This window comes from Pseudomonas cichorii, from assembly GCF_015471405.1.
GTDB classification, from domain to species: Bacteria; Pseudomonadota; Gammaproteobacteria; order Pseudomonadales; family Pseudomonadaceae; genus Aquipseudomonas; species Aquipseudomonas serbiensis.
In genome coordinates this window covers 1-57,671 of the sequence record NZ_BLVZ01000023.1, presented here as the reverse complement: position 1 = coordinate 57,671, position 57,671 = coordinate 1, and the positions used below count along the sequence as shown (strand labels likewise).

Annotated in this window: 50 protein-coding genes, 1 other RNA gene and 1 pseudogene (1 of these 52 running past the window's edge); 41 read left to right on the top strand and 11 right to left on the bottom strand. The window is 59.2% G+C overall.

What is annotated here, in order from left to right:
• Together JL015_RS26695 and JL015_RS26690 are read left to right on the top strand one after the other, a co-directional pair.
• A protein-coding gene (locus JL015_RS26695; RefSeq protein ID WP_201005732.1) for a glutathione S-transferase N-terminal domain-containing protein crosses the window boundary here: on the top strand, positions 1 to 273 show its final stretch. It extends 345 nt beyond the left edge of the window; only the last 273 of its 618 coding nucleotides appear in the window; its start codon lies beyond the left edge, outside the window; it ends in the stop codon at positions 271 to 273.
• 17 nt (positions 274 to 290) lie between these two features.
• Positions 291 to 704, top strand: a complete 414-nt coding sequence (locus JL015_RS26690) for a ClpXP protease specificity-enhancing factor (RefSeq protein WP_201005731.1) — start codon at positions 291 to 293, stop codon at positions 702 to 704.
• A 46-nt stretch (positions 705 to 750) separates the two neighbouring features.
• On the opposite strand, the gene JL015_RS26685 is transcribed toward JL015_RS26690, so the two are convergent.
• From JL015_RS26685 to JL015_RS26670, 4 genes are all read right to left on the bottom strand, one after another.
• Positions 751 to 1,329, bottom strand: a complete 579-nt coding sequence (locus JL015_RS26685) for a BON domain-containing protein (protein ID WP_201005730.1) — start codon at positions 1,327 to 1,329, stop codon at positions 751 to 753.
• On the bottom strand, positions 1,326 to 1,919 hold the full coding sequence (locus tag JL015_RS26680; RefSeq protein ID WP_201005729.1) for a phosphoheptose isomerase: 594 nt from the start codon (positions 1,917 to 1,919) through the stop codon (positions 1,326 to 1,328). The genes JL015_RS26685 and JL015_RS26680 overlap by 4 nt, the downstream gene beginning before the upstream one ends.
• 159 nt (positions 1,920 to 2,078) lie before the next feature.
• On the bottom strand, positions 2,079 to 2,450 hold the full coding sequence (locus JL015_RS26675; RefSeq protein WP_201005728.1) for a YraN family protein: 372 nt from the start codon (positions 2,448 to 2,450) through the stop codon (positions 2,079 to 2,081).
• Positions 2,450 to 4,264, bottom strand: coding sequence for a penicillin-binding protein activator (locus JL015_RS26670; RefSeq protein WP_201020587.1), 1,815 nt, complete (start codon positions 4,262 to 4,264; stop codon positions 2,450 to 2,452). Before JL015_RS26670 ends, JL015_RS26675 begins: the two co-directional genes overlap by 1 nt.
• Before the next feature lie 275 nt (positions 4,265 to 4,539).
• Here JL015_RS26670 and rsmI point away from each other — a divergent pair, with 275 nt between their 5' ends.
• The 18 genes from rsmI (at position 4,540) to lpxC (ending at position 23,949) form a co-directional block, all read left to right on the top strand.
• Positions 4,540 to 5,412 (top strand): 16S rRNA (cytidine(1402)-2'-O)-methyltransferase, encoded by an 873-nt coding sequence (gene rsmI, locus JL015_RS26665; protein WP_201005725.1) that lies wholly within the window; start codon positions 4,540 to 4,542, stop codon positions 5,410 to 5,412.
• Between the two features lie 83 nt (positions 5,413 to 5,495).
• Positions 5,496 to 5,853: RNase P RNA component class A (gene rnpB / locus JL015_RS26660), an RNA gene on the top strand.
• Between the two features lie 309 nt (positions 5,854 to 6,162).
• Complete coding sequence (gene mraZ, locus JL015_RS26655; protein ID WP_200995439.1) at positions 6,163 to 6,618, top strand: division/cell wall cluster transcriptional repressor MraZ; 456 nt, start codon at positions 6,163 to 6,165, stop codon at positions 6,616 to 6,618.
• A 2-nt stretch (positions 6,619 to 6,620) separates the two neighbouring features.
• On the top strand, positions 6,621 to 7,562 hold the full coding sequence (rsmH, locus tag JL015_RS26650) for a 16S rRNA (cytosine(1402)-N(4))-methyltransferase RsmH (RefSeq protein WP_201020586.1): 942 nt from the start codon (positions 6,621 to 6,623) through the stop codon (positions 7,560 to 7,562).
• Entirely contained in the window at positions 7,559 to 7,852 is a 294-nt protein-coding gene (gene ftsL / locus JL015_RS26645; protein WP_201005721.1) for a cell division protein FtsL, read from the top strand. Before rsmH ends, ftsL begins: the two co-directional genes overlap by 4 nt.
• Complete coding sequence (locus JL015_RS26640) at positions 7,852 to 9,582, top strand: peptidoglycan D,D-transpeptidase FtsI family protein (RefSeq protein ID WP_201020593.1); 1,731 nt, start codon at positions 7,852 to 7,854, stop codon at positions 9,580 to 9,582. Before ftsL ends, JL015_RS26640 begins: the two co-directional genes overlap by 1 nt.
• Positions 9,582 to 11,045 (top strand): UDP-N-acetylmuramoyl-L-alanyl-D-glutamate--2,6-diaminopimelate ligase, encoded by a 1,464-nt coding sequence (locus JL015_RS26635; protein WP_201020585.1) that lies wholly within the window; start codon positions 9,582 to 9,584, stop codon positions 11,043 to 11,045. Before JL015_RS26640 ends, JL015_RS26635 begins: the two co-directional genes overlap by 1 nt.
• The gene (locus JL015_RS26630) at positions 11,038 to 12,405 is read left to right on the top strand and encodes a UDP-N-acetylmuramoyl-tripeptide--D-alanyl-D-alanine ligase (RefSeq protein WP_201020584.1); all 1,368 of its coding nucleotides are present in this window, start codon (positions 11,038 to 11,040) and stop codon (positions 12,403 to 12,405) included. The genes JL015_RS26635 and JL015_RS26630 overlap by 8 nt, the downstream gene beginning before the upstream one ends.
• Positions 12,405 to 13,490, top strand: a complete 1,086-nt coding sequence (mraY, locus tag JL015_RS26625; RefSeq protein ID WP_201005715.1) for a phospho-N-acetylmuramoyl-pentapeptide-transferase — start codon at positions 12,405 to 12,407, stop codon at positions 13,488 to 13,490. The genes JL015_RS26630 and mraY overlap by 1 nt, the downstream gene beginning before the upstream one ends.
• Before the next feature lie 5 nt (positions 13,491 to 13,495).
• Positions 13,496 to 14,842: a UDP-N-acetylmuramoyl-L-alanine--D-glutamate ligase gene (murD, locus tag JL015_RS26620; protein WP_201020583.1), complete on the top strand. Its 1,347-nt coding sequence runs from the start codon at positions 13,496 to 13,498 to the stop codon at positions 14,840 to 14,842.
• Positions 14,839 to 16,053 carry a putative lipid II flippase FtsW gene (gene ftsW, locus JL015_RS26615; RefSeq protein WP_025261734.1) on the top strand — a complete coding sequence of 405 codons (1,215 nt, stop codon included), beginning with the start codon at positions 14,839 to 14,841 and terminating at the stop codon, positions 16,051 to 16,053. Before murD ends, ftsW begins: the two co-directional genes overlap by 4 nt.
• The gene (gene murG / locus JL015_RS26610; protein WP_201020582.1) at positions 16,043 to 17,113 is read left to right on the top strand and encodes an undecaprenyldiphospho-muramoylpentapeptide beta-N-acetylglucosaminyltransferase; all 1,071 of its coding nucleotides are present in this window, start codon (positions 16,043 to 16,045) and stop codon (positions 17,111 to 17,113) included. The genes ftsW and murG overlap by 11 nt, the downstream gene beginning before the upstream one ends.
• The gene (murC, locus tag JL015_RS26605; RefSeq protein WP_025261732.1) at positions 17,106 to 18,566 is read left to right on the top strand and encodes a UDP-N-acetylmuramate--L-alanine ligase; all 1,461 of its coding nucleotides are present in this window, start codon (positions 17,106 to 17,108) and stop codon (positions 18,564 to 18,566) included. Before murG ends, murC begins: the two co-directional genes overlap by 8 nt.
• Positions 18,563 to 19,522, top strand: a complete 960-nt coding sequence (locus JL015_RS26600; protein ID WP_025261731.1) for a D-alanine--D-alanine ligase — start codon at positions 18,563 to 18,565, stop codon at positions 19,520 to 19,522. Before murC ends, JL015_RS26600 begins: the two co-directional genes overlap by 4 nt.
• A gap of 2 nt (positions 19,523 to 19,524) precedes the next feature.
• On the top strand, positions 19,525 to 20,391 hold the full coding sequence (locus JL015_RS26595; protein WP_025261730.1) for a cell division protein FtsQ/DivIB: 867 nt from the start codon (positions 19,525 to 19,527) through the stop codon (positions 20,389 to 20,391).
• A gap of 14 nt (positions 20,392 to 20,405) precedes the next feature.
• On the top strand, positions 20,406 to 21,662 hold the full coding sequence (ftsA, locus tag JL015_RS26590) for a cell division protein FtsA (RefSeq protein ID WP_025261729.1): 1,257 nt from the start codon (positions 20,406 to 20,408) through the stop codon (positions 21,660 to 21,662).
• Positions 21,663 to 21,735: 73 nt separating this feature from the next.
• The gene (ftsZ, locus tag JL015_RS26585) at positions 21,736 to 22,926 is read left to right on the top strand and encodes a cell division protein FtsZ (RefSeq protein ID WP_025261728.1); all 1,191 of its coding nucleotides are present in this window, start codon (positions 21,736 to 21,738) and stop codon (positions 22,924 to 22,926) included.
• A 111-nt stretch (positions 22,927 to 23,037) separates the two neighbouring features.
• Complete coding sequence (lpxC, locus tag JL015_RS26580) at positions 23,038 to 23,949, top strand: UDP-3-O-acyl-N-acetylglucosamine deacetylase (protein WP_025261727.1); 912 nt, start codon at positions 23,038 to 23,040, stop codon at positions 23,947 to 23,949.
• 120 nt (positions 23,950 to 24,069) lie between these two features.
• Here the strand turns inward: lpxC and JL015_RS26575 are convergent, their stop codons facing one another.
• The gene (locus tag JL015_RS26575; protein ID WP_236250285.1) at positions 24,070 to 26,169 is read right to left on the bottom strand and encodes a multicopper oxidase family protein; all 2,100 of its coding nucleotides are present in this window, start codon (positions 26,167 to 26,169) and stop codon (positions 24,070 to 24,072) included.
• 219 nt (positions 26,170 to 26,388) lie between these two features.
• Positions 26,389 to 26,916, bottom strand: coding sequence for a BRO-N domain-containing protein (locus JL015_RS26570; RefSeq protein ID WP_201020581.1), 528 nt, complete (start codon positions 26,914 to 26,916; stop codon positions 26,389 to 26,391).
• A gap of 536 nt (positions 26,917 to 27,452) precedes the next feature.
• On the opposite strand from JL015_RS26570, the gene gspK reads away from it, so the two are divergent.
• Complete coding sequence (gene gspK, locus JL015_RS26565; protein WP_201020580.1) at positions 27,453 to 28,418, top strand: type II secretion system minor pseudopilin GspK; 966 nt, start codon at positions 27,453 to 27,455, stop codon at positions 28,416 to 28,418.
• 119 nt (positions 28,419 to 28,537) lie between these two features.
• Here gspK and JL015_RS26560 read toward each other — a convergent pair whose 3' ends face one another.
• Entirely contained in the window at positions 28,538 to 30,568 is a 2,031-nt protein-coding gene (locus JL015_RS26560; protein ID WP_201020579.1) for a PhoX family protein, read from the bottom strand.
• Between the two features lie 231 nt (positions 30,569 to 30,799).
• On the opposite strand from JL015_RS26560, the gene JL015_RS26555 reads away from it, so the two are divergent.
• The 12 genes from JL015_RS26555 to JL015_RS26500 are packed head-to-tail and all read left to right on the top strand — an operon-like array spanning position 30,800 to position 41,546.
• Entirely contained in the window at positions 30,800 to 32,452 is a 1,653-nt protein-coding gene (locus tag JL015_RS26555; protein WP_201020578.1) for a lipoprotein UxpA, read from the top strand.
• Positions 32,449 to 32,877 (top strand): pilus assembly protein PilZ, encoded by a 429-nt coding sequence (locus JL015_RS26550; RefSeq protein WP_201005697.1) that lies wholly within the window; start codon positions 32,449 to 32,451, stop codon positions 32,875 to 32,877. Before JL015_RS26555 ends, JL015_RS26550 begins: the two co-directional genes overlap by 4 nt.
• A gap of 3 nt (positions 32,878 to 32,880) precedes the next feature.
• Complete coding sequence (gene gspD, locus JL015_RS26545; RefSeq protein ID WP_201020577.1) at positions 32,881 to 34,824, top strand: type II secretion system secretin GspD; 1,944 nt, start codon at positions 32,881 to 32,883, stop codon at positions 34,822 to 34,824.
• Between the two features lie 5 nt (positions 34,825 to 34,829).
• Complete coding sequence (locus tag JL015_RS26540; protein WP_201020591.1) at positions 34,830 to 36,278, top strand: GspE/PulE family protein; 1,449 nt, start codon at positions 34,830 to 34,832, stop codon at positions 36,276 to 36,278.
• Positions 36,279 to 36,281: 3 nt separating this feature from the next.
• Positions 36,282 to 37,484 (top strand): type II secretion system inner membrane protein GspF, encoded by a 1,203-nt coding sequence (gspF, locus tag JL015_RS26535; protein WP_201020576.1) that lies wholly within the window; start codon positions 36,282 to 36,284, stop codon positions 37,482 to 37,484.
• 18 nt (positions 37,485 to 37,502) lie between these two features.
• Positions 37,503 to 37,940, top strand: a complete 438-nt coding sequence (gene gspG, locus JL015_RS26530) for a type II secretion system major pseudopilin GspG (RefSeq protein ID WP_201020575.1) — start codon at positions 37,503 to 37,505, stop codon at positions 37,938 to 37,940.
• Between the two features lie 2 nt (positions 37,941 to 37,942).
• Positions 37,943 to 38,380, top strand: a complete 438-nt coding sequence (locus JL015_RS26525) for a prepilin-type N-terminal cleavage/methylation domain-containing protein (RefSeq protein WP_201005692.1) — start codon at positions 37,943 to 37,945, stop codon at positions 38,378 to 38,380.
• Complete coding sequence (locus JL015_RS26520; protein ID WP_201020574.1) at positions 38,377 to 38,742, top strand: type II secretion system protein; 366 nt, start codon at positions 38,377 to 38,379, stop codon at positions 38,740 to 38,742. Before JL015_RS26525 ends, JL015_RS26520 begins: the two co-directional genes overlap by 4 nt.
• The gene (locus JL015_RS26515; RefSeq protein WP_201020573.1) at positions 38,739 to 39,329 is read left to right on the top strand and encodes a PulJ/GspJ family protein; all 591 of its coding nucleotides are present in this window, start codon (positions 38,739 to 38,741) and stop codon (positions 39,327 to 39,329) included. The genes JL015_RS26520 and JL015_RS26515 overlap by 4 nt, the downstream gene beginning before the upstream one ends.
• Positions 39,326 to 40,441, top strand: coding sequence for a type II secretion system protein GspL (locus tag JL015_RS26510; protein WP_201020572.1), 1,116 nt, complete (start codon positions 39,326 to 39,328; stop codon positions 40,439 to 40,441). Before JL015_RS26515 ends, JL015_RS26510 begins: the two co-directional genes overlap by 4 nt.
• Positions 40,438 to 40,875 (top strand): type II secretion system protein GspM, encoded by a 438-nt coding sequence (gene gspM, locus JL015_RS26505; RefSeq protein WP_201020571.1) that lies wholly within the window; start codon positions 40,438 to 40,440, stop codon positions 40,873 to 40,875. Before JL015_RS26510 ends, gspM begins: the two co-directional genes overlap by 4 nt.
• Entirely contained in the window at positions 40,872 to 41,546 is a 675-nt protein-coding gene (locus JL015_RS26500) for a hypothetical protein (protein ID WP_201020570.1), read from the top strand. The genes gspM and JL015_RS26500 overlap by 4 nt, the downstream gene beginning before the upstream one ends.
• A 3-nt stretch (positions 41,547 to 41,549) precedes the next feature.
• Here JL015_RS26500 and JL015_RS26495 read toward each other — a convergent pair whose 3' ends face one another.
• The gene (locus JL015_RS26495; RefSeq protein ID WP_201005683.1) at positions 41,550 to 42,005 is read right to left on the bottom strand and encodes a DUF721 domain-containing protein; all 456 of its coding nucleotides are present in this window, start codon (positions 42,003 to 42,005) and stop codon (positions 41,550 to 41,552) included.
• Positions 42,006 to 42,311: 306 nt separating this feature from the next.
• Between JL015_RS26495 and secA the strand changes: the two genes are divergently transcribed.
• The 4 genes from secA to JL015_RS26475 all read left to right on the top strand — a co-directional run bounded on the left by secA (position 42,312) and on the right by JL015_RS26475 (position 48,128).
• On the top strand, positions 42,312 to 45,047 hold the full coding sequence (gene secA, locus JL015_RS26490; protein ID WP_201020569.1) for a preprotein translocase subunit SecA: 2,736 nt from the start codon (positions 42,312 to 42,314) through the stop codon (positions 45,045 to 45,047).
• Positions 45,048 to 45,158: 111 nt separating this feature from the next.
• Positions 45,159 to 46,376, top strand: a complete 1,218-nt coding sequence (gene argJ / locus JL015_RS26485; protein ID WP_201005681.1) for a bifunctional glutamate N-acetyltransferase/amino-acid acetyltransferase ArgJ — start codon at positions 45,159 to 45,161, stop codon at positions 46,374 to 46,376.
• A gap of 178 nt (positions 46,377 to 46,554) precedes the next feature.
• The gene (locus JL015_RS26480; protein WP_201020568.1) at positions 46,555 to 47,187 is read left to right on the top strand and encodes a glutathione S-transferase family protein; all 633 of its coding nucleotides are present in this window, start codon (positions 46,555 to 46,557) and stop codon (positions 47,185 to 47,187) included.
• A complete protein-coding gene (locus JL015_RS26475; RefSeq protein ID WP_201020567.1) occupies positions 47,184 to 48,128 on the top strand; it encodes a Nudix family hydrolase in 945 nt (314 codons plus the stop codon). Before JL015_RS26480 ends, JL015_RS26475 begins: the two co-directional genes overlap by 4 nt.
• A 155-nt stretch (positions 48,129 to 48,283) precedes the next feature.
• Here the strand turns inward: JL015_RS26475 and JL015_RS26470 are convergent, their stop codons facing one another.
• From JL015_RS26470 to JL015_RS26460, 3 genes are read right to left on the bottom strand one after another with little or no spacing between them, the layout of a single operon-like run.
• A complete protein-coding gene (locus JL015_RS26470; protein ID WP_201020566.1) occupies positions 48,284 to 48,868 on the bottom strand; it encodes a cob(I)yrinic acid a,c-diamide adenosyltransferase in 585 nt (194 codons plus the stop codon).
• 16 nt (positions 48,869 to 48,884) lie between these two features.
• Entirely contained in the window at positions 48,885 to 50,924 is a 2,040-nt protein-coding gene (locus JL015_RS26465) for a sensor histidine kinase (protein ID WP_201020565.1), read from the bottom strand.
• A gap of 44 nt (positions 50,925 to 50,968) precedes the next feature.
• Entirely contained in the window at positions 50,969 to 51,889 is a 921-nt protein-coding gene (locus JL015_RS26460) for a putative 2-dehydropantoate 2-reductase (protein ID WP_201020564.1), read from the bottom strand.
• Positions 51,890 to 52,060: 171 nt separating this feature from the next.
• On the opposite strand from JL015_RS26460, the gene JL015_RS26455 reads away from it, so the two are divergent.
• The 4 genes and pseudogenes from JL015_RS26455 to JL015_RS27855 form a co-directional block, all read left to right on the top strand.
• Positions 52,061 to 52,540 carry a YajQ family cyclic di-GMP-binding protein gene (locus JL015_RS26455; RefSeq protein ID WP_201020563.1) on the top strand — a complete coding sequence of 160 codons (480 nt, stop codon included), beginning with the start codon at positions 52,061 to 52,063 and terminating at the stop codon, positions 52,538 to 52,540.
• 121 nt (positions 52,541 to 52,661) lie between these two features.
• The gene (locus JL015_RS26450; RefSeq protein WP_201005671.1) at positions 52,662 to 53,492 is read left to right on the top strand and encodes a mechanosensitive ion channel family protein; all 831 of its coding nucleotides are present in this window, start codon (positions 52,662 to 52,664) and stop codon (positions 53,490 to 53,492) included.
• A 435-nt stretch (positions 53,493 to 53,927) separates the two neighbouring features.
• Entirely contained in the window at positions 53,928 to 57,314 is a 3,387-nt protein-coding gene (locus tag JL015_RS26445) for a T6SS effector BTH_I2691 family protein (RefSeq protein ID WP_201020562.1), read from the top strand.
• Between the two features lie 6 nt (positions 57,315 to 57,320).
• Positions 57,321 to 57,671: pseudogene (locus JL015_RS27855) on the top strand (hypothetical protein); the annotation flags it as partial.

The following is a 57,671-nucleotide window of genomic DNA, read 5'->3' as shown; positions in this document are numbered from 1 at the left end:
TCGCGTACCAAAGAGTCTGCCCGCGTACAGGCGCGCAAGGAATTGCGTGAAAGTCTGACCGGTGTTTCGCCGTTGTTTGCGGAAAAGCCTTTTTTCCTCAGTGACGAGCAAAGCCTTGTCGATTGCTGTCTACTGCCCATACTCTGGCGTTTGCCTGTATTGGGTATCGAATTGCCACGGCCTGCCAAGCCGTTGCTTGATTACATGGAGCGCCAATTTGCGCGCGAGGCATTTCAGGCGAGCCTGTCTGTAGCCGAACGTGAGATGCGCTAAGGCTTAAGGAGCCGTTGATGAACTCCAGTCGCCCTTATCTGATTCGTGCTCTCTATGAGTGGATCGTCGATAACGATTGCACACCGCATATATTGGTCAATGCGGAGTACCCATCGGTGCAGATCCCTCAGGGTTTTGCCAATGATGGGCAGATTGTCCTGAACGTTTCGCCCAGTGCTGTGCGCCATTTGCACATGGACAACGAAGCGGTCAGTTTTGAAGGCCGCTTCGGCGGTGTGCCGCATACCTTGTATGTTCCTATCGGTGCCATTCTGGGGATCTATGCCCGGGAAAATGGCCAGGGCATGGTCTTCGATCTGGAGCCTCCGGTGGAGGAAGAGGACGAGATCGAGCTGGAAGAGGATGCGCCACCACCGGACAGCGAGCCGCCGCGCCCCAGCGGCAGACCGAGTCTGAAGGTAGTGAAATAAAAAAAGGCGATCCGGATGGATCGCCTTTTTTAATTCCGGCAGCTTATCAATCGATGTACTCGAATAACCTGACGATCTTCTGTACGCCGGATACGCTCTGCACCAGGTTGGTGGCGCGGTTGGCTTCATCCTGAGTGACCAGGCCCAGCATGAAGACGATCCCGTTTTCGGTGACCACCTTGATGCGCGAGCCGGGGATAGAGTTGTCCGCCAGCATCTGGGTCTTGATCTTGGTCGTCAGCCAGGCATCGTTGTTACGCGCCAGCAGGGACGAGGGGGCTATGACCTGAAGTTCGTTATTGACCTTCTTGACCCGCTGCACGGAGCTGGCGGCCTGTTCTGCAATGGCCTTGAGGTCTGCGCGAGGTGTCTGGCCAGCCAGCAGGACGATGCCGTTGAAGCTGGTGACGACAATATGCGAGCCTTCGGCCAGGTCAGGGTGGGCCTTGGAAATGTTGACGGCGGCTTTGGTTTCGATGAGGGAGTCATCGATCTTGCTGCCGAAAGTCCTTGTTCCCCGGTCGTCCTCGATCGGCGTGTCACGTGTTGCTGTCAGAACCGAGCTGCATCCGCTGACGCCGAGGCACAGTGTCAGGACCAGTAGGCTGAGGCGATTAGGGGTCATTCTTCACTCCCGAACAGTTGGCTGTCGATCAGATCGCAAAGGCAATGGATCGCCAGCAGATGGACTTCTTGTATGCGTGCCGTGACGTTGGCCGGTACGCGGATTTCCACGTCCTCCGGCAATAATAGCGATGCCATGTCGCCACCGTCGCGTCCCGTCAATGCTACGACAATCATTTCGCGATCATGTGCGGCCTGGATGGCTTGAATAATGTTCGCCGAATTGCCGCTGGTGGAAATGGCCAGCAGTACATCGCCCGGCTGACCCAGGGCTCTGATCTGCTTGGAAAAGATTTCGTTGTAGCTGTAATCGTTGGCGATCGAGGTGATGGTTGACGTGTCTGTGGTCAGCGCTATGGCCGGCAGGCTCGGTCTTTCGCGCTCGAAACGATTGAGCAGCTCGGAAGAGAAATGCTGCGCATCGCCAGCGGAGCCGCCGTTACCGCAGGCAAGCATTTTGCCTTCGTTGAGCAGGGCGTTGACCATTACCTGGCTGGCCTGCTCGATAAAGGGTGCAAGGACGTCCATCGCCTGTTGCTTGGTGTCGATGCTGGCCTGGAAAAGCCGGCGAATTCGGGATTGCATGTCCATCAATGTGACCTTAATGAGAGCGTACGGCGGCTGGTCGGGTGCGCTGCGGGTATTCCCGGCGGCTCACCACACACTGAATGTGCAGCCCGCAAATCAAATAGCAAAATGGGTGGTAAAGGGTGTTGCTGCTCGTCAGGGTTCTGATTGCCCTTGATCGAATCAACTGTCGAATGCGCTCTTGAGCCAGTTCAGGGGAGCGGCCTTGCCTGGATCTCCATCGACAGCTATCACGTCGAAACGGCATGGATAATCGGCCCACCGGGACTCTTGTTGCAGAAACAGTTGTGCAGCGGTAATAAGTTTTTCCTGTTTGCGAAAGTCGACGCTTTCCATCGCTCCACCCCAGCCTGAATGGCGTCGGTAGCGAACTTCGACGAATACTACTGTATCGCCGTCGAGCATGACTAGATCAAGCTCGCCGCGTTTACATGACCAGTTTTGAGTGATCGGGCGCAGGCCTTGTTGCTGCAGATAGAGCAGGGCGTAGGCTTCTGCCTCGCGCCCTGCCTGTTGCCGGGTGTTGCCTGACATCAATTGATGGTGTCCGGGAGACGCTGGACCTTGCCGTCGATGAACTCTGCCCATGGCAACTGACGCTCGACGCGACGGCTCGGGCTCATGCTCAGGCTGCCCGACAGACCATCGATACGGCTTTCAGGCAGCGTTTTGAGCTGGCCGAGGCGTGGGGCCAGGCGATAGGCGTCGATGCCCATGGCGTAGAGGCGACCCAGGCTGCCGGATGCCTGCGGCCATTGAGCAATCACCTGCTGGCGCAGAGGGTCGTTGGCATTGAGCAGCCAGGGTGTTTCGCAGAAGCGTACGCCGTTCAGGTCCAGATACTGAGCCTGATCGTTGCTGTTGGTGAACAGATGGGACGTTGCATAGACCGGAACGTCGCCCGCGTACTGGAACACCATGGTTGGCTTGATTTGCTGGGCCTGTTGAGGCGTCGCGGCCAGGAACATGAAGTCGATGTCCTGACGGCGTGTCGGCTGGGCTGCAACCTGGGTGCCTACCGTGCTTTGCAGACGCTGGGCGCGGCCTTCACTGTTACGCAACTGGAACAGGTCAGCGACTTGCTGGGCAAGCGCGACGGGTTGGTCAACATGTTCGGCAGCGATCAGTTTGCCGCCCTTGGCCAGCCAGCTTTTGCGGAAGGCATCCAGTACACGATCACCCCATTCGCCTTTCGGCACCATGGCGACGGCGCTGCGTTTGCCGTCTGCCCAGGCGCGACGGGCCACTTCGCGAGCTTCGTCTTCGGCGGCGAGGCCGAACTGGAACAGTTGCGCCGGGCCTTCGGTGTTGGAGTCGCTGTAGTTCAGGGCCAGCGTGGTGATAGGCAGTTGCTGACGGCTGTTCAGCTGTTTGACCAGATTCTTTTCCAGCGGGCCGACGACCAGTTGCGCACCGGCAGCCTTGGCCTGACGGTAGAACTCGTCCATCGAGGTGACGCGCGAGCTGTCGAAAACCTGGATGGCAGGTGGGTTCTGGCCAGCTTGCTGGGCCTGATAGTGAGCGGCCATGAAGCCTTCACGAAGCGCCTTGGCAACCGAGGCCAACTGGCCATCCTGTGGGAGCAGCAGAGCGATCTTGGTCAGCGGTTCGCTGGTCAGGGCGCGAAGTTGGGCCAGGGTGGTCGGCAGCTTCTGGGCGGCCGGGTGCTGCGGGTTCTGTGCTTTCCAGGCGTCGATGGCTGCCTGTTGTTGCTCCAGCGTGCCGGCGCCCTTGACCGAGCGGGCCAGGCTCAGCCAGCCCCCCATGTCGTCGGTGGTGGTGCTTTGCAACTGGTCGGCAGGCAATGAGGCAACAAGTGCCCAGATTGCATCGTTGTTGGCGCTGGCGTCGTTGCCTTGCAGCAGCGGACCGGCAAATACACGCTCGCGAGCGGCAGCCAGAGCCTGGCCATCGGCTTCAAGTGCGCGGGCCCGGACAGTGTGGGTGCGCACTTGCTGTTCAACCGACAGTTCGCCCAGGCGTTGCAGGCTCGGATGCTCCAGCGCGGTCAATGCCGCTTTTGGCTGGTTGCGACCCATGGCCAGTTCCGCAGACAGGGTGCTGGCGAATACCTGCAAACCGGGCTTCAACTGATCCAGAGGCACCTGGGCCAGAATCTGGGCTGCGCGACCAGGATTATTCTGGCGATTCGCCAGGTCTGCGGCGCTCAGGCGCAATGTGGCGGCCTGATCCGGCGCCTTGGCGGACGCGGCCTGTTCGAGCAGTTGCTCGATGCTGGCGTCGGGGGTGCGAGGCAACTCACCAAGACTGGATGAGGGCGAGCTGGCACAGGCTGCAAGAAGGGCAGCGAGGCAGAGGGCAGAGAACAGCCGCAGGCAGGCGATCATTGATGTGTTCCTGATACTCAAGCAAGTTAGCGGGGAATTGTACCCAAGCACTGGCCGGGGTGCGACTTCGATGGTGTGCAAAGCAGTGATATTGGTCGTGTCATGGCCCTCTATCGGCCAATACACCCGATTCGATAGTGTTTCAGCATCTTGCGGCGGGACAGAATCATGGGTTTCCTTCCTTTTTATACTCATCCCTGAATGTGTTGCACCATTGGTCATGGCCATAGCCTGTACAATGCGTTTTTTCAAACATCAAAAATGAGGTCTGCGCTTTGACTGCTCCGGTTGTTTCAAATTCCACCCTGGGTTCGCTTTATGTAGTGGCGACCCCTATCGGCAATCTGGACGACATGAGCGTGCGGGCCTTGAAAGTGCTGCGTGAAGTGGCATTGATAGCAGCAGAGGATACTCGGCACTCGGCACGGCTGATGCAGCATTTTGGAATATCCACGCCTCTGGCTGCCTGCCATGAACATAACGAGCGTGACGAGGGTAGCCGTTTTATCACTCGTTTGCTGGCGGGCGACGATGTTGCGTTGATTTCCGATGCCGGTACGCCGCTGATCTCCGATCCCGGTTATCACCTTGTCCGTCAGGCGCGCGCGGCGGGTGTGCAGGTCATTCCGGTGCCCGGTGCCTGTGCATTGATCGCGGCTCTGTCGGCAGCCGGTCTGCCTTCGGACCGTTTTATCTTCGAAGGTTTTTTGCCAGCCAAGGCAGTCGGTCGCAAAAGCCGGCTTGAAGTGCTTCGCGAAGAACCGCGTACGTTGATCTTCTATGAGGCACCGCACAGGATTCTGGAGTGTCTTCAGGATATGGAGCAGGTGTTCGGCCCTGATCGTCCTGCGCTGCTGGCACGAGAGCTGACCAAGACCTTTGAAACGCTCAAGGGTTTGCCGCTGGCACAGTTGCGCGCCTTTGTCGAAGGCGACAGCAATCAGCAGCGTGGCGAATGTGTGGTTCTGGTGGCGGGCTGGACGCAGCCCGAGGATGAAGATGTCGTGGGGGCCGAGGCGCGCAGGGTTCTTGATCTGTTGCTGGAGGAAATGCCGCTCAAGCGTGCTGCTGCACTGGCCGCTGAAATTACCGGTGTGCGCAAGAACCTGCTTTATCAGGTCGCGTTGGATAAGCAGAAGAACCAATAAGTTCCCGCCTGTGCGACGAATGCGCGTCATTCGGGCTTTTAATGCTTGTTCTTGACGCCTCGTATCGATACCCTTGGCAACGGAGAGTCGATTGGACAGTCGCTGCCTCTTGTTGTTTCGCAACAAGGGGGGGAGGAAAGTCCGGGCTCCATAGGGCGGAGTGCCAGGTAACGCCTGGGAGGCGTGAGCCTACGGAAAGTGCCACAGAAAATAACCGCCTAAGCACTTCGGTGCCGGTAAGGGTGAAAAGGTGCGGTAAGAGCGCACCGCACGTCTGGCAACAGTTCGTGGCAAGGTAAACCCCACTCGGAGCAAGACCAAATAGGGTTCCTAGGCGTGGCCCGCGCTGGAACCGGGTAGGTTGCTAAAGACGTCCAGTGATGGCCGTCGTAGAGGAATGACTGTCCTCGACAGAACCCGGCTTACAGATCGACTCTCCACCTTTTTTCCTCTCTGCTGTTAAAGCAGCTGTTTTTCTTCTCCGTAATGCCAAAAAATTCTTACACTTAATAAATTACTTTAACTTTTGCTCACAAATATTTGAGAGGCATCGTGTTTGCCTGTCAAAACCCTCGTGAATTTATCTCTCTCCCTCCAATACCACTCCTAAATCTCCGAAATGTAAGGGGTTTCCTTAAGACCGTGCCTTGACGGTGTGGTGGGCGCATTCCTATAGTGTGCGTAAGTGGCAGAAAGTGGCACGAAGTGGGTTTTTTTAGCGCAAAAAGTTAAAATTCGGAGAGTGCGCCTGTGTTTCGTGGTGCCAACGCAATCAATCTCGATGCCAAGGGCCGTCTCGCTATGCCGAGCCGGTACCGTGACGAGCTGGATTCGCGTAGCTCCGGCCAACTTATCGTGACCATTGATGCTGTTGATCCCTGCTTGTGTCTTTATCCGCTGTCCGAGTGGGAACTGATTGAGGCGAAACTTCGTGAGCTGGCTACCTTTCGCGAGGAAAACCGCCGGTTGCAAAGGCTTCTGATTGGTAATGCAGTGGATCTGGAGCTGGACGGCAGTGGGCGTTTTCTGGTGCCACCGCGTCTTCGTGAATACGCCAAGTTGGATAAGCGTGTGATGTTGGTTGGACAGCTTAATAAGTTTCAACTGTGGGACGAGGATGCCTGGAACGCTCTTGCCGATGCCGACCTTGCAGCCATTCAAAAACCTGGCGCGATGCCTGATGAATTACGTGACCTGATCCTGTGACTATGAACAGCAGTTTTACCCACATCACCGTACTGCTCGAAGAAGCCGTCGAGGCTCTCGCTGTGCGCGCCGATGGCTGCTATCTGGACGGCACATTCGGTCGTGGCGGACATAGCCGCCTGATACTGCAGCATCTGGGGCCGGATGGCCGGCTGCTGGGGTTCGACAAGGATCCTCAAGCGATTGCCACAGGGCAAGCGCTGGCGGCCGAAGACGGCCGCTTTGTCATTGTGCAGAGAAGCTTTGCTGAATTGGGCTCGGAGGCTCAAGAACGCGGGTTGGCAGGCAAGGTCAACGGCATTCTGCTGGACCTTGGCGTGTCGTCGCCGCAACTGGATGATCCTGAGCGTGGCTTCAGCTTCATGAACGACGGCCCGCTGGACATGCGCATGGACCCGACTCGCGGTGTGAGTGCGGCCGAGTTCATCGCCACAGCCCCCGCTGAAGAAATTGCCCGGGTTTTCAAAGAATACGGCGAAGAACGTTTCGCCAAGCGCATGGCCAATGCCGTGGTCCAGCGTCGTGAAGTCCAGCCTTTCGAGCGCACTGCCGATCTGGCAGAAGTCCTCAAGGTCGCCAACCCCGCCTGGGAAAAAGGCAAGAATCCGGCCACGCGCGCCTTCCAGGGCCTGCGTATTCACGTCAACAACGAACTGGGTGATCTGGAAGCCGGTCTTGAAGCGGCGCTGGACGCCCTGGAAGTCGGCGGCCGTCTGGTGGTCATCAGCTTCCACTCTCTGGAAGACCGCATCGTCAAGCTGTTCATGCGCAAGCTCGTCAAGGGCGAAGCTGACAACATGCCCCGTAATCTGCCGATCCAGTTCAAGGCCTTCGAGCCGAAAATCAAACTCATCGGCAAGGCGCAGTTCGCCTCGGACGCAGAAACCAGAGCCAATCCACGCTCGCGCAGTGCCGTCATGCGTGTGGCGGAGAAGCTCAGGTGAGTCGTCTGTTCCTCAAGCCATTGCCCGGCGGCAGTTTCATTATGTTGCTGCTGTTCATTGCCGTCCTCATTTCGGCAATCGGCGTGTCCTATAGCGCCCACTGGAACCGGCAATTGCTCAACTCCCTGTACTCGGAGATGAGCGTGCGCGACAAGGCGCAGGCCGAGTGGGGGCGTCTGATTCTTGAGCAAAGTACCTGGACGGCCCACAGCCGCATCGAGAACCTGGCCACCGAACAGTTGAAAATGCGCATCCCCAACGCTGCCGAAGTACGGATGGTGGCGCCATGATGAAGCTTGAGGGTGCCCTGTATCCGTGGCGTTTCCGTGTTGTGGTGGGCTTGCTCGTCGTGCTGGTGCTCGCCATCTGCTGGCGCATTGTCGATCTGCAGGTCATCGATCACACCTTCCTCAAGGAGCAGGGTGATGCTCGTAGCGTCCGTCATATCCCGATTCCGGCTCACCGTGGTCTGATCACCGACCGTAACGGCGAGCCTCTGGCCGTCAGTACTCCCGTGACTACGCTGTGGGCCAACCCGCGTGAAATGCAGCAGGACAAATCCAAGTGGTCCTTGCTGGCGGCTGCGCTTGGCCAGGACCTCAAGGCCCTGACCGAGCGTCTCGATTCCCAGGCCACCAAGGAATTCATCTACCTGGTTCGCGGCCTGACGCCTGAACAAGGGCAGTCGGTGCTGGACCTGAAAGTCCCCGGTGTCTACGGCATCGAGGAGTTCCGGCGTTTCTATCCGGCCGGTGACGTGACCGCCCACATGGTTGGCTTCACCGACCTTGATGACCATGGTCGCGAGGGCGTCGAGCTTGCCTACGACGACTGGCTCGCCGGGGTTCCCGGCAAGCGGCAGGTCATCAAGGACCGCAGGGGACGACTGATCAAGGACGTCCAGGTAACCAAGAACGCCAAGGCCGGCAAGACCTTGGCTTTGTCTATTGATCTGCGCCTGCAATATCTGGCCACCCGCGAGCTGCGCAACGCCATTGTAGAGAACGAAGCCAAGGCCGGTAGCCTGGTAATCATGGACGTCAAGACCGGCGAAGTTCTGGCCATGGTCAACCAGCCGACCTACAACCCGAACAATCGCCGCACCATGGTGCCTGCTGCAATGCGTAACCGGGCAATCATCGACGTGTTCGAGCCGGGTTCGACCATGAAGCCGATTTCCATGACGACCGCGCTGGACAGCGGCCGCTGGAAACCGAGCGACAAGGTCGAGGTCTATCCGGGCACCTTGCAGATCGGCAAGTACACCATTCGTGACGTGACCAAGACCGAAGGGCCGATCCTCGATCTGACCGGGATTCTGATCAACTCCAGTAACGTGGGCATGAGCAAGATCGCCTTCGACGTGGGCGGTGAAGCCATCTTCCGTACCATGCAGCGCGTCGGTTTCGGCCAGTACACCGGCCTTGGATTCCCCGGCGAGCGCGTGGGCAATCTGCCGAACTACCGCGAGTGGCGCAAGGCTGAAACCGCGACCCTGTCCTACGGCTACGGGCTTTCGGTAACTGCTTTGCAACTGGTGCATGCCTACGGCGCGCTGGCCAACAACGGCCGGATCGTGCCGCTGACCATTCTGAAAAGCGACACGCCGCCGACGGCAGTGCAGGCCATTCCAGAAAACACCGCCAAGACCCTGCAAGGCATGTTGCAGCAAGTGATCGAAGACCCGCGTGGCGTCTATCGCGCCCGTGTGCCGTCCTATCACGTCGGCGGCAAGAGTGGTACTGCACGCAAGACTTCCATCGGCACCAAGGGATACGCGGAAAACTCCTACCGTTCCCTGTTCGCCGGTTTTGGCCCGATGAGTAACCCGCGCTATGCAATCGTCGTTGTGATCGATGAGCCGAGCAAGGGTGGTTATTTCGGTGGTCTGGTTTCTGCCCCGGTATTCAGCAAGGTCATGTCCGGTACGTTGCGTCTGATGAACGTGACGCCTGACAACCTCGCCGCACCGCAAGAGCAGGTCAATGTTGCCCCGGTAGTGAAAGGAGGGCGTGGCTGATGGCTTTCAATCTGAGCAAGATTTTCGCTCAAACCGACCGCGATCCTCTGATTCGCGAGTTGACGCTCGACAGTCGTAATGTCCGGCCGGGAGACCTGTTCCTGGCTGTGCCCGGCATCAAGCTTGATGGCCGCGCCCATATCGCCGACGCCTTGCAACGCGGCGCGGCGGCCGTGGCCTATGAAGCAGAAGGTTCGACGGTGTTGCCGATTACCGATGTGCCGTTGATTCCTGTGAAGGGCCTGGCTGCGCAGTTGTCGGCCATTGCTGGCCGCTTCTATGGCGAGCCGAGTCGCGGCCTGAATCTGGTGGGCGTGACCGGCACCAATGGCAAGACCAGTGTCACGCAACTGGTCGCCCAGGCTCTTGACCTTCTCGGTCAGCATTGCGGCATTGTTGGTACTCTGGGGACTGGCTTTTATGGCGCGCTGCAAAGCGGCCGCCACACCACGCCTGATCCTATTTCCGTACAGGCAACCATCGCCGACTTGAAAAAGGCCGGCGCACGCGCCGTTGCGATGGAAGTGTCGTCTCACGGCCTTGACCAAGGTCGTGCGACCGCTCTGGATTTCGATGTCGCCGTGTTGACCAATCTGTCCCGCGATCATCTGGATTACCACGGCACGATGCAGGCCTATGGCGCGGCCAAGGCCAAGCTGTTCGCATGGTCGGATCTGCGCTGCCGGGTCATCAACCTGGACGACGAGTTCGGTCGTGAGCTGGCCGAGATCAAGCATGAGTCGCGTCTCATTACCTACAGCCTCCAGGACAAGAGCGCATCGCTTTATTGCCGCGATGCGAAGTTCGATGACGATGGCGTACGCGCCACGCTGGTGACTGCGCAAGGTGAACACCTGCTGCGCAGCCGTCTGCTGGGGCGCTTCAACCTGAGCAATGTGCTTGCCGCTATCGGCGCCTTGCTGGGGCTGGAGTATGCGCTGGACGAAATTCTCAAGGTCCTGCCGAAGCTGGAAGGCCCGGTCGGGCGCATGCAGCGTCTTGGCGGTGGCGACAAACCTTTGGTGGTGGTTGATTACGCCCATACCCCCGATGCGCTGGAGCAGGTCCTCAACGCATTGCGTCCGCATGCCAAGGGCCGCTTGTTGTGCCTGTTCGGTTGCGGTGGCGATCGTGACAGTGGCAAGCGTCCGCTGATGGCCGAAGTGGTCGAGCGCCTTGCCGATGGCGTCTGGGTTACTGACGACAACCCCCGCACAGAATCGCCGGGCCGGATCTTCGATGATATCCGCCCAGGCTTCGTGACCCCTGATGCCGTGCATTTCATTGAAGGCCGTGGCCAGGCGATTGCCGAACTGATTGCCAGTGCCGATGCGGCAGATGTCGTGGTCCTGGCTGGCAAGGGCCATGAGGACTATCAGGAAATCAACGGTCAGCGTCATGCGTTCTCCGATCTGGAAGAAGCCGCCAAGGCCTTGGCTGCACGGGAGTCTGCGAATGCTTAAAGCATTGACCTTCAGCGAACTGGTCGCGCCGCTTGATGCCCGTCGTGTGGGCGATTGCAGTTTTACCGGCGTGAGCACCGACAGCCGTGGCATCTTGCCGGGCCAGTTGTTCGTTGCCCTGACCGGCCCGCGATTCGATGGTCACGAGTATCTGGATCAGGTTGCCGCCAAAGGCGCCGTAGGTGCTCTGGTCGAGCGTGAAGTGGAAGGTGCAGCCTTGCCGCAACTGGTCGTGCTCGATACCCGCAAGGCCTTGGCGCAATTGGGCGCGATCAATCGCAATGCCTTTGTCGACAGGCCTGTTGCAGCCATTACCGGTTCCAGTGGCAAGACCACGGTCAAGGAAATGCTGGCCAGCATCATGCGTACCCGCGGCCCGGTTCTGGCCACACGTGGCAATCTGAACAACGAACTGGGCGTGCCGCTGACCCTGCTTGAGCTGTCCCCGGAATACTCCTCGGCAGTCATCGAGCTTGGGGCGTCGCGTGTCGGTGAAATCGCTTTCACTGTCAGCCTGACAAAACCTCATGTCGCACTGATTACCAATGCCGGGACCGCCCATGTCGGTGAGTTCGGTGGTCCGGACAGGATCGTGGAGGCCAAAGGCGAAATCCTTGAGGGGCTCGATGCCAGCGGCATTGCGGTCCTGAATCTGGATGACAAGGCATTCCCGACCTGGCGTATCCGTGTCGGTGAGCGAAAGATCGTCAGCTTTGCCCTGAGCAACACCCAGGCCGACCTGCACGCCAGTGACCTGGGGCGCGATGCCCGTGGCTGCCCGAACTTTTTGCTGCACAGCCCGTTGGGTACTGCGCAGGTGCAACTGAATCTGCTGGGTAAACATAACGTGGCCAATGCGCTGGCGGCTGCTGCTGCGGCCTTTGCGCTGGGCGTTACGCTGGAAGGCATTGTCACTGGCTTGAATAATGTTCAGCCGGTCAAGGGGCGTACGGTCGTGCACATTGCCAGCAATGGTGTGCGAGTGATCGATGACACCTACAACGCAAACCCGTCTTCCATAAATGCCGCTGTCGATCTGTTGGCCGATTTCCCCGGACGTACTGTCCTGGTGCTGGGCGATATCGGTGAACTGGGGGACTGGGCCGAACAAGGTCACCACGACGTGGGCGCCTATGCCGCCGGCAAGGTTTCCGCGCTCTATGCCGTTGGTCCGTTGATGGTTCACGCCGTCAACGCCTTCGGCGAGCATGCGCGCCATTTTGCCAGCCAGGCCGACCTGATTGCGGCGCTGGGCGCCGAGCAAGACACAAATACCACTTTATTGATCAAGGGCTCGCGTAGTGCCGCGATGGAAAACGTCGTGGCCGCCTTATGCGGTTCTAGCCTGGAGAAACATTGATGCTGCTGCTGTTGGCCGAGTTTTTACAACAGTTCTACAAAGGCTTTGCGGTCTTCCAATACCTGACCTTGCGCGGGATTCTCGGCGTGCTCACGGCCCTGACCCTTTCGCTGTGGCTGGGCCCGTGGATGATTCGTACCCTGCAGCTTCGCCAGATTGGTCAGGCCGTGCGTAACGATGGTCCGCAATCGCACCTCTCCAAGTCCGGCACCCCGACCATGGGCGGTGCATTGATCCTGTCGTCCATCGGCATCAGCACCTTGCTGTGGGCTGACTTGAGCAACCGTTATGTGTGGGTGGTACTGCTTGTCACGCTGCTGTTCGGCGGCATTGGCTGGGTTGATGACTATCGCAAGGTGATCGAGAAGAACTCCCGTGGTCTGCCAAGTCGCTGGAAATACTTCTGGCAGTCGGTGTTCGGCCTGTGTGCAGCCATCTTCCTTTATACGACTGCGCCGTCGGCGACCGAAACCACGCTGATCGTGCCGATGCTCAAGGATGTGCGCATCCAGTTGGGCATGGTCGGTTTTATCGTATTGACCTATTTCGTCATCGTCGGCTCCAGCAACGCCGTGAACCTGACTGACGGGCTGGACGGGCTGGCAATCATGCCGACCGTCATGGTCGGTGGCGCGCTGGGTATCTTCTGCTACCTGTCGGGTAACGTGAAATTTGCAGAATACCTGCTGATTCCCTATGTGCCGGGAGCGGGTGAGCTGATCGTATTCTCCGGTGCGCTGATTGGTGCCGGGCTCGGATTCCTGTGGTTCAACACTTATCCGGCCCAGGTGTTCATGGGCGACGTCGGTGCCCTGGCTCTGGGCGCGGCACTGGGCACCATGGCAGTGATCGTCCGCCAGGAAATCGTCTTGTTCATCATGGGCGGCGTGTTCGTGATGGAAACCCTTTCAGTGGTCATTCAGGTTGCGTCATTCAAACTGACCGGTCGCCGCGTGTTCCGCATGGCGCCTATCCACCACCACTTCGAACTCAAGGGCTGGCCTGAGCCGCGTGTGATTGTCCGTTTCTGGATCATCACCGTGATTCTGGTACTGATCGGCCTTGCAACGCTGAAACTGAGGTAGAACGAGTGTCTTTGATCGTTTCCGACCGCTTCCGTATCGTTGTCGGTCTTGGCAAAAGTGGCATGTCCCTGGTTCGCTTCCTGGCGAACCGGGGCGTTGCGTTTGCCGTGGCCGATACGCGGGAGAATCCCCCTGAGCTGGCGACCTTGCGTCGCGATTACCCGCAGGTGGAAGTGCGTTGTGGCGAGCTGGACGTAGAGTTTCTCTGCCGTGCCGACGAGCTGTATGTCAGCCCGGGGCTGGCCCTTGCGACACCAGCCTTGCAGCAGGCCCATGCCCGTGGCGTGAAGATGTCCGGCGACATCGACCTGTTCGCGCGTTACGCGAAGGCGCCGATCATTGCAATCACCGGTTCCAATGCGAAAAGCACCGTGACCACGCTGGTGGGCGAGATGGCACAGGCCGCAGGCAAGCGCGTTGCTGTCGGCGGCAACCTCGGCATGCCGGCTCTGGATCTGCTCAGCGATGACGTCGAGCTGTACGTGCTGGAACTGTCCAGCTTCCAGCTCGAAACCACTGACGAACTCAACGCCGAAGTCGCGACCGTGCTGAACGTCAGCGAAGATCACATGGATCGCTACAGCGGCCTGCCGGCCTATCACCTGGCCAAGCACCGGATTTTCCGTGGTGCCCGGCAAGTCGTCGTCAATCGTCAGGATGCACTGTCCCGACCACTGATCGGTGAAGGTCTGCCTTGCTGGACCTTCGGCCTGAACAAACCGGATTTCCACGGTTTCGGTCTGCGTGAAGAAAATGGCGAAAAATACCTGGCCTTCCAGTTCGACAACCTGATGCCGGTTCGCGAACTGAAAGTCCGTGGCGCACACAATCAGGCCAATGCCCTGGCAGCGCTGGCACTGGGGCATGCCGTCGGCCTGCCGTTCGATGCCATGTTGAGCAGCCTGCGGACCTTCAGCGGTCTTGAGCATCGCTGCCAGTGGGTGCGCGAGCGGGCGAGTGTTCATTATTACAACGACTCCAAGGCTACCAACGTTGGCGCCGCACTGGCTGCTATCGAAGGCCTGGGTGCTGACATCACCGGCAAGCTGGTGCTGATCGCCGGTGGCGATGGCAAGGGTGCTGACTTCAGCGGCCTGCGTGCTGCCGTTGCCGCTCATTGCCGTGCAGTCGTCCTGCTGGGCCGCGATGCCCAGCTGATCGCTCAGGCGCTGGGCGATGCTGTACCGCTGGTGCGTGTCATCACGCTGGAAGAGTCCGTGCAGCGCAGTGCCGAACTGGCTCAAGAGGGCGATGCGGTATTGCTTTCGCCTGCCTGCGCGAGCCTCGACATGTTCAAGAATTACGAAGAGCGCGGACGCCTGTTCGCCCAGGCAGTGGAGGGCTTGTCATGATCTTTGGCGTGATCAAGCCTTATCCGTCGCCGCTGATCAGTGGCCGTGGCATAGACCTCGACTTCCCGATGCTGGCTGGTTGCCTGGCGCTGCTGGGGCTTGGGCTGGTGATGATCACTTCCGCGTCGTCGGAAGTGGCCGCCGTGCAGTCGGGCAACACGCTGTACATGATGACCCGCCATCTGATCTATCTGTTGATCGGTCTGGGTGCCTGCTGCGCGACCATGATGGTGCCGGTCGCCACGTGGCAGCGCATGGGCTGGCTGATGCTGATCGGTGCCTTCGGTTTGCTGTTGCTGGTGCTGGTGCCGGGTATCGGCCGCGAGGTAAACGGCTCGATGCGCTGGATCGGCTTCGGCGCGTTCAACGTGCAGCCCTCTGAAATCGCCAAGGTCTTTGTGGTGATCTTCCTGGCCGGTTACCTGATTCGTCGTCAGCAGGAGGTTCGTGAAAGCTGGATGGGCTTCTTCAAGCCGTTCATCGTGCTGCTGCCGATGGCGGGCCTGTTGCTGATGGAGCCTGACTTCGGAGCCACGGTCGTGATGATGGGCTCGGCTGCCGCCATGCTGTTTCTCGGTGGTGTCGGGCTGTTCCGTTTCTCCCTGATGGTGGTGCTGGCTGTGGTTTCCGTGGTGGTGCTGGTACAGGCCCAGCCTTACCGGATGGCGCGTCTGACCAACTTCACCGACCCGTGGGCGGACCAGTTCGGTTCCGGCTACCAGTTGACCCAGGCGCTGATCGCATTCGGTCGCGGCGAATGGTTCGGCGTCGGTCTGGGCAACAGTGTCCAGAAACAGTTCTATCTGCCGGAAGCTCATACCGACTTCGTGTTCTCGGTGCTTGCCGAAGAGCTGGGTGTCATAGGGTCTTTGCTCACAGTCGCCTTGTTCCTGTTCGTCAGTATTCGTGGCATGTACATAGGTATGTGGGCAGAAAGGGCCAAACAGTTCTTCGGTGCTTACGTTGCTTATGGTCTTTCTTTCCTGTGGATCGGCCAGTTCCTGATCAACATCGGCGTAAACGTAGGCCTGCTGCCAACCAAAGGCCTGACCTTGCCATTCCTCAGCTATGGCGGCAGTTCGCTTGTGATCTGCTGTGCGAGCCTCGGTCTGCTGCTGCGCATCGAGTGGGAATCGCGCAACAACATGGGCAGTGAAGAAACCGAATTCAAAGAGAGCGACTTCGCCGAGGAGCCGCCCCATGGACGCTAACGTGTTGATCATGGCCGGTGGCACCGGCGGGCATGTATTCCCGGCGCTGGCCTGTGCTCGCGAGTTCCAGTCGCGTGGCTACAAGGTGCATTGGCTGGGTACGCCACGGGGTATCGAAAACGAACTGGTCCCGCAGGCCGGGCTGACCTTGCACCTGATCGATGCCACCGGTTTGCGCGGCAAGGGCAAGCTGTCGCTGCTCAAGGCCCCTTTCATGCTGCTCAAGGCATTGCGTCAGGCCCGCAAGGTCGTGCGCGAGTTGAAACCGGTGTGCGTCGTGGGCTTCGGTGGTTATGTCACAGGCCCAGGTGGCCTGGCCGCGAAGCTGGCGGGCGTGCCGTTGATCATCCATGAGCAGAACGCTGTGGCCGGTACCGCCAACCGCAGCCTGTCGTCCTTCGCCAGCCGTATCTGCGAGGCGTTCCCGGACACCTTCAGTGCAACGGCCAAGCGCCGCACGACCGGCAATCCTGTACGGGTCGAGCTGTTTCTTGAAACACCACGCCAGGCACTGGCCGGCCGCAAGGCGCGTCTGCTGGTCCTGGGCGGCAGCCTGGGCGCGGAGCCCCTGAACAAGTTACTGCCCGAAGCCCTGGCTCTGGTGTCTGAAGACATACGGCCCGAGGTCTTCCATCAGGCCGGCAAGAAACACGATGAAGTCACCGCCGAGCGCTATCGCAGCGCTGGCGTCGAGGCGCAGGTCGCGCCGTTTATCCAGAACATGGCACAGGCCTATGCCTGGGCCGATCTGGTCGTCTGTCGCGCAGGTGCGTTGACCATCAGTGAACTGGCAGCCGCAGGCTTGCCTTCGTTCCTGATACCGCTGCCTTACGCGATCGACGACCACCAGTCTCGTAACGCTGACTATCTGGCTCGCGAAGGCGCAGCCTTTGTCATGCCGCAAGCGACAACTGGCGCCGCCGAGATGGCTGCGCGCCTGAAAGAGGTTTTGATGCAACCCGAACAATTGAACAACATGGCCCGTACCGCCCGCAGGCTGGCCCGGCCAGACGCAACCAACACCGTTGTCGACGTCTGTGTGGAGGTGGTCAATGGTTGAGAGTCAACGCGCCATGCCTCAGCCGGAAATGCGCCGTATTCGCCGCATCCACTTCGTCGGTATCGGCGGTGTGGGTATGTGCGGTATCGCCGAAGTACTGCTGAACCTCGGCTATGAAGTATCGGGCTCTGACCTGAAGAACTCGGCCGTTACCGAACGTCTGAAATCCTTCGGTGCACACATTTTCATCGGTCACCTTGCCGAGAACGCTGTCGGTGCCGACGTGCTGGTGGTTTCCAGCGCCGTGAACACCTCCAACCCGGAAGTCGCGACAGCCCTTGAGCGTCGTATTCCTGTGGTGCCCCGTGCCGAGATGCTGGCCGAGCTGATGCGCTATCGCCATGGCATCGCGGTTGCCGGTACTCATGGCAAGACCACCACCACCAGCCTGATCGCTTCGGTGTTTGCTGCCGGTGGCCTGGACCCGACGTTCGTGATCGGTGGCCGTCTCAACGCTGCCGGTACCAACGCACAGTTGGGCACCAGCCGTTACCTGATCGCCGAGGCCGATGAAAGCGACGCCAGCTTCCTGCATCTGCAGCCGCTGGTCGCAGTCGTTACCAATATCGACGCCGATCACATGGCCACTTACGAAGGCGACTTCAACAAACTGAAGAAGACCTTTGTCGAGTTCCTGCACAACCTGCCGTTCTACGGTCTGGCGGTGATGTGCATCGATGATCCGGTGGTGCGTGAAATCCTGCCGCTGGTCAAGCGTCCGACCCTGACCTACGGCTTCAGCGAAAAAGCCGATGTGCGTGCTATCAACGTGCGCCAGGACGGCATGCTGACGTTCTTCACCGTGCTGCGTCGCGACCGTGAGCCGCTGGACGTATCGGTGAACATGCCGGGCAACCATAACGTGCTCAACTCCCTGGCAACCATCGCCATCGCCACTGACGAAGGCGTCAGCGACGAAGCCATCGTCCAGGGCCTGTCGGGCTTCCAGGGCGTTGGTCGCCGCTTCCAGGTCTATGGCGAACTGCCCGTCGAAGGCGGCAACGTGATGCTGGTGGACGACTACGGTCACCACCCGCGTGAAGTGGCTGCGGTCATCAATGCCGTGCGTGGCGGCTGGCCGGATCGTCGTCTGGTCATGGTCTATCAGCCGCACCGTTTCAGCCGTACCCGTGACCTGTACGACGATTTCGTGCAGGTGCTGGCCGATGCCAATGTGCTGTTGCTGATGGAAGTCTATCCGGCAGGCGAAGAGCCGATCCCCGGTGCCGACAGCCGCAACCTGTGCCACAGCATCCGGCAGCGCGGGCAACTGGACCCGATCTACATCGAACGTGGTGTCGAACTGGCGCCGCTGGTCAAGCCGCTGCTGCGCGCCGGTGACATCCTGCTGTGCCAGGGGGCCGGTGATATCGGTGGCCTGGCTCCGCAATTGCTCAAGAGCCCGCTGTTCGCCGGTGCCGTCATTGCTTCAACCGAAGGGAAGCTCAAATGACAGTGACTTCGCAATCTTCCCTGCGCTCGACCCTTGAACCGAAAAGCTTCGGCCGCGTTGCCGTGCTCTTCGGTGGCAAGAGTGCTGAGCGGGAGGTTTCGTTGAAGTCGGGGCGAGCGGTGCTGGATGCATTGCTCAGCGCTGGCGTGGATGCGTTCGGCATCGACGTGGGCGATGACTTCCTGCAACGGCTGGTCAGCGAAAGGATCGACCGTGCCTTTATCGTCCTGCATGGTCGTGGCGGTGAAGACGGCACGATGCAGGGCCTGCTGGAGTGCCTGCAAATCCCTTATACCGGTAGCGGTGTACTGGCTTCTGCACTGGCCATGGACAAGTTGCGCACCAAGCAGGTCTGGCAAAGTCTTGGGCTGGCCACTCCGCTGCATGCGGTTCTGGGCAGTGAGGCCGACTGTATTTCTGCCGCGACGGAACTGGGCTTCCCTTTGATCGTCAAACCGGCCCATGAAGGTTCAAGTATCGGTATGGCGAAGGTGACCGGCGTCGACGAATTGATCGCCGCATGGAAAGCCGCCAGTACCTACGATTCACAAGTTTTGGTCGAACAATGGATTCAGGGTCCTGAGTTCACGATCGCCTGCCTGCGTGGCGAAATATTGCCGCCCATCGGCCTGGGCACTCCTCACAGTTTCTACGATTACGACGCCAAGTACCTGGCTTCCGATACCCAGTACCGGATTCCGTGCGGGCTCAGTGATGACAAGGAACAGGAACTCAAACAACTGACAGCACGTGCTTGCGAAGCCATCGGCATTGCAGGCTGGGCGCGCACGGATGTCATGCAGGATGCGCAAGGCAAGTTCTGGCTGCTGGAAGTCAACACCGTGCCAGGCATGACCGATCACAGTCTGGTCCCCATGGCGGCTCGTGCTGCCGGGCTGGACTTCCAGCAACTGGTGTTGGCGATTCTGGCCGACAGCGTTCAGGTGAGAGGTTAAGCATGTACGGCGCGTCGGCACGTCATCAGCCACCTGCTCCTGGCCGCAAGCCAGTGCCGCGTGGCGCCAGTCGGATGGTGGCCAAGGAGCCATTGTCGGCGCGACTGCCCAAGCCGGGCTTCGGTTTCCTGAAAGGACTGTTCTGGCCGGTGCTGCTGGTGGTTCTGGGTTTCGGTACGTACGAAGGTGCGCAGCGTCTGTTGCCGTATGTAGACCGTCCGATCACCCGCATCAACGTGCAGGGTGACCTGAGCTACATCAGTCAGCAGGCGGTGCAGCAACGAATCGCGCCTTATGTGGCGGCGAGCTTCTTCACCATCGATCTGGCCGGTATGCGTACCGAACTGGAGCAGATGCCCTGGATCGCCCATGCCGAAGTACGGCGCGTATGGCCGGATCAGGTCGTGGTTCGACTGGAAGAGCAACTGCCCGTCGCCCGTTGGGGAGACGAAGCGCTGTTGAACAACCAGGGACAGGCTTTCACGCCGCGTGAACTGTCCAACTATGAACACCTTCCCCAGTTGTTCGGCCCGCAGCGGGCTCAGCAACAGGTGATGCAGCAGTACCAGGTGTTGAGTCAGATGTTGCGCCCCATGGGGTTCTCCATCGCACGCCTGGAGTTACGTGAGCGTGGCAGTTGGTTCCTGACCACCGGTGCCGGCAATGCCGGTCCGGGTATCGAGTTGTTGCTGGGACGCGATCATCTTGTGGAAAAAATGCGCCGCTTCATCGCGATTTACGAAAAAACGCTTAAAGAACAAATCACGAATATTGCGCGCATCGACCTGCGTTACTCCAACGGCCTTGCGGTTGGTTGGCGTGAACAGGTAGCGCCCACAGCGGACAAGCCCGCTGTCGCGAAGAATTGATAAGAGGCTGGACCATGGCAAATGTGCAAAGCGGCAAAATGATCGTCGGGCTGGATATCGGTACCTCCAAGGTGGTGGCACTGGTAGGCGAAGTCGCGGCCGATGGCTCGCTGGAAATCGTGGGTATCGGTACCCATCCATCCCGTGGCCTGAAAAAGGGCGTGGTGGTGAATATCGAATCGACCGTGCAATCGATTCAGCGCGCCGTCGAAGAAGCGCAACTGATGGCGGGCTGCCGTATCCACTCGGCGTTCGTCGGCGTGGCGGGCAACCATATTCGCAGTCTGAACTCCCACGGCATCGTGGCTATTCGTGATCGCGAAGTCAGTTCTGCGGATCTGGAGCGTGTGCTCGATGCCGCACAGGCTGTTGCCATTCCTGCCGACCAGCGCGTTCTGCACACCTTGCCTCAGGATTACGTGATCGATAACCAGGAAGGCGTGCGCGAGCCGCTGGGCATGTCCGGCGTGCGCCTGGAAGCCAAGGTGCATGTGGTGACCTGCGCAGTGAACGCCGCCCAGAACATCGAGAAGTGCGTGCGCCGCTGTGGCCTGGAAGTCGACGACATCATTCTCGAGCAACTGGCTTCGGCCTATTCGGTATTGACCGATGACGAGAAAGAGCTGGGCGTGTGCCTGGTGGACATCGGTGGTGGCACCACGGATATCGCGATCTTTACCGAAGGCGCCATTCGTCACACCGCCGTGATCCCGATTGCCGGCGATCAGGTCACCAACGACATCGCCATGGCGCTGCGTACACCGACCCAGTATGCCGAAGAAATCAAGATTCGCTACGCCTGCGCCCTGGCCAAACTGGCCGGTGCCGGTGAAACCATCAAGGTCCCGAGCGTGGGCGACCGTCCACCTCGCGAGCTGTCGCGTCAGGCCCTGGCTGAAGTGGTCGAACCTCGTTACGACGAGCTGTTCACCCTGATCCAGGCCGAACTGCGCCGCAGCGGTTATGAAGATCTTATCCCGGCAGGCATCGTGCTGACCGGTGGTACCTCGAAAATGGAAGGTGCGGTCGAACTGGCCGAAGAAATCTTCCACATGCCGGTACGCCTCGGCGTGCCGCATAGCGTCAAAGGGCTCGCTGATGTTGTGCGCAACCCGATCTACTCCACAGGCGTAGGCCTGTTGTTGTACGGGCTGCAAAAACAGTCGGATGGCATCTCGCTGTCCGGTCTGGGCAACAGCAGCAGTTACGGCGACGAACCCAAGGCCCCAGTGCTTGAGCGCGTCAAGCGCTGGTTCCAGGGCAATTTCTGAGTTTCAAGGCTTCAAAAGTGGTAGCGGCAGGTAGTAGGCAGAAACAAAACTAGAGAACTGAAGGAGAGGGAAAATGTTCGAACTCGTAGACAACGTCCCGCAGAGCCCGGTAATCAAGGTTATCGGTGTGGGTGGTGGTGGTGGCAACGCTGTCAATCACATGGTCAAGAGCAACATCGAAGGCGTGGAATTCATCTGCGCCAACACTGATGCTCAGGCACTGAAAAACATCGGTGCACGCACCATCCTGCAATTGGGTACTGGCGTAACCAAAGGTCTTGGCGCTGGCGCCAACCCTGAAGTCGGTCGTCAGGCGGCACTGGAAGACCGTGAGCGCATTGCAGAAGTCCTGCAAGGCACCAACATGGTCTTCATCACCACTGGCATGGGCGGCGGTACCGGTACCGGTGCAGCTCCGATCATTGCCGAAGTGGCAAAGGAACTGGGCATTCTCACTGTTGCGGTCGTGACTCGTCCGTTCCCGTTTGAAGGCCGCAAGCGCATGCAGATCGCCGATGAAGGCATCCGTATGCTGTCTGAAAGCGTCGACTCGTTGATTACTATCCCCAACGAGAAGCTGCTGACCATCCTGGGTAAAGACGCCAGCCTGCTGTCGGCTTTCGCCAAGGCTGACGATGTTCTGGCCGGTGCCGTTCGCGGTATCTCCGACATCATCAAACGTCCGGGCATGATCAACGTCGACTTCGCCGACGTCCGTACCGTGATGAGCGAAATGGGTATGGCAATGATGGGTACCGGCTGCGCCAGCGGTCCGAATCGTGCGCGTGAAGCGACCGAAGCGGCCATTCGCAACCCGTTGCTCGAAGACGTCAACCTGCAAGGTGCGCGTGGCATCCTGGTCAACATCACCGCCGGTCCTGACCTGTCTCTGGGTGAGTACTCCGACGTGGGTAGCATCATCGAAGCGTTCGCTTCCGAGCACGCAATGGTCAAGGTCGGTACTGTTATCGATCCGGACATGCGTGACGAGTTGCACGTGACTGTGGTTGCCACTGGTCTGGGTGCGAAAATCGAGAAGCCTGTGAAGGTTATCGACAACACCCTGCAAACCGTCCAGCAGGCCGCTGCTCAACCGGCAGCAGCTCGTCAGGAAGCTCCATCGGTTAACTACCGTGATCTGGACCGTCCGACCGTAATGCGTAACCAGGCTCATGCAAGCGCCACTGCAGCGGCCAAGATGAACCCTAACGATGACCTTGACTACCTGGACATCCCGGCTTTCCTGCGTCGTCAGGCCGATTGATGAAATGTATCAGGGGTATTAGGGTGATTGGTGTTCAGCAAAGGCATGGTCTGCTATCATCGCCAGCCTTTGTTGATACCAGTTCGCAACTTGCGCTGAAGCGGCCATGCCATGATTAAACAACGCACCCTGAAAAATATTATCCGTGCCACAGGTGTTGGCTTGCATTCCGGGGAAAAGGTTTACCTGACCCTCAAGCCTGCGCCTGTGAATACCGGCATCGTGTTTTGCCGAGCCGACCTGGATCCTGTCGTGCATATTCCTGCACGAGCGGAAAATGTCGGAGACACCACACTGTCGACCACTCTGGTCAGCGGTGACGTCAAGGTAGACACGGTAGAACATTTGCTTTCGGCCATGGCTGGCCTTGGCATCGATAACGCCTACGTCGAGCTCTCTGCCTCCGAAGTTCCAATCATGGACGGCAGCGCAGGCCCTTTCGTATTCCTGATTCAATCGGCTGGTCTAGAGGAACAGGACGAGCCGAAGCAGTTCATCCGTATCCTGCGTGAGGTGACAGTGGAAGAGGGCGGTAAACGCGCTACTTTCGTGCCTTTCGAAGGGTTCAAGGTCAGTTTCGAGATCGATTTCGATCACCCTGTCTTCCGTGACCGCACCCAGAGTGCAAGCGTGGACTTTTCCAGTACTTCCTTCGTGAAGGAAGTCAGCCGTGCACGGACCTTCGGGTTCATGAGTGATATCGAGTACCTGCGCAAGCACAACCTCGCACTCGGCGGCAGCGTGGAAAACGCCATCGTGGTCGACAAGGAAGGCGTCTTGAACGAAGACGGCCTGCGTTACGAGGACGAATTCGTCAAACATAAAATCCTGGATGCCATCGGCGACCTCTACCTGCTGGGCAATAGCCTGATTGGTGAGTTCCGAGGCTTCAAGTCGGGGCATGCACTGAACAATCGTCTGCTGCGCACGTTGATCGAGCAGCCGGACGCCTGGGAAGTCGTGACCTTCGAGGATGCCAGTACGGCACCTATTTCTTACATGCGTCCTGTCGCGGCCGTGTAAGCAAGCTTTACTCTCTTTCCTTTTGTTCTTTAAAGGCTGCCTTCGGGCGGCCTTTTTTTATGGCTTTTCGAGAGATAAAAAAGCGGCTCAGTGTGAGCCGCTCTTTTCAGCTGAAAACCATCAATGATGACTGCTGCTGCCCAGATTGCCGCCATTGCCATCCGGAATGCTGATGTTGACGTTCTGCATCATGCCCTGATCTTCATGATCGAGGATGTGGCAGTGCAACACGAACTCACCGATGTAGCGTTGGTAGCGAGTGCGGACGTAGATCTTGTAGAGGCCTTTGGTGTTCGTCACCGGATCAAAGCCCGGTGTCTTTCCGGTAGGGCCTTTGACAAACAGCGTGTCCTTCCAGACGCCTTTGAGGCCTGCATACTGAGCATCGTTGTTGTCGGTTTTATCCACAGCTCCCGGCTCACTGAGGTCAGTGCCATCCGGGCCGATGATCTTCTCGATCTGGAACGGGTTGACGTGGATATGGAACGGATGGCTGACGTAAGCCGATTGCAGGGTCCAGGTTTCCGCTGTCCCCAGTGTCAGCTGACGATTGATGACATCGGGCTTGTAGGGCTCTGCGTTCGCTGCGGTGGTGCCGACAGCAAACTTGACGTTGTTCGGATCGGTAGCGTTGAGCATGAACACCAGATTCTGCTCAAGATTGCCGCTCTTCTTCAGCTCCTCATCGGAGATGCTTGCGTGTGGAATGAACTTGGTCAGTTTCAGGTCCTTCTGAAGGTCGCTGACCACCAGCCTCTGAACCTCTGCTGGCATGTTGCGCTTGGCAGCAGCGACCAGTTCGGTGGTGACTGCGGCCTTGATGTCTTTGATTTTAGGGCCTGCGCCGACTTCAACGAAACCGAGCAGTTGCGTGCTGCCAGTGGTCTGGTTGACGCTTCCCGATGCGGTTTCAGGCTTGTCTACTACGCAATAGCGACCAGGTTCCGGAAACATCACCAGCAGGTCATTGCGATAACCTGGCTGCAAGGTGACCTGGCTGAGTTGCTGAGCCTTGTCCATGGTCAGGCCGTCTGAAGCGATGACCTGGAACGGCACCGGCTCCCCTACGCACTGGTTGGCGATGAAGCTTTCAGAGTCGGCGGTACTGATCCCTTCCTGGCTACGCTGGCGTCCTGTTTCGGCCATTTTGCGAAATTGCGGCACGATGGTGTCGCGAATGCCCGCATGTACCAGCCTCCAGCGCTCGATAGTGCCGCTGTTTGCGAAAAAGATCGGTTGGACCTGGCCGTTGATCGTGGTGTAACGCCCCGAGTTCTGCCAGTCGCTTGGGCCAAACTGCGCCTCATAGTTTTCCACGACCCCTATCTGGCCTTTAGCGCAATTCCAGTTATAGGTCTTGCCGCCATCGTCCGTGCAGGCATAGGGAATCTGTTGCAGGACCAGCAAGCGTTCGGTGAACGGCTTGCCATCAGCGCCTTTGAGCAAGGTATCGATATCGCCATTGCTTTCATGCGTCGGTTTGCGATCGCCATGGATCACCAGAGCGCCCGCCATGCCGCTACCCACTTGCAGGGCGGTAGAGCCGTGGCGATGTGGGTGATACCAGAACGTACCGGCCGGGTGGTCTTCGGGGATGTTGTATTCGTACTGGAAGCTGACACCGGGGTTGATCGACAACAATACGTTATCGCTGTTACCCGTCGGGCTGACCCACAGGCCGTGGGAGTGCAGGTTGGTGCCATTGAAGCAGTGTGGTTTGTCTGTCGCCGCATGAGGGTCGGTGCAGCTCGGATCCTTCGGCAGGTTGTTGTTCAGCGTGACCCGAATGGTATCGCCCGGCGTGGCATTGATCGTAGGGGCAACAAAAGGCCTGCGCGGGTCGACGTCTGTGCCTTTGTAGCTGCGCAGTCTGACCACATCGTCGTTCTTGGTTGTCGGGTTATAGATGCTACTGACGGTATAGCCGATATTCAGCACCAATTGCCGTTCCTTGCCTGCGCGAGGTGTCGGCGCGGGAAGCGGCTTGGTCGCAGCTTTTTCGACGCCCGAACGCATCAGCAAAGTAGTCTGGCCACTAACCGCCTGGCTCGGAGCCTGCTGTTGCAGATCGGGCGGATTGATGAACTGCCGTGATGACTCTTCGGCCATTGCGGTCAATGCCGTGCATCCCACTATCAATGCGGCAATCGCGGCGTGCAGATGGCAACGTTTCATTGCCGGTGCCGTGCCTTTGCTACAAGACTCTTCCAGTCTGGCCATATACATCTCCCTGATTACAAATGATCCCAAAGGGACAACAAGAGTCGGTGTGCCGTGAAGGCCGCGTAACGATAGCCAATTAGTGGCCACTAGCAAGTCTTGTCGATATTAATTCTTGTTTGCGGCTCTCGGGCGCTGCTAGCTAATAGTGCAGGCCTTAATACTGATCAATTAAGGCGTACACATCACCTTGTGGGAGGGCAGCTTGCTGGCGAAGACTTATGTGAAGTGCGCCCCGATCCTTTGCCAGAAACCACGCTCAGGTGGCGGTGCAATTTCTGGCGCTATATGCGGCATATCCCGCAAGCGAATCCATGACTCATCACGCCATTGCATCACGCTCAATGAGGTGCCCGGCCACTGCAAATGACAGAGCCTCGGGTTATCCAGCGTTTCATTTTGCGGCGCGTGCAGCACCGTCAGCACTTCGTGGGTCAGCCACTGTCGCAGCGCCCGGTTTTCAGGGACGTAGTGATGAACCAGCAATGCAAATGCGCCTGACTCGCTGACCATCAATTGCTTTTGCCACTTGCCATTAGCCTGCAACCAGACAACCCGTCGCTGATCGCCATCGAGCTTGAGTGCTGAGCGTTCACCCAGCGTCTGGCCCATCAAGCGGGCAAGGTCGGCCAGACAAAACCATGCCTGGGCTTCGCTGAAGATGGCGCGCAGCATGCGGTGGTGGCGGGAGAAAAGGGTGGCTTCAAAATGGTCTGTGCAGGGGGGCGTTGGAGCGATATTCCGCATTGGTGGCACTCTACTTGGATCACGGATTGAAGCTGCCATGAATTGTCGCCAAACAATGGGTGGCAGCTATGTGAGGGTTGGCGAACCGGCAAGTAGAAAACCCGGCAGACCCGAAGGTCTCCCGCACACAGCCGCCATAACGCGGTGGCCGACAGAATAAAACGACTGCGCCGCGATGGGGAGTATTTACTTGATCGGATCGCCAAACCCGGTCGCTGATTTGGCAGCGAGTGGAGTGGAGGTTAGCCGTGGCGCTGCTGGTATGTAATCGGGGAATTCACAGGCGGTTGTAGGAAATCGCTATCAGGTGGCGGTGCAATCGCTGGCACGTGTATGGCGAGTCAGTGAGCGGGGATCACATGAGGTGCGCTGAAAATGTGTTGCCTGTAAGCAGGTCGTCGCGGCCAAGGCCCCTCCCACAAGTGATATGTACGCCCTGACTGATCGGCGTATAAGACCTTTTCATAAATCTGCCACCAGCCTGAAACATCTCCGCTGTTGACTAGAGGGCTGCCCCCGAAATTCAAGGCTGGATGATGACGAAAAACCGACAACAAGGTGCGGCACTGCTGATGGTGCTGGTTGCCCTCGCCATGCTGGCTGCCGGGCTGGCCTGGATGGTCGAGCAGGGAAGGCAGGAGGTGGACAGCGTCCGCTTGCTTCAGCAGCGGGTTCAGGCGCGGTCGATTGAAAAGGCGGCTCTGGCGTTTGCCGAGCAGGCGCTCAAGGACCCGGTGTGGCGCGCCAGCCCTTTGTTCTGGCAGGCCTTACGCGGGCAGCCTTTGAGCTACGACTTCAAGGGTGGCAAGGCGAGTATCCGTATTGTCGATTTGCACCGCTGTTTCAACGTCAACAGCCTGATAGGTCCTGAAGCCGAGCGTGCGCAAAAGCAGCTGGTTTATCTGCTGGGAGCGGATATGGCGGCTGAGCGTCTGACCCAAAGCCTGACCGACTGGATAGACGCCGATCATCAGAGCAGCCTGCACGGTGCCGAAAACAACGAATACCTGCGCTCGTCGCCCCCGCGTCTGGCGGCCAATCAGTTGATGGTCGACATCAGCGAGCTGAACCTGCTGTTACCCGCCGACAGCCAGCGCGAACAACGTTATCCACAGTTGTGCGCATTACCGGAAACCACGGGCTGGCGACTGAATGCCAATGCCTTGAACCTCAGTGAATTGCCACTGCTGGAGGCCTTGTTCGAGGGGAAAGTCGAGCGCTCGCAATTGACTCGCCTGATCAGCGGCAGACCGGCCGGTGGCTACCTCGATGCCAGTGCCTTGCGCCAGGCCATGGGTGCCATGGACGATGAAGCCTTCGCCCAACTGAGCGAAGGCTTGCAACTCAACGGCGATCACTTCCTGGTGCAGATTGAAGTGGAGCTGGATGGCCAAACATTTCACAGCCAATACCGTACCGAAGCCCTGGGCATCGTGAAATGGCACAGTCGGGTGCCGGCACAGGAGATGGTGGTGCGGGAGCGGGAAGTGGGACGGCGGTAGTCGTAAGCTGCAAGCCGCAAGCCGCAAGCCGCAAGCTACAAGCTACAAGCTACAAGCTACAAGCTACAAGCTACAAGCACTTGCAGCTCCCAACTTGCCGCTTGCAGCTCGCCCCTCAACTACACCGCCAGATCCCCGCCATCAGCCCGCTGGATTACCACGGTTGAAGCGCGTGGCCGAACCGTGCCCACGGTGACGTCGGTGGCGACATCGGTGGATGGCCAGTTCTCGGGGTGCTGGATATTGAGGAACATGGTCTTGTTGTCCGGCGTAAAGGCCAGGCCGGTGACTTCGCTGCCATTGGGGCCAACGAAGAAACGACGCAGGTCGCCCTGGTTCTGGGCATTGACCGGGATCTGCCTGCCTTGTGCATCGAGCATATTGGTCGGGATCACCGCCAGCATCTGGTCGTTGGTGTAGCTGGTAATGGTGGATTCGCCGTTGTCGGTCTGGACCCACAACACGCCACGGCTATCGAAGCTCATGCCGTCCGGGCTGGCGAACTGGTTCAGTTCGGTCAGGCCGGAGCGGTTGATATCCGCCGTGCCGGAAGCATTGGCGCCGAAAACGAAGATGTCCCAGGTGAACGACACCAGATCGTCGGCGTCATGCCAGCGAATGATATGCCCGTGCCTGTTGTTGACCCGTGGGTTGGCAGCGTTCGCCGTCGTGCGGCTGGTGTTGTTGGTCAGGGTCAGATAGACGTCGCCATTGAGCGGGTTGACGGCTGTCCATTCCGGGCGGTCCATCGGGGTTGCGCCCACGGCATCCGCAGCACCACGGGTGTTGAGGATGATGCCTGGCAGGTCGGTGAACTTGGCACCCAGGGTGCTGCTGTCGGTCGTTGCGGTGGCTACGTCGAGCAACAGCCAGTTGCCACTGCCGTCAGCGTTGAAGCGGGCGACATAGAGTTTGCCGCTGTCCATGTACTTGGCACCGGTTGCCAGGCGATCGCTCGGGTTGGCATCGGCCGCGTCCCACAGTGCGGTGGACACGAACTTGTAGAGGTATTCATTCTGCGAGTCGTCGCCCATGTAGAACACCACCGGCTTGCCGGGAGTGGTCAGGCCCGGCCAGCAGCCTTCGTGACGGAAGCGACCAAGTGCGGTGCGTTTCACTGGCAGGGTGCTTGCGCTGTAAGGATCGATTTCAACGATATAGCCATAGGTGCTGGCTTCGTTGCGGTAATCGTCCGTGGCGGTGGCACCGGACGGGGTGATGTTGAAACGGGTGAACTCGCCGTTGACCTCGGAAGCATCGCCTGCTGCGGTTTCCCAGCGATAGTTGCCGTTTGAGGTGGCGATGCCGATACGCACCTGATCTGCCGGGCGGGTACCTCTGTTGACGAAAATCCCTGGCCAGTTTTCTTCACAGGTCAGGTAAGTGCCCCATGGCGTGTAGCCGTTACCGCAGTTGTTGTTGGTGCCACGAGTCTGGCTGCCGTCGGTGGAGAACACGGTCTTGACGTGATCGGTGCCTTTCAGCGGGCCGGACAGGTTCATCACCGAGGCCGTGGTGAAGCGGCGGTTCAGCGGGTCGTTTTCCACCACTTGCCAGCGGTTGCCGACTTTGCTGATACGCACTACGCCAGCGCCATGGGCGTTGATTTCCTTGCGTACTTCTTCGACAGGCCGGACGCCACCCACCAGGGTCGCGCCAGACGGGTGCAAGGCGTCCTGATCGATGTATTCGAAGTTGATCGCCAGCAGGCCGTCGGTGGAACTGCCGTTGATGGGGAAGTAATGCATGCCGTCGTGGTGCATGCCCATCGAGTTGGCCTGGTCGGTGGACGTGTTGCTGCCGTCGCTTTTCCACGGGTTGGCGAGGTTGCTCAGCGGTGTGCCCCACGGTGCGAGTACGTAAGCGGTATAACCGGCGGCAATGGTCACGGCGTCGGTGAGGGAGCCGGGGATCGAGGTGAACCCCAGTTTCAGACCGGCTTCCGGTGCTGGCGTCGGTGCCGGGTCGTCATTTGAGTCGCCGCCGCTGTCAAAGCAACCGGTCAGCCCGGCACCCGCAATCATGGCAATGGCAGCACCCAGTCCGCCACGTACCACACTGCGACGGCTCAGATAGGTGTCCAGCACGGATGACAGCGGTTCGTTGGTACTCAGGTTGCGGTTCAGGTTATCGCCGGTATTACGACTCATTCATCAGGTCCTTTTTATGAAATAGGTTTGGAAAAGGAACCGGGACTGTAGAAGTCGAGTGTGATGATTCATTGGCAGTTTTATTAAGAAAGCCTCTAAAAGTCGTCGTAGTTATTTCATTTTGTTACAGAGGGGCAATAAGGGCCCAGGTTAAAAATCTGCCATCAAACTGTCATTTTCCATCGCCAATATGCCGCCCCTGTGAAGGATTCGCCTCAGGACACAAGAACGATGGCTTCAATGGCGCGGCGCGATGTGTTGGGATGGATGACGGCTGGTGCCATGGCGCCGTTGCTGTCGGCCTGCTCAAGCCTTCAGTACAGAGGCTCTGTGGCCAGCGGCAGCTACGTCGATCTGCTGTATGTGGCCGACACTCTCGATGCACGTCAGCCGGGCAAGCCCGTGGTCCCCGCCACGCGCCTGGGGCCTGCGACACGTATCGGGCAGGCACCCTGGATTACGGGGGCCAATGCCCGCGTTCACTCTCCCGATCAAAGCTCACTCAACAGCCTGCTCGACGCCAGCCTGAGCCAGCACATCGAAACCGGTGGCTATCCTGTGCTGGGCGCGTTGTTGCAGCGTTTTCGCAGCGAAGCGGGCGAGGGCAACAGCCTCACACTGGAAAACGGCCAGTGCTGGAATGGCAGCGGCCTGGCTTATCTGACTCAGGGGAAGTCCGGCGTTCAAGGCAGCGCATTGCTGGGCAGTGAAGTGCGGGTCAGCAGTGATGAACGTCTGCTCTGGCCACAACAATGCACCGGTCTGTATCGCCAGTTCGGCCATCCGGTGCTTGGCGCAGACCTGGCTGCCGACGTCAGCCAGCGGCTGGGGACCGAAGCCGTGGCCTTCTTTCGTCGCGGTGGAATCCGGATCGCGGTGGTGGGCATTACCGACCCTTACGCTCGCGATCAGAAACTGTCTCTCAAACAATGGCACGACAGCCTGCAACCGGCACTTGAGCGCGCCCGTGCCGATGCCGATCTGGTGATCGCGCTGGCGGATGTCGGTACCGGGCCGGGGATCTGGCTGGCAGAGCGTCTGTCGCAGATTGATCTGGTGTTGTGCGCGCGGGGTCAGGATCTCTGGCCGCAACCGGTGGAAATCATGCAAGCCTCCGGCAAGCGGGTGCCCGTGGTATTGGGTGGAACCCGTGCCAGCGGAGCCTTTCGCATTCGTTGCCAGCAGGTCGCTGGACAATGGCAATTCACGGCGCGTTTTCATCCTGCCCTGGAAAGCACGTTGACTGCGGCTGATCAGGTTCAGGCCCAGCGTATTCGGCAACTCGCTCAACAACAACGCGCCGCCCATGCCGGTTGGCTCGACGAGCCACTGGCCCGTGCGCCGGAAAACCTCTGGCGTCGGGATGTGCGCGGCGGCAGTTGGGACCGCTTGCTGCATGAGGCATTGGCCGAGCGTGCGGACAGCCCCGTGTTGTTGCCGGGCCTGCGATACGACAGCCCGCTGGCGCAAGGGCAGATGATTACCCGCGAACACCTGATCAGCCTGACCGGCAGCTACCCGGCTCCGGTGGTGAATGTGCCAGCCAAACAAATCCCCAAGGTGCTGGAAAACGTTGCCGAGCAAATGTTCGGCGATATGTTGCTGCTGGATAACAGCCAGGACCTGCCGCGCTGGATGGGCCAGGCGTGGGAGGTCACCTACAGCGCTGGCGGCAAGCGGGTCAGTGGTGTGGGCGACCTCGCCGGACAGTGCCGGACGTTTGGTCTGGGCTTCGATGCCCAGGCTGGCCAGCCGTTCTGGCAGCACCTTGAAGCCTGGCTTCGCGAGCGTCCTGCGGACTGGCGCATCGCGCCTTTGCAATTGCCCCGGATGCGCTACGTGCAAGGTCATCCCGGCTGGCATCCTCGGGAGTCGACTGCATGATTCGTCTGGTCTGGGCGAGCCATGTGTTTCTGGTGATGCTGATCGGCTGGCTGGCGGCGCAGTGTGTGTTGCAGGCCTGGCATGGCTCGGCGCAACCGACCACCGGCAGCGCGCCAACGGCTCCAGTGGCCGGTCTGTTGAGCAGCCATTGGCGAGCCGGCCCCATTCTCAGTAATGAGCTGCCCCTGACCACGCTGGGCATCGAATACCTGGGCAGCCTCAAGGCCATTCCCCTGAGCGCCACAGTGGTGGTGCTGCGTTTCGAGCAACGCCAGCGCACCCTGGGCCGCGGCCAGAAACTGGCCCCCGGCGTTTCTCTGCATGACATCGATGAGCTGGGCATGGTGTTCGACAACAACGGCAAGCTCGAACGTTTGCCATGGCCTGCGCAACGGCCGTTCTTCGGCTTCAAGCAACAGGGATAAGCAATGACCATCAATCGTTTCAAGCAGCCACTGCGTCTTGCTCTCCTGCTATGTGCTCTGACCCTGACCGGTGTAAGCGCCGAAGAAGAGCCGCTGTACGAGGTCAACTTTGTCGATACCGAACTCAGCGAGTTCATCGACAGCGTTTCGCGCATCACCCACACCACGTTCATCATTGATCCACGGGTCAAGGGCAAGGTCACGGTGCGCAGCAGCGAGATGCTGGGCAGTGAAGAAATCTACGATATCTTCCTGGCTCAATTGCGTGCCCAGGGTTTTGCAGCGGTGGACCTGCCGAACGGCAGTGTGAAGATCGTCCCGGATCAGGCCGCTCGCCTGGAGCCCGTGCCGGTGGAGTCGGGGCGCAATGCAGCGCAGGCCAACGACGGCATGGCGACCCGCGTCTTCAATGTGCGCAATGCCGCCAGCGAACAGATGCTCAATATCCTCAAGCCGCTGATCGATCCCCGAGTGGGGGTTATCACGCCGTACCCTTCGGCCAACCTGTTGGTGATTACCGACTGGCGCAGCAACCTGGATCGTATCGACAGCCTTCTGGTGCAACTCGATCAGGTCAGCCAGGAACCTCTGGAAGTGCTGCCGCTGAAAAACGCCAATGCCAATGACACCGCGCAACTGGTCACGCGCCTGCTGGCCCGCGAGCAAGGTGCTGACAGTGCGCAAGTGGTGGCCGACCCGCGCAGCAACGCTTTGCTGGTACGCGGCAGCACCGACAGCCGCGCACGTGTGCGGGCCTTGCTCAAGCAACTGGATAAACCCTACGACCCGCTGCATAACGCCAACACCGTGGTGATCTATCTGCGCCATGCCAATGCGGCGGAAGTGGTCAAGGTTCTGCGCGGGCTCAGTCAGGACGCCGCCGCGCCGACATCTTCAGCCCAAGGGAGCGAGAAGTCCCTGCCGGTGAGTACTTCGGGCATTCGCATGGAATATGAGGAAGGCACCAACGCCGTGGTGATGGTCGGGCCGGATAGCGAATTGACGGCCTATCGCAGCATCGTCGAGCAACTGGATATCCGGCGTGCCCAAGTGGTGGTCGAGGCCATCATTGCCGAAGTCTCGGACACCCGCGCTCAGGAACTGGGCGTGCAATGGTTGTTTCAGGGCGACAATTTTGGTGGCGGCGCGATCAACTTCAGTGGCAATGCCGCGAGCGTCACCAGCGTAGGCGCGCTGGTGCAGTCCGGGGATACAGCAGGCCTGGGACAGTTGTTGTCCGGGGTTCAGGGCGTGACAGCCGGGGTCGGCAACCTGAGCGGTGGCGGGCTGAATTTTCTGGCCTTGCTCAATGCCCTGAAAAGCCAGAGCGGTTTCAACCTCCTGTCGACGCCGACACTGCTGACGCTGGATAACGCCGAGGCGTCGATTCTGGTGGGGCAGGAAGTGCCGTTCGTGACCGGCTCGGTGACGCAGGACAATACCAACCCCTACCAGACCATCGAGCGCAAGGAAGTGGGTGTAAAGCTGCGCATCAAGCCGCAGATCAACATCGACAACACCGTGCGCCTGGATATCGTGCAAGAAGTCTCGTCGATTGCCGACAGCACCAGCGCCAGCGATGTCATCACCAACAAGCGCGAAATCAAGACCAAGGTCATGGTCGAGGACAACGGCCTTGTGGTGCTGGGCGGCCTGATCGGTGACGAGTCCAGCACCAGCGATCAACGGGTGCCGTTGCTGGGTGACATTCCGGTGCTGGGCCGACTGTTTCGTTCCGATGCGACTCAGCGGGTCAAACAGAACCTGATGGTATTCATCCGCCCGCGCATCGTGCGCGACGGCGAGACGCTGGCTCAGCTCAGCAGCGAGAAATACCGAAATCTCAAGGCCAACACGTCGCTGGCGCTTCCCGGTGCGAGCGATGGTGATCCGTTGCTGCAATTGTTTCCGGCCAGTCGCGAACGTCTGGACCAGGGCGCATGGTGAACGCGCTGCTGCCGTATCGCATCGCACGCCAGACCGGCGTCGCCAGAGTGCCGGCCGACACGGGCTGGCAACTGTGGCTGCGCGCCGGGAGCGACACCGACACCCTGCAGGAAGTGATGCGCGTGCATGGTGTGCCGAGCGCGGTGGAGCATCTTTCCACCCAGGATTATGAAACCCGGCTTGGGGCGCTTTATCAGGCCGGCGAGTCGGCGACCGCTGCGTTGATCGATGGCATTGGCGAGCAGGTTGACCTCGACAGCCTGATGAGCGAACTGCCCAAGATCGAAGACTTGCTGGAGAACGATAACGACGCGCCGGTCATTCGCTTGATCAACGGCCTGTTCGGCGAAGCCTTGCGCTTGCGCGCCTCGGATATTCATGTGGAAACCTTCGAGGCCAGCCTGGTGATTCGCCTGCGCATCGATGGCCACATGCGTGAAGTGCTGCGGCCGCCGCGTGCGTTGTCGACGATGCTGGTGTCGCGGATCAAGGTCATGGCCCGTCTGGATATCGCCGAAAAACGCCAGCCCCAGGATGGCCGGATTACCCTGCGCTCTGCCGGGCGTGAAGTGGACATTCGTGTCTCGACCTTGCCGGGCATTCACGGCGAGCGCGTGGTGATGCGGGTGCTGGACAAGCAGGCGAGCCTGTTGGACCTGGGTAACCTCGGTATGCCGTTTGAAGTGGAGCAAGGGCTGCGAGCCTGTCTGCAACGCCCCAATGGAATCGTGCTCAGCACCGGCCCGACCGGCTCGGGCAAGACCACCACGCTCTACGCCAGCCTGAACAGCCTCAACGATGGTTCCTGCAACATTCTGACCGTGGAAGATCCGGTCGAGTACGCCATTACCGGCATCGGCCAGACCGCGATCAATCCCAAGGCCGGAATGACCTTTGCCAATGGCTTGCGGGCCATTCTGCGTCAGGACCCGGACGTCATCATGCTCGGCGAAATTCGCGACCGGGAAACGGCGCAGATCGCTGTGCAGGCCAGTCTCACCGGGCATCTGGTGCTTTCCACCCTGCACACCAACAGCGCGGTGGGCGCGGTGACCCGCCTGCGGGACATGGGCATCGAACCCTTCCTCATCGCCTCGACCCTCAAGGGCGTGCTGGCCCAGCGACTGGTGCGCCGCTTGTGCCATTGCGCGGTCCCGCAACCGTTGCAGGACGCCGAACGGATGTTATGGCCCGAGCTGGCCGGGCTCACCGAAAGCTTTCATCCTCAGGGTTGCGACGCCTGTCAGGGCAGTGGCTATGACGGTCGCATGGGGTTATACGAATTCATCGAGCTGGACGCCGGCCTGATTGCCTTGCTGTACGACGGGGCCAGCGAAGTCGCGATGCATGATTATCTGGCCGACAAGCGACAGAGCCTTGTCGCCATGGCCACCGAATGCCTGCGTCGAGGCGAAACCAGCCTGGCGCAGGTCTTGCGCGCCGTGCGGGGCTGACCGATGCCGACTTATCGCTATCAGGCCCTCGACCCGGCAGGACGCACGCGCAAGGCCAGCCTTCAAGCGGAAAGCGAGCGTCATGCCCGACAGCTCTTGCGCGAGCAAGGTCTGTTCGCCCGCGACTTGCAGATTCAGGATTCGGCTTCACGCAGCCCTCGTGGCCAGCGCCTCAATCACACCCAGCTATGTGAATTGACACGCCAGTTGGCGACGCTGTTGAGCGCCGGTATTCCGCTGGTGGATGCCCTGGGGACACTTGAACGACAACTGGCCGAGCCTGCGATTCGCAACCTGTTGGTGGCCGTGCGCGGTGCGCTGGGGGAAGGGCATAGTCTGGCTCAGAGCCTGCGTCGGCAAGGTGGCCTGTTCACGGGGCTGTATTGCGCGCTGGTGGAGGCGGGCGAACGTTCCGGCAAGCTGGCGCCGGTGCTGGAGCGTCTTGCCGAGCACCTTGAGCAAGTCCAGCGTCAGCGCCACAAGGCCCGTACCGCCATGATCTATCCGGCAGTGCTGATGCTGGTTTCTCTGGCCGTGGTCATTGGCCTGATGACTTTCGTGGTGCCCAAGCTCACCGAGCAATTCAGCCACACCGGGCAGAGCCTGCCGCTGATTACCCAACTGCTGATCGGCATCAGCGAAGGGCTGGTGCATATCGGTCCTTGGCTGTTGGTGCTGACGCTGCTTGCCGCCGTGGGCGCGGGGGTTCTGCTGCGCAAGGCGCATTGGCGATTGCGCCTGGACCGCAGCCTGCTGCGCCTGCCCAAGGTTGGTCCGTTGCTGACGGTGCTGGAAAGCGCACGACTGGCCCGCAGTCTGGCAATTCTGGTGGGCAGTGGTGTGCCGTTGCTCGAAGCCTTGCAAGTGGCGACTGCAACAGTGGGCAACCGTGAAGTGCATCGGGCACTGGAAACCGTTCGTGAGCAAGTGGAAGGCGGCGTCAGCCTGCACCGCGCCTTGAACGCTGCCGGCCACTTTCCGCCGCTGCTGCTCAACATGGTCGCCAGTGGCGAGGCGAGTGGAACCTTGCCGGACATGCTCGAACGGGTTGCGGACAACCAGGAGCGCGGCTTCACCCGCCATGTGGACATGCTCATGGCCTTGTTCGAGCCCTTGATGATTCTGGTGATGGGCGGCGTCGTGCTGTTCATCGTCCTGGCTGTGCTGTTGCCGATCATGCAGCTCAACCAGGGGCTTACTTTCTGACTCATGGAGAACCGTCTTATGTCCAAGCCTGCTTCACGCCGCCAGCGCGGCTTCACGCTGATGGAAATCATGGTGGTGATTTTCATCATCGGTCTGTTGATTGCCGTGGTTGCGCCCAGTGTCCTGGGCAATCAGGACAAGGCCATGCGTCAGAAAGTCTTGGCCGACCTGTCCACTCTTGAGCAGGCGCTGGACATGTATCGCCTCGATAACCTGCGCTACCCCAGCACCGAACAAGGCCTTGCCGCTCTGACCAGTGCGCCAACGGTCGAGCCACTGGCGCGTTCATGGCGAGCCGATGGCTACATCCGTCGCCTGCCAGCGGACCCGTGGGGCAACCCGTATCACTATCGCGCTCCCGGTGAGCGCGGGCGCATCGATATCTACTCGCTGGGTGCCGACGGAGCGCAGGGCGGTGAGGGTACCGATGGCGATATTGGTAACTGGAACCTCTAGGCGTGAAGGTTTCGCGGGGCTTTTCACTGCTGGAAATTCTGGTGGTCTTGCTGATCATCGGGCTGTTCAGTGCCCTGAGCGTGGCCTGGCTGGATTCGGGCCATGCACCGATGCAGCAGGCTCTGGAAAAACTGGCTGCCGAGGCCCGGACTCAGGCGGCACAAGCCCGGCACAGCGGCCAGGTAATGGGGATGCGCTGGAATGGTCGTCAGCCGGAATTTGTCCGCAAGGATCAAACCCGCTGGGTCGCGGATGCACCGCCCATGAAGTCCTGGCCCGAAGGGTTGCAGGCGGACTGGCCAGTGTCTGACGAGCCCCGCGTGATATTCACGCCATCGGGTGTAAGTGCAGCGGTAAACCTGAACTGGCGATGGCCCGAAGGGCAGCAACGCTGGGAGTGGCGCACCGATAACAGCCTGACTCAGGTAAAGCTGCCATGAAGCGTCAGCGCGGTTTCACCCTGCTGGAAGTGATGGTGGCGCTGGGCATCGCGGCGGTCATGACCATGATGGTCAGCCAGATGTTGCGTCAGCGCATCACCGTGCATCAGGCCGTTCAGCAGCATCGACTCGGTGCCCTGTGTGCCCGTGAGCTGGAGGCGCGATTCGGTGTCGAGCGCTACTGGCCGCAGATCAACAAGGTCAGCGGTGAATTGCAGCAAGGCGCAAGCACTTGTTACTGGCGCATGGACCTGGGCATGACCGGTGTCCAGCACTTGCGTCGTGGTGAACTGGCGCTGTTCGCTGCCCGTGACGAGCGTGAGCCGTTGGGGAATTACACCGTTTTTCTGGTGCGGCCGTGAGCCATGGGCAACGCGGTTTGACCTTGATCGAGTTGCTGGTGGCGATGGCGCTTACGGCTGTGATCGGTGTGGTGCTGGCAGCTCTGGTGAACGGTTGGATCAAGGTTCGCGAGCGTCTGGCCGAACCGGGCAACGAGCCGGTGGTGCTGGAGTTTTGTCTGGCTCTGGAGCGGCGTTTTGATGGGCTGGTGTTGCGTCGTTTGTATGAAAAGCGTTTGCCGTTGCCGGTGAGCTGGCTCGACTGGGACCCGGCAGCCAATCAACTGGGCTGGGTCGCCTTGACGGCCTGGCCCGAAGTGGAAGGCCAGTCGAGATTGCAGCGTCAGCGTTTGGCGTTCAACTCGCGGGAGCGGCGTTTGAGCCTGTGGACCTCGGCGGATCTGTATGCCGTCGGCGCTCCACGCTGGGAGAGTCGCGAGCGTCTGGATGACGTCGACAAAGTCAGTTTCAGTTTTTATCAGGGAACCCGCTGGCTGGCGTTTCCTTCCACCGTCGCACTTCAGCCCGACCGGGGCGTGCGACTTGAGTTCGAGCGTCATGGAGCGCCTTATGTCTGCACCTTCAGCTTGCCCGATAGCCGCCCATGATATTTGAGCGCTGGAGTGCCAGACGCCGGACGGAGCGTCATTGGTTGTTGCTGCGTCCTGCCGTCACGGGCACTTGGCAATGGCAACGCCTGCCGGGCACCGAGCACGGCGACTGGCCGCCGCCTGCGCACTTTCTGCAGGACACCCTCGCATTGATCATGCCCGCCGCGCAGTGCAGCCATTTTCAGGTGCCTGCACCACCGGGTCTCAAACCTCATGAGTGGCCGATGCTGCTGGAGGACCTGCTGCAACAGCCTGCCGAAGAGGTGCAGGTCAGTTGCCTGTCGCGGGTAGCCGGGCATCTGGAGTTGCTGGTTGTGGAGCGCGCACAGGTTCAGCGTTGGTTGAGCGAGTGCGAAGCACTGGGTGTATCGCCGGATTACCTGTGGGCCGAGATGCAGTTGCTGCCTCAGCAGGCGGCGGGTGAGATGCTGCGCTGGTCGCATCCGGGAGGCAGCTGCCTGATACGTGGCGCTGAGCATGGCGTGCAGCACTGGCTGGTATGGCCGGATGTTCTAGGAGAACTGCCCGAGGACTGGCGACAGCCGAACGAGGACGTCATCGGGCCATGGCCCTCCCGATGGGCTTCGTTGAGCCGTCTGCCCAATTTGTTGGTGCGTTCTGGCAATCGTCGTTCAAAGGCTCCGCGACGGGCGTTGCCATTTGGCAGAACCCAGCTTCGTCTGGCAGGTGTTTGTGCAGCGCTGGCTTTCTGTTGGGGCGTGCTGGCGTTGGGGCAATTCTGGCAGCAGGTGCCGGCCTGGAAAGCTCAGGTCGAAGCCTTGACCGGACCAGTCGGCAGCGCTCAACAGGCAGCGCGAGTGTTGTCCCGTCTTCAGGCTGAACAGACCGACTGGCGAAGCCGCCAGCAGCAGATCGTCGAGCTGGAACAGGCCATGACGCTGTGGCTCGACAGCCAAAAGGACTGGGGCGTGTCCGGGACCTATTTCGACGGGCGAGCCCTGCGGCTGGTCCTGAGCGGCGATGCTCCACCTCCGTCCCCGACTCACTGGCAGGCCATGGCCAGGGCAGTGGGCGCGAAGGTCAGCATCGAAGCGAACGAAAAGACGTCCCTGCTGACGCTCAATTTCAATCTGGATGGGCAGCCATGAATGCATTGATTCAGCGGGCTTCAAACGCTTTCGTCGCACTGCCGCCTGCCCGGCGTTACATGTTGCTGGCGGGTTGGGTTGTGGTCCTGACGTTATTGCTGGTGCTGATCGGACGTCCTTTGCTGGCCTGGGGCAAGGACCTGCGCCAGTGGCCGGCTCTGGCGCAGCAGGCCCAGACACTGAGCCCCGGTCCAGCCTTTTCCAGCGAATACTGGCAAGCGCTTGCCAGTGCGCGAGGGCTGGTGCTGACGCGGGTCGAACAGCGCGGTGACATCTGGCAACTGCAAGGCGAACTGACTCGGGCTGAACCCCTGACGCAACTGATGCGCAGCATTCAGGAACAGGGCGGGCGACCGCTGCGCTGGAGTCTCGAACAAGGTCATCAGGGTCTGGTATTCAGCCTGGATGTGGGACGTGCCGGGAGACGACCATGAGCCGCAAGCTATGGATGCTCGGCACGCTGGTATTTGCCCTGACGCTTTTGCTCAACATGCCCGCCGCGTTCATGGCTCGCTTTATTGCGTGGGCACCCGGCTGGCAGCCTCAGGGCGTCGCTGGAACCCTGTGGAGCGGGCGAGCCGAACGGCTGGGGAGCGTCGGGCCTTTGAGTTGGCGTCTTCAGCCCTGGATCGGCCAAGGCTTTGTAAGCGCTGGTTTTCAACAGCGGGCCTGGGAACTCAAGATGCAGGGATGGCCCTGGGCATGGAGCGCAGAACTTGCGCCCGCCGCCAGCCTCATCACTCCTGCTGCGGCCTATGCAGTGGATGGCCGCTGGCAGGGGCGTTTGCTGATGCAGGGGCGAGGCGCGAAATGCACGTCCAGCGAAGGAAGCCTTCAGGGCCAGGACCTGGCCTTGTTGTCACCGTGGATGGTGGTGCTGGGCAATGCTCATCTCAAACTTGAGTGTCGAGACGCGATGAAGCTGTTGGCCGATGTGCAGCGCGAGGGGGAACACCGTTTCGAGATATTGCTGGAACCTGCCGCCAGTCGGATGAAGATAAGCGGTCGGGTCGAACCTGCTGCTCTGGTGACGCCGCTGCTGGTTCAGGCCGGTGTGATGAAGACGGGCGCATCGCAGTTCGAAACGGTGCTGGGCAGACGCTGACGCTTACTTCTTGTCCTTGGCATGGCTGGCCAGACGCTCCAGCGCGGCGCGCAGTTTCGGATCGCTGATGCCGTCTGCGGTGGCCTGGATACTTTCTGCTGCCGCGGGCGACAGGTCGATGGTGTGACCGACGGCTCCCCTGGCTACGGTAGGAGGCTGTACCTTGAAAACAATGCGTGTCAGGTTGGCGAATTCGTCGAAAGCGACCAATTGCCGCTGCAAGCGCTTTTGTTGGTAGCGCAGGCGCGTGGCCCAGTGACCGTCGGTCACGATCAACAGCAGGCTGCCCTCGCGCCATGAGGCAACATGACAATGCTCGCGGGCTGCCGGTTGCAACTGGCTTTCAAGCAGGCGCTGAAGGTGGCTCAGGCGCTCTGCATGGCGAAAAATGGCCTTGAGCGGCTTGGCGTCGCGCAGCAGAACTGCGGGTGCTCGAGCATTGAGAGGACGAAAGGCCATGAATGTGATGCCGGGGGTGACAAGGCGCTCATGTTAACAGAAAGCGCTCTTGCAGCTTCGTTCGGCGGGCTTTCCGTGCTTTTATATGCAAATCAACGAGTAACTTCGGCCCTGAGCGGGTTGAAGTGCTGAATAATGGCCCCATTGTAAGACTGCCCCGTAACAGCGCTGTGCCAGCATCGTGGAATAACGCCACTTTCCTCACCATCGTTTCCGGGTAGAATACTCGTTCGCATGCGGCCATAAGGCTGCACGGGCGACTCACGGGGCCGCCCTCCATTCCTATGTGTGGAAGATCCTGTCGATATGTTTGCGCCTTTGTTAAAAAAACTTTTTGGAAGCAAGAACGAGCGTGAAGTCAAACGCATGCTCAAGACGGTACAAGTCGTCAATGCCTTCGAAGAGCAAATGGTGGCCCTTTCGGACGAGCAACTGCGTGCCAAGACCGAAGAGTTCAAGGCCCGCATAGCCAAAGGCGAGACCCTCGATAAGCTCCTTCCTGAAGCTTTCGCGGTTGCGCGTGAAGCGGGCAAGCGCGTCATGGGCATGCGCCACTTCGACGTCCAGTTGATCGGCGGCATGACCCTGCACGAAGGTCAGATCGCTGAAATGCGTACCGGTGAAGGTAAAACCCTGGTAGGTACGCTGGCCGTTTATCTGAACGCACTGGCTGGCAAGGGCGTACACGTTGTAACCGTGAACGACTACCTGGCCCGTCGTGACGCCAACTGGATGCGTCCGCTGTACGAATTCCTCGGCCTGACCGTCGGGATCGTCACGCCATTCCAGCCACCGGAAGAGAAGCGCGCGGCCTACGCTGCCGACATCACTTACGGCACCAACAACGAATTCGGTTTCGATTACCTTCGCGATAACATGGCGTTCAGCATGGAAGACAAGTTCCAGCGCGAACTCAACTTCTGTGTAATCGACGAAGTCGACTCGATTCTCATCGACGAAGCTCGTACACCGCTGATCATTTCCGGTCAGGCTGAAGACAGCTCCCGCCTGTACACCGAAATCAACCGCCTGATTCCGCGTCTTGAGCGTCACATCGAGGAAGTGGAAGGTGAGGTCACCAAGCCGGGCCACTACACCATCGACGAGAAGAGCCGTCAGGTCGAGCTGAACGAAGCCGGTCACCAGTTCATCGAAGAACTGCTGACCGAAGTCGGTCTGCTGGCGGAAGGCGAGAGCCTCTACTCGGCGCATAACCTGGGCCTGCTGACCCACGTGTATGCCGGTCTGCGTGCTCACACGCTGTTCAACCGCAATGTCGAATACATCGTTCAGGACGGCCAGATTCTGCTGGTCGACGAGCACACCGGTCGTACCATGCCGGGCCGCCGCCTGTCCGAAGGCCTGCATCAGGCCATCGAAGCCAAGGAAAACCTGAACATTCAGGCCGAAAGCCAGACCCTGGCTTCGACCACGTTCCAGAACTACTTCCGTCTGTACAACAAACTGTCCGGCATGACCGGTACAGCCGACACCGAAGCGTTCGAGTTCCATCAGATCTACAGCCTGTCGGTCATGGTCATTCCGCCGAACAAGGCGTTGGCGCGCAAGGACTTCAACGACCTCGTCTACCTGACGGCGGAAGAGAAGTACGCGGCAATCGTTACCGACATCAAGGCCTGTCTGGCCGAGAATCGTCCGGTACTGGTGGGTACGGCGACCATCGAAACCTCCGAGCACATGTCCAATCTGCTCAAGAAGGAAGGTATCGATCACAAGGTCCTGAACGCCAAGTTCCACGAGAAGGAAGCGGAAATCATCGCCCAGGCCGGTCGTCCGGGTGCGCTGACCATCGCCACGAACATGGCCGGTCGCGGTACCGACATCCTGTTGGGCGGTAACTGGGAAGTCGAAGTTGCCAACCTCGAGAACCCGACCCCCGAGCAGATCGCTCAGATCAAGGCTGACTGGCAGAAACGCCATCAGCAGGTGATCGAGGCGGGTGGTCTGCACGTCATCGCTTCCGAGCGTCATGAATCGCGCCGTATCGACAACCAGTTGCGTGGTCGTGCCGGTCGTCAGGGCGATACCGGTTCCAGCCGTTTCTACCTGTCGCTTGAAGACAGCCTGATGCGCATCTTTGCCTCTGACCGGGTGAAGAACTTCATGAAAGCTCTGGGCATGCAGTCCGGCGAAGCGATCGAGCACCGCATGGTGACCAACGCTATCGAAAAGGCGCAGCGCAAGGTGGAAGGTCGCAACTTCGACATCCGCAAACAACTGCTCGAGTTCGACGACGTTGCCAACGAGCAGCGTAAAGTGATCTACCACATGCGTAACAGCCTGCTGGCAGCCACCAACATTGGTGACACCATCAGCGACTTCCGCGAAGAAGTGCTCAGTGGCCTGATCAGCCAGCACATTCCGCCACAATCACTGCCAGAGCAGTGGGATGTCGCAGGTCTGGAAGCTTCGCTGAACAGCGATTTCGCTGTAAAACTGCCGATTCAGCAGTGGCTCGACGAAGACGATCACCTGCACGAGGAAACCCTTCGCGAGAAGATTCTGGCAGAGCTGCTGGTCGCTTACACCGAGAAGGAAGATCAGGCCAGCGCCGAGGCTCTGCGTACTTTCGAGAAGCAGATCCTGCTGCGTGTTCTGGATGACCTGTGGAAAGACCACCTGTCGACCATGGACCACCTGCGCCATGGTATCCACCTGCGCGGCTACGCACAGAAGAACCCGAAACAGGAATACAAGCGCGAGTCCTTCACCCTGTTCCAGGAACTGCTGGATTCCATCAAGCGCGACACCATTCGCGTGCTGTCCCATGTTCAGGTTCGTCGTGAAGATCCAGAGGAAGAAGAGGCGCGTCTGCGTCGCGAATCCGAAGAACTCGCCAAGCGCATGCAGTTCCAGCATGCCGAAGCGCCAAGCCTCGATCAGCCAGCACTGGTTGAAGAGGGCGGTGATGTGGCCGTCGCCACCGCGCCGGTTCGCAACGACATGAAACTGGGTCGCAACGAAGTCTGCTGGTGTGGTTCGGGCAAGAAGTTCAAGCACTGTCACGGTCAGATCAGTTAAGGCTCTGACTCTGTAATACACACGCCGCGACCGGCTTACCCGTCGCGGCGTTTTTTCATTGATTGCCGTACCGATGCGGACGGCGCAGATACTGCTCAAGGAGCGCACCCCATGGCTGTTGGTCTTGGTCCTTTGCCTACATTGCACCCGGTTCCCGGTTTTGAACTCGGCATCGCTTCTGCCGGCATCAAGCGCCCGGGGCGCAAGGACGTCGTAGTCATGCGATGCGCCGAAGGTTCCAGTGTTGCCGGCGTGTTCACACTGAATGCGTTCTGCGCCGCACCGGTCATTCTGGCCAAGCAGCGTGTGCAAGGCCCTGTGCGTTACCTGCTGACCAACACCGGCAATGCCAACGCCGGTACCGGTGAGCCTGGTCTGGCGGCCGCGACCCGCACCTGCGCCAGGCTGGCCGAATTGACTGGCGTCGATGCCAGCGCCGTACTGCCTTACTCCACCGGCGTGATCGGCGAGCCGTTGCCTGTGGAAAAGATCGAAGGTGCCTTGCAGGCCGCTCTCGACGACCTGTCTGTGGATAACTGGGCCGCCGCTGCGACCGGCATCATGACCACTGACACCTTGCCAAAAGGCGCCAGCCGTCAGTTCCAGCACGAGGGCGTTACCGTCACCGTGACCGGCATCAGCAAGGGCGCGGGCATGATCCGTCCGAACATGGCGACCATGCTGGGTTACATCGCGACCGACGCCAAAGTGTCTCAGAGCGTGTTGCAGGACCTGATCCGCGACGGCGCCAACAAGTCGTTCAACCGCATCACCATCGATGGCGATACTTCGACCAACGACTGCTGCATGCTGATCGCCACCGGTCAGGCCGACGTACCGGCTGTAACCGAGGCCAAAGGCCCGTTGTTCGAGGCCTTGAAGAAAGCGGTCTTTGAAGTGTGCATGGAAGTGGCCCAGGCCATCGTGCGTGACGGCGAAGGCGCGACCAAGTTCGTGACCGTTGAAGTCAATGGCGGCGGCAATCACCAGGAATGCCTGGATGTCGGCTATGCAGTGGCTCACTCGCCACTGATCAAGACGGCGCTGTTCGCTTCCGACCCTAACTGGGGCCGTATCCTGGCTGCGGTCGGCCGTGCAGGTGTACCGGATCTGGACGTCAGCAAGATCGACGTGTTTCTCGGCTCCGTGTGCATCGCCAGCAAGGGTTGCCGCGCCACGACCTACACTGAGGAGCAGGGTTCGGCAGTCATGGCTCAGGAAGAAATCACCATCCGTATCGAGCTGGGCCGCGGTGATTGCAGCGAAACGATCTGGACTACCGACCTGTCCCACGAATACGTGAAGATCAACGCCGAATACCGCACCTGATCCCCCATCAGTTCAGGTCATCAATCACTTTGTGGGAGGCAGCTTGCTGGCGACTGTAGCGTACAGACGCAGAATATCTGCCGGTTTTCAGGCCTTTTCGCCAGCAAGCTGCCTCCCACACGTTTTGTTTGTGCCTTAACTGATCGGCATTACATTGTCTGACTCTGGAGCCAAGGACATGTCTCTGCACCTCATCATCGGCGACAAACGTTATTCCTCCTGGTCGCTGCGCCCCTGGCTGGTGCTGGCGATGACTGGCCAGCCATACACCGATCAGGTGATTCGCCTGAACAAGCCGGACACCCGCAAACAGATTCTTGAATACTCGCCAACCGGCAAGGTCCCGGCGCTGCAATGCGAACACGGGACCATCATCGATTCGCTGGCGATTTGTGAATACTTGGCCGAACGTTTCCCCGAGGCCAATCTCTGGCCGCGTGATACGGCCGCCCGTGCCCAGGCCCGTTCGGCATGCGCACAAATGCACAGTGCCTTCATGAGCCTGCGCTCCAACATGCCGATGGACCTGCGCCGCGATCAGGCGCTGGAAGTCATTCCGGTCGACACGCAACACGATATCGACCGCATTGTTGCGCTGTGGAGCGAGTGCGGTGCTGCGGCGGTTGAAAGCGGCCCGTTCCTGTTCGGTCAGGCGAGCATTGCCGATGCCTTCTTTGCGCCAGTGGCCATCCGTCTGCGTGGCTACCGCGTAGCCTTGCCTGCCGAAGCGCTGGCCTATATTGAAACCCTTTACCAGTGGCCTGCCTTCCAGAGCTGGCAACAGGCTGCCTTGCAGGAGACCGATGAGTGAAACGTGTTCATGTGGCCGCTGCTGTCATTCGTGGCGCTGACGGCAGGATTCTTATCGCCAAGCGTGCAGATAACCAGCATCAGGGCGGTTTGTGGGAGTTTCCCGGTGGCAAGGTTGAAGCCGGGGAGGCTGTCCAGGCCGCATTGAGCCGTGAACTGCAAGAAGAGTTGGGCATTGGTGTTACAGCGGCGCGTCCGCTGATCAAGATCCAGCACGATTACCCGGACAAACAGGTCTTGCTGGATGTCTGGGAAGTCTCGGCCTTTACCGGCGAGCCTCATGGTGCCGAAGGGCAACCGCTGGTGTGGGCTAGCCATCGGGAACTGGCCGGTTACGAGTTTCCAGCGGCCAACAAACCGATTGTTGCGGCGGCACGTTTGTCCAGCGATTACCTGATCACGCCCGATGGTCTGGAAACCCCCGAGCTTCTGCGCGGCATGCAGAAAGCCATCGCCGGTGGTATCAAACTGATCCAGTTGCGCGCTCCGGGTGGTTATGACCCGCAATATCGTGATCTGGCGGTGGATGCCGTGGGGTTGTGCGCTGGCAAGGCTCAACTGATGCTCAAAGGGCCTCTGGAATGGCTGGGTGATTTCCCGTCCGCCGGATGGCACCTGACGGCGGAGCAGCTGCGCAAGTACGCCAGCCGTGGTCGTCCATTCCCTGAGGAACGCTGGTTGGCGGCCTCCTGCCATAACGCCGAAGAGCTGGCCCTGGCCGAACAGATGGGTGTGGACTTTGTCACCCTGTCACCGGTCCAGCCGACCCAGACTCACCCCGACGCGCAGCCGCTGGGTTGGGAAGAAGCCTCCCGCCTGATTGCCGGTTTCACCAGGCCGGTCTTCCTGCTGGGCGGTGTCGGCCCCGATGAGCGTCAGCGCGCCTGGGAAAGCGGCGCACAAGGCGTAGCCGGAATCCGCGCCTTCTGGCCAGGCGCGTAACGACTTCCCTCTGGATTGATGGTGAGCACAACCTGTGGGAGGGGCCTTGGCCGCGACAGCCAGTTCAGGCGCTGAAAATATGTTGCCTGTAACTTGGGTCGTCGCGGCCAAGGCCCCACCCACAAGTGATAAATGATCGGCATTACACTTGCGGGTCAGGTCTTGTCTGGCTTGGGAGCAGGCTGCCAGAGTATTTCCGCAACTCCTTGCCGCCTGGCAATGATGCGGGCGGCAACGAACAGCAAGTCCGACAGCCGATTGATATACGCCAGCCCGACACCGGCCAGCGGTTCCAGTGCATTGAGGTGCTGACAGCGTCGCTCTGCACTGCGAGCCAGGCTGCGGCAGACATGGGCCTGGGCGATCAGCATCGAGCCTCCTGGCAAGATGAAATTTTCCAGCGGCCCGACTTCCTCGTTCCATGCATCGATAGCGGCTTCCAGTCGCTCGACTTCAGCAGTATTCAGCGCCTGATAGGCTGGCATCGCCAGTTCTCCGCCGAGGTCGAACAAACGATGCTGACAAGGGCTCAACACCTCGATCACTTCATTGAGTGCAGGAATGCGCTGCGCATGTTCGCCCAGCCCGGCCAGCAGTAGCCCCAACTGGCTGTTGAGCGTATCGACTTCACCGATGGCCTCGACACGCGGATGATCCTTGGGTACTCGACGACCGTCGCCCAGCCCGGTTTCTCCGGCATCGCCGGTGCGTGTGTAAATCTTCGACAAACGAAAGCCCATCTGAATGGCTCCTGGCTTACAGCTTTGAAATGACTTGTTGCTGCACATTCACCTGATTGCCTGCCAGAGGCAGGCGCAGAGTGAAGCAGGTTCCCATGCCGATGGACGATTGCACTTCCATCTGGCCTTTGTGGTTGTTGGTGATGATGAAGTACGACACCGACAGACCCAGCCCGGTGCCCTGACCAATTTCCTTGGTCGTGAAAAATGGCTCGAAGGTGCGCTTGCGAACGTTCTCCGCCATACCGATGCCATTGTCCTCGACCTGAATCTCCGCCCATGGCGGGTTGAGGCGGGTGCGCAGGGTAATGCGTCCGGGTTCTGCTTCATTTTCCGCTCGCTGGTGAATGGCTTGCGCGGCGTTCTTCAGCAGGTTGAGCAGCACCTGTTCCAGTTCGTTGGGAATACAGGGGACCGGCCCCAGTTCAGGGTCGAACTGGCGAATGATGTGCTGGCCCTTGAAGTCGAAACCGATCGCCAGGTCAAAGTCGTTACCAGCGATTTCCAGCGCCTGATCGATCAGGGCGGGCAGTTCGCAAGGCGTCAGCTGACGGTTGCTCAGGCGGCTGAAGTTGAGCATGTGGCTGACGATCTTTGCTGCCCGTGCGCCTGCCTGCTGAATGCCATCGAGTAATTGCGGGACGCCGCGACTGGTCAGGTAATGATTGACGGTATTCAGGTCGATACCGTCCGACTCGGCCTGTTCGATGTTCTTCGGCAGTTCCGGCGAGAGGCGGCGACGGATGTTCTGCACGTTATGCAGAATTGCGCCCAGCGGGTTATTGATCTCGTGGGCCATGCCTGCTGCAAGCCCGCCAACGGAGAGCATCTTTTCCGACTGCACCATCATTTCTTCCAGGGAAATACGCTGGGTGATGTCGTCGATACGGATCACCACGCCACGGCCTGCATCGCCTGCAAGCGGGTAGAAGGTCAGGGCATAGCTGCGAGGTTCGTCGTTCTTGATCCACGTCACACGCTCTATCTTGGTGACGCTGTGTTGCTCAACGGTCTGTTTGATCTGTGGCAGAAACGCTCTCATGGGCTCAAAGGCAATGAAAATCGGCTGATTGAGCGCTTCGTCCAGCGTTGTGCCGGACAGGGCGGTCGCCTCCTGATTCCACTGGGTGACATAAAGCTGTTCGTCCAGAGCAATCATCGCTGAGGGCATCGAGTCGATAATGCTGTTGAGGTAGTTCTGAAAACCGGTGAGCTTTTTCTCGATCTTGCTGCGAACCTTGACCTCCAGTTCCAGCTTGCGGTTGGTATGGCGGGTCTCTTCGGCAAGGCCCTGAGCCTGTGCATAGGCTTCCTGCGAGTCGTCGCGGGCCCGCTTGAGTTGCTGCTCGCGAGCTTCGATACGTGACAGCATGGTGTTGAAGGCTTCGGCCAGGTTACCGATCTCGTCTTCGTTGCCGGGGCCGGCGCGCAGGGCATAGTTTTCTTCGCGGGTGACCTGACGCGACAGCTCTTCGAGCTGATAGATCGGTTCGGTAATCAGGCGCCTGATCTGGCGGGCCACGACCAGCCACAGCAGAACGCTGAATATCAGAATGCCCAGGCTTGCCGTCAGCGTACCGGTGTAAAACGCAGTCGGCAGTTCGCTGCTGGCGACCAGCAACAAATGCCCCGGAGCCTGGTCCCCTTTGGGCACGGTAATGATTTGTGTGTTGCGAAACTCGGTCAGGCGCCAGCCTTCGATATCGCCGTAATGGGTGGGCAGGTGAAGCCCTTCGCCCTGTTGCACTTGCGCCAGTCGATTGCCGTCGTTGTCGTAGAGCGCGGCTGCACGCAACGGCCCGTAGCTCTTTAGCTCCTTGAGCAGGGCATGGGCGTTGCGCGGTGAACTCAAGGCCTGCTCGTTTAGATTGGGGCTGCTGATCAGGCGTCCGATGGTCTGTAAGGCCTGTGGGGCCATGGCTTCCTGAGAGATGTAATAAGCGGCGCTGATGAAGGTCAGGTTGGCGACCAGCAGCACCGTGGTCAACAGGACCAGCAGGGCTGCCAGCAGTTTCTGGCCTACGGGCAGGTTTTCTAGGCGCTGGCGCAATGGCATGGGGCGAATCACACGCGAAGGATGAACCAGCAGGGTAGCGTGCGCTAGTCGGTACGCAAACCCTTGCTTGCGAGATGAGTGGTCAGTCGCGTCTGTAGTTGCTGCAGGTGAGGCACGGCACATTGATGACGAAGGGCCGCAGCGCAAGCGTAGCCGAGCAGGTAGCTGATTTCTGTACGTCGGCCATTGGCCACGTCCTGATACATCGACGAGTAATTGGCCGCCGTGGCCTTGATCACCCGTTGCACTTCAGTGTGCAGGTCCTGGGCCGCCACGGGCTGGCCACAACGTTCCAGCAGGTCCGTGAGTTCGACGCACAGCGTCGCCACTTCACAGTGATGGTCCTGCAGGCCGCCATTGCGACAATCATGGAGAACGGTCAGCGGATTGATGGCGCAGTTCAAGGCCAGCTTGCGCCACAGGCGCGTCAGGATATCGGGCGTCCACTCATGGGCAATGCCGCTGTCATGCAGGTCTTGCAGGAACGCAGGTGGCGTTGGCTCACGGGCATCGCCCAGCCATGTATAGCCGTGGCCCGCGAATACCACACGCCAGTCCGACTCGCGAAATGCCCCTTCGGTGCTTGATGCAAAAATGCAGCGGGCATGTGGAATACGTGCCGCCACAGCATCCTGACTGCCCAGGCCGTTCTGCAACAGGACGACTTCTGCATTGGCATGCAGGCGCGAAGCCACCTGAGCCACGGCTTGCTCGGCATCATAGGCCTTGCAGGCCACCAGCAAACGCTCGATGGGCTCATCGCTGTCGAGAGTCTGGGCCGAAATGAAGATCGGTTGGGCAACGCCGTTTTCCACAAGGGTCAGGCAGCTGCCGTTGGCTTGATAGGCTTGCAGCCGTGCAGCATTACGCAGGACCAGCCGCACCGGAACGCCCGCACGGGCCAGTCTTGCGGCCCACAGACTGCCCAGGCTGCCCGCGCCGAGTATGTGCCAGATAGCGCCCATCAGAGAGGGATGTCCAAAAGGTTGAACGGCCTTGCAGCGATAAAATCGAAAGTCGACATGAAAGGCTCGCAGTGAAGGCTGGGAAAGTCTCGTTATAATGAGCGTTCTTTCATACCGTCAAGTCACGCGCGTTCGCTTTTTTCGGGCGCGCCGTTTATCTGGAGAAATTACATGCCATCGTTCGACGTAGTGTCCGAATTGGATAAACACGAAGTCACTAATGCCGTCGATAACGCCATCAAAGAGCTGGACCGTCGCTATGACCTCAAAGGCAAAGGCACTTTCGAGTTCAAGGAGCTGACCGTCACGCTCACCGCCGAGGCGGAGTTTCAGCTTGAAGCGATGATCGAAATCCTCAAGCTTGCCCTGGTCAAGCGCAAGATCGACGTGAAGTGCCTTGAGGTCAAGGACGCCTACGCTTCGGGCAAAGTGATGAAGCAGGAAGCCGTGCTCAGGGAAGGTATCGACAAGGAGCTGGCCAAGAAAATCGTCGCCCATATCAAGGACGCTAAACTGAAGGTGCAGGCCGCCATTCAGGGCGAACAAGTGCGCGTCACGGGTAAAAAGCGCGATGACCTGCAAGATGCCATTGCTTTACTGCGTACATACGACTCGGGGATGCCGCTGCAATTCAACAACTTCCGTGACTAGGTGATTCTGGTTGTCCGGGAACCCTTTATTCCCGGACATGTCCGAACACCCCTGTAAACGCTGAAATGATTGTTTCCGGCAGTCCTTTCAAGATTGGCTCGTGACAGGCAGGAGAAACAAGATGGATTTGAGCGCAGAAGTCGATCAGTTGTGGAAGGTTTCACAAAGCTGGATTCCTATGATCATGCAATACAGCAGCCGTGTGCTGCTGGCGCTGGTAACACTGAGTATTGGCTGGTGGTTGATCAACCGATTGACCGGCAAACTGGGTGCATTGCTGGCACTGCGTAATGCAGATCTGGCATTGCAGGGTTTTGTCGCCAGCCTGGCGAACATCATTCTCAAGATTCTGCTGGTGGTGAGCGTCGCGTCGATGATCGGTGTGGAAACCACCTCGTTCGTCGCGGCTATCGGTGCTGCGGGCCTGGCCATTGGCCTGGCATTGCAGGGCAGCCTGGCGAATTTTGCGGGTGGCGTGCTGATTCTGCTGTTCCGCCCGTTCCGTATCGGCGACTGGATCGAGGCCCAGGGTGTGGCGGGTACTGTCGACAGTATCCAGATTTTCCATACCGTGCTGCGTACCGGCGACAACCGAACAGTGATCATGCCCAACGGCAATCTGTCCAACGGCATCATCACCAACACCAACCGCCAGCCGACCCGCAAGATCGTGTTCGATATCGGTGTTAGCCCCGATGCCGACCTGAGGAAAGCACTTGAGGTGCTGCTGGAGATGGCTCAGGACCCGCGTGTCCTTCAGGATCCGGCACCGCAGGCTGTCGTCGCGGCGTTGGGCGAAAACGCGATTACCCTGTCGTTGAGGGTATGGACCAAGACCGGCGATATGGGCGATGTGAGTTCGCTCTTCAATATCGAGGCACGTGATCGTCTGAAAGCCGCAGGTATCGATATCCCTTCGCCACAGCGCATGGTGCGTGTGGTTCAGGAGTAAGCGGACAGCTCGCTCAAAAAGCTCGATGCTCCAGGCATCGAGCTTTTTGATGACCGCAGGCATTAAGCCTTGATGCGCAAATATCTGCGCACCCCATCCTTGATAAAACACCCCTGAAATCCCCTCCAACCCTTATGAACAGGGCTCTTCGACCAGCTGCGCAAGATATTGCGCAGGTGCGCATGGGCTTGCGCACTTTTTCGGGATTTTTGTATGAAAAATAACCAGTTTTTAGGAGGTTTAAATTTAAGCTATTGATTGTTATATAGAAAAATTAACAGGCATGACTCTTGATACAGACCGTTCCCACGTCCGAGCGAAGTCGCTCGGCAACCATCAGGGAACAAGGGATGTTCATGCTCGTTTATCAGGCTCCTCGCTTCATCACTCTTCACCTCCAGGTATCCGCTGAAGACGCACGCAGCGGTGCGTCCCATGACTAAGAAACACGGCACCCTGCAAGAACGGCGTGGAGCACGCTTCGACAAGTCTCCGTCTTCTGCCACCTGTGCCTGTTCGCTCAAGACGGCGGATATCGCCATTGTCCCGGTGCGCTATGCCCTTGACCGTTCGCACTACGATGTCGACCCCGCACAGCTCAAGCCCTTGCCCGCCCGTGGCCAGTGGAGCCCACTGCCACGACTCAAGACCCGCAGCTACACCCTGCGCCAGCTCTACGACGGGTATGTCTATGTGTTCGACGAAACGGCAGGGACGTTTCATGAGTACAGCGTTTCGGCGTCCGATGCCTGCCTGACGCGCATCGTCTGGACGGAGGCCCATCTGGGGCGTGACGTTCGCAGCGGCGATGGAGAGGGCAACCCTTACCTGTTTTACCCCCGCAGGAACCGCCTGCATCTGGCTTTTTCCCCGGTGCAATGGACCTGGCGAATCTGCGAGCACATGCGCTCACACGCCGACAGCCGCGCCCTGTGGATGAAGCCTCTGGACCTGGCCAACTTCTGCGCCACCCTGAACGAGCCGGGTACGTTGCCACTGATGACGCTCGCCACGGCCGTCGCCGATATCGACAAGAATTATGTGGTCGAGGACAAACGCTTCACTGATTCGTCCATTCCGACTGCCGAGCCCGAGCCACAGCCTGATCAGGCGGCGAAATCGCTCTTTACCCCGCTCGGGGCCGATGTGTACTGGCTGGGCAATGTCCCGGACAGATGCAGCTCGCTGCTGGTCGCCCTCGACGATCCGCTGGGCGTGTTCAACGACCTGGGCATGCAACTGGCGGGTGATCAGGCCGCGTATCAGAACTGGCAACAGGAACACGAACATAAGCTGCAAATGGCTCAGACCGTAACCGCGCTTTGCGGGGCCAATGGCGAGCTCAAACACCTGCCCTCGTGGGTACGCGAGGACAGCGCCAGCACCCAGCGCTACCTGCATGAGATGGAGGAGTATTTCGACCAGATGGACCTGGAGGAGATGCTGACCATGCACGGCAATCCTCCGGGTGGCTCGCTGGGCACGATGGACATGTTCAAGAGCGCAGACATGCGCCAGATGCTGCATACCCGTTATGGCCGATACCCGTCCGAAGACGACCGGCAGGCCTGGAAGGATCGCGAGAAATGGCGCCGTGAAGTCGACCTCAAGGGCGCACGTACCTATCTGCAAGACAACCTGCCCATCAGCGAAGCCCTGCTGCAACAGGTCCGCGACACCCAGGCGGATTTCCAGACATGGGCCGAGCACCTTGGCAGCGACCCGCTCAGGCTGTTCATCGACACAGCCAACCCGAAAACCCTGCTGTACCTGCAAACCGTCATGACCGACTTGCTGATGGTCTATGGCCAGGATCAACAGGCCAGCGTCTGGTTGGCTAAGCAGGAAGCCCGGGGCAGTACGCTGTTCGGGACGATGCGTTACGGCTTTTCTCCAGGCCTCAAGGAAGCTCTGGATCAGGAAGCCAACGCCCTGCTCAACGGCATTGGCGACTTCACCAACCTGGCCACCCGCGCTGGCGAACTCAACGCCGCGCTCAACCATCAGGGTTTCGTCGACGCGGCCTGGATGAAAAAGCTGAAACAGCCGGTGCAGGACACCTTCAAGGCCCTGCGCGAACTGGCGAGCGGGGCAGGTAAAACGATTGCCGAAAACATGCTGCTGGCCTGGGTGCCGGTCGACAGCCGTCTGGCGCTGGGCAAGGGCCAGAACCTCGCGGCCTTGGTCCGTAACTTCATGATCGGCCAGATTCTGGCCAATACGCCGGAAATGATCCGCATCAACGAACAAATCGCCTCCCGACTCAAGCAGTGGAAACGCGAATGGTGGCTGCTCACCAAACAGATCGACGACACCCGCTTTAACTGGCTCTACCCGCACCATCCCCGCGAACGCCGAAACCTGGCGCGCCTGCTGCAATCACAACTGGAAGCCTTGCGCCTGCACGAACTGAAAATCCCGGGCCTGCTGGACTTTCAGAACAGCCAATACGCCCAACTGCTGCAGGACGAAATCCGTGCCTTCTTCAAGTCCGGCCTGGACGTCGCCAGGGACTGGCACACCCGCGCCAAAGCCTGGAGCGAGCGTTTAGGTGGTTTCGGAGCCGGGATCACCTGGGGCGTCATCCTGCTCAACTTCATCAACACTGCATTCCTCTATGAAGACCTGACCCGCGATGGCGAATTCAGCGGCAAGGATATCGTCAAGGTCGGTTACAGCCTGGGTTACAGCTTCAATCTGTTGATGGCTGTTTTTGTCGAAGCGCCGTGGGCGGTGATCAAGAATGCGACGCCGGTGGTAATCGGTGGATATGACATCGGCATTCTGGATCGCTCTTCCGCCTACTGGAAAGCTCAGGGAAACAGCGCTTGGGGAGATGCGATTCGCGGGTTCAGGAGCACGATGGTGGCTTTGGGGGCGTTTGCGGTGGCGGCGGCGGTGTTGGAGCTTTGGGATATCTGGGAGGATCAAAAAAATGCCAAGACCGCAGAAGAAAAAGTTGCGCTCTATGTAAAAGGCTTTGCTGTAGCTGTGATGGGTATTGGCGGTTCTCTACAATTGATTGCGGGGTTGAGCCTGTCCAAGACACTCGTAGCTATTGTAATGAGCTCGTGGTTTGCTGTTGCTCTTCTCATCGTCGGATCTATTTATTTAATTGCTACCATGGTCCTGAACTATTTCAAACAGGACAGTGTTGGCTGGTGGTTGCGAAAGTGTTGCTGGTCGCGTTCACCTGAATATCGACATGCTGATACGCCAGAAGGAGAAGTTGAAGAAAAGCGTTCTTTGCTGGAAATCCAACTGAGTCCGCAAATTCTTATTAAAAGTACGGTTGAGTATAGGCAAAAATACATAGGTTTAGCTGGGTATGTAAATATGCCAGTACAAAACGGTGCCTGGATACAAATGCGTTTGCCTGAGGCATTACGCGGGCAACTGGTTCAGCTTAATGTTATCAGCAGTACGCGACCTTTCGGTTTTCTGCCAACGGAGCAAACGGATACGCCCATTGCAGACAAGTTTGAAGAGCGTGGCAAGTTCACTCCTCTCAAGGAGTTTGGAAAGATCGGTAATGAACGGCCTCCCTATTCACCATCGGATCTGTATTTCCCGATTTTTCCTGCGGGCGAGGATGTCGTCTGGCAAACCTGGGTTCCGCTCAAGGAAGGTGCTACCTACATTGAGTTGCAAATCTGGTATCCGAACTCGGTGAGTGCTTCAGGGCAGAAAGCTCAAAGCTACCTTTATCAGATAGAGCTAAGCCAGGAGGGCGATATGGCAGTAGATGGCTCAAGCCTCACACTTCTAGAAATCAATAAGAAAAGCCGCGCCAACGCACTGATCCTTGTGCTTCCGGAATAAAATTCTATGACTCATATAGCAGCCAGCAGCACAAAGCAGAACGAAACTTTCAGCAGCGATACAGCTGTAATGATATGGAGCATAAAAACAATCGAGTGTTCTCCAAAGGAGCTAAAAAAAGCTTATCTTGCTGTAGTAACGGCCTGTCTTCTCCCTTTTCTTTATTGTCTATGGTTGTTGTGGGATGATTTGCCGGAAGCTCTGGACATGCTTATAGCGTTCGGCTGCGCACCTGTAGTATTCGGGACTTATTTGATTGTGTTCGCAGTCAGGCAGAAGGCTATGTTCAACTACCACATCACACTCCATGGAGGCTCTGTCGAGTACTACGACTACTATCCAAATTTTGCAGGCCCC

Bases quoted from the DNA above. Each gene is read 5' to 3' on its own strand.
- JL015_RS26690 (WP_201005731.1), top strand. From the start codon at position 291: ATGAACTCCAGTCGCCCTTATCTGATTCGTGCTCTCTATGAGTGGATC.
- JL015_RS26685 (WP_201005730.1), bottom strand. From the start codon at position 1,329: ATGACCCCTAATCGCCTCAGCCTACTGGTCCTGACACTGTGCCTCGGC.
- JL015_RS26680 (WP_201005729.1), bottom strand. From the start codon at position 1,919: ATGGACATGCAATCCCGAATTCGCCGGCTTTTCCAGGCCAGCATCGAC.
- JL015_RS26675 (WP_201005728.1), bottom strand. From the start codon at position 2,450: ATGTCAGGCAACACCCGGCAACAGGCAGGGCGCGAGGCAGAAGCCTAC.
- JL015_RS26670 (WP_201020587.1), bottom strand. From the start codon at position 4,264: ATGATCGCCTGCCTGCGGCTGTTCTCTGCCCTCTGCCTCGCTGCCCTT.
- rsmH (WP_201020586.1), top strand. From the start codon at position 6,621: ATGAACAGCAGTTTTACCCACATCACCGTACTGCTCGAAGAAGCCGTC.
- JL015_RS26640 (WP_201020593.1), top strand. From the start codon at position 7,852: ATGAAGCTTGAGGGTGCCCTGTATCCGTGGCGTTTCCGTGTTGTGGTG.
- JL015_RS26635 (WP_201020585.1), top strand. From the start codon at position 9,582: ATGGCTTTCAATCTGAGCAAGATTTTCGCTCAAACCGACCGCGATCCT.
- JL015_RS26630 (WP_201020584.1), top strand. From the start codon at position 11,038: ATGCTTAAAGCATTGACCTTCAGCGAACTGGTCGCGCCGCTTGATGCC.
- mraY (WP_201005715.1), top strand. From the start codon at position 12,405: ATGCTGCTGCTGTTGGCCGAGTTTTTACAACAGTTCTACAAAGGCTTT.
- ftsW (WP_025261734.1), top strand. From the start codon at position 14,839: ATGATCTTTGGCGTGATCAAGCCTTATCCGTCGCCGCTGATCAGTGGC.
- murG (WP_201020582.1), top strand. From the start codon at position 16,043: ATGGACGCTAACGTGTTGATCATGGCCGGTGGCACCGGCGGGCATGTA.
- murC (WP_025261732.1), top strand. From the start codon at position 17,106: ATGGTTGAGAGTCAACGCGCCATGCCTCAGCCGGAAATGCGCCGTATT.
- JL015_RS26600 (WP_025261731.1), top strand. From the start codon at position 18,563: ATGACAGTGACTTCGCAATCTTCCCTGCGCTCGACCCTTGAACCGAAA.
- JL015_RS26595 (WP_025261730.1), top strand. From the start codon at position 19,525: ATGTACGGCGCGTCGGCACGTCATCAGCCACCTGCTCCTGGCCGCAAG.
- ftsA (WP_025261729.1), top strand. From the start codon at position 20,406: ATGGCAAATGTGCAAAGCGGCAAAATGATCGTCGGGCTGGATATCGGT.
- ftsZ (WP_025261728.1), top strand. From the start codon at position 21,736: ATGTTCGAACTCGTAGACAACGTCCCGCAGAGCCCGGTAATCAAGGTT.
- lpxC (WP_025261727.1), top strand. From the start codon at position 23,038: ATGATTAAACAACGCACCCTGAAAAATATTATCCGTGCCACAGGTGTT.
- JL015_RS26575 (WP_236250285.1), bottom strand. From the start codon at position 26,169: ATGGCCAGACTGGAAGAGTCTTGTAGCAAAGGCACGGCACCGGCAATG.
- JL015_RS26570 (WP_201020581.1), bottom strand. From the start codon at position 26,916: ATGCGGAATATCGCTCCAACGCCCCCCTGCACAGACCATTTTGAAGCC.
- gspK (WP_201020580.1), top strand. From the start codon at position 27,453: ATGACGAAAAACCGACAACAAGGTGCGGCACTGCTGATGGTGCTGGTT.
- JL015_RS26560 (WP_201020579.1), bottom strand. From the start codon at position 30,568: ATGAGTCGTAATACCGGCGATAACCTGAACCGCAACCTGAGTACCAAC.
- JL015_RS26555 (WP_201020578.1), top strand. From the start codon at position 30,800: ATGGCTTCAATGGCGCGGCGCGATGTGTTGGGATGGATGACGGCTGGT.
- JL015_RS26550 (WP_201005697.1), top strand. From the start codon at position 32,449: ATGATTCGTCTGGTCTGGGCGAGCCATGTGTTTCTGGTGATGCTGATC.
- gspD (WP_201020577.1), top strand. From the start codon at position 32,881: ATGACCATCAATCGTTTCAAGCAGCCACTGCGTCTTGCTCTCCTGCTA.
- gspF (WP_201020576.1), top strand. From the start codon at position 36,282: ATGCCGACTTATCGCTATCAGGCCCTCGACCCGGCAGGACGCACGCGC.
- gspG (WP_201020575.1), top strand. From the start codon at position 37,503: ATGTCCAAGCCTGCTTCACGCCGCCAGCGCGGCTTCACGCTGATGGAA.
- JL015_RS26520 (WP_201020574.1), top strand. From the start codon at position 38,377: ATGAAGCGTCAGCGCGGTTTCACCCTGCTGGAAGTGATGGTGGCGCTG.
- JL015_RS26510 (WP_201020572.1), top strand. From the start codon at position 39,326: ATGATATTTGAGCGCTGGAGTGCCAGACGCCGGACGGAGCGTCATTGG.
- gspM (WP_201020571.1), top strand. From the start codon at position 40,438: ATGAATGCATTGATTCAGCGGGCTTCAAACGCTTTCGTCGCACTGCCG.
- JL015_RS26500 (WP_201020570.1), top strand. From the start codon at position 40,872: ATGAGCCGCAAGCTATGGATGCTCGGCACGCTGGTATTTGCCCTGACG.
- JL015_RS26495 (WP_201005683.1), bottom strand. From the start codon at position 42,005: ATGGCCTTTCGTCCTCTCAATGCTCGAGCACCCGCAGTTCTGCTGCGC.
- secA (WP_201020569.1), top strand. From the start codon at position 42,312: ATGTTTGCGCCTTTGTTAAAAAAACTTTTTGGAAGCAAGAACGAGCGT.
- argJ (WP_201005681.1), top strand. From the start codon at position 45,159: ATGGCTGTTGGTCTTGGTCCTTTGCCTACATTGCACCCGGTTCCCGGT.
- JL015_RS26480 (WP_201020568.1), top strand. From the start codon at position 46,555: ATGTCTCTGCACCTCATCATCGGCGACAAACGTTATTCCTCCTGGTCG.
- JL015_RS26470 (WP_201020566.1), bottom strand. From the start codon at position 48,868: ATGGGCTTTCGTTTGTCGAAGATTTACACACGCACCGGCGATGCCGGA.
- JL015_RS26465 (WP_201020565.1), bottom strand. From the start codon at position 50,924: ATGCCATTGCGCCAGCGCCTAGAAAACCTGCCCGTAGGCCAGAAACTG.
- JL015_RS26460 (WP_201020564.1), bottom strand. From the start codon at position 51,889: ATGGGCGCTATCTGGCACATACTCGGCGCGGGCAGCCTGGGCAGTCTG.
- JL015_RS26455 (WP_201020563.1), top strand. From the start codon at position 52,061: ATGCCATCGTTCGACGTAGTGTCCGAATTGGATAAACACGAAGTCACT.
- JL015_RS26450 (WP_201005671.1), top strand. From the start codon at position 52,662: ATGGATTTGAGCGCAGAAGTCGATCAGTTGTGGAAGGTTTCACAAAGC.
- JL015_RS26445 (WP_201020562.1), top strand. From the start codon at position 53,928: ATGACTAAGAAACACGGCACCCTGCAAGAACGGCGTGGAGCACGCTTC.